This is a genomic window from Streptomyces sp. NPDC052225 (genome assembly GCF_040679615.1).
GTDB lineage: Bacteria > Actinomycetota > Actinomycetes > Streptomycetales > Streptomycetaceae > Streptomyces.
In genome coordinates this window covers 1-55056 of sequence record NZ_JBFAVD010000018.1, presented here as the reverse complement: position 1 = coordinate 55056, position 55056 = coordinate 1, and the positions used below count along the sequence as shown (strand labels likewise).

Sequence of the window (55056 nt, the reverse complement as noted above, 5' to 3'; positions counted from 1 at the left end):
GGCGATCCGCGCTCGGCGCCGCGGGGAACGCCTGGCAGGGATCGCCCACCCGCAGCTGAGGGACGCCGAGTTCATCGTCGACGAGGCAGCGCTGCGCCGTCCCGTCGCGGGCCGTCAGGCGCTCACCGACCAGTTGGGTCACTTGCTGGCCGTGGACGCCCTGCAGCCCCGTGTGAGGCTGCGGATCCTGCCGTCGACGACTGATGTGCACCCGGGCCTGGCGGGGGCTTTCACCCTGTACCGCGCCGAGGACCGGCATGCAGTGTTCACGGAGACTCTCACCGGTTCCCACATCGCCACCCGGCCGGAAGACGTGGCGGCCTACGCTTCAGCGTGGGAGCGCCTCGAGCGGCTGGCACTGTCGCCAGCTGCATCACGGGCCCTGATCGACAGCTACCGGGAGAGCAGATGACCAAGCCGGTCCCGCCGTTGCGGTGGACGACGTCGAGCTACACCGACAGCGGTGCCTGCGTCGAGTGGGCGCGTCCGGCAGGCGGCGTCCTCGTCCGCGACACCAAGGACCGTCAGCGCGCCCAGGTGGCCATCACGCCGGGCGCATGGACCCCGTTCGTGAACTGGGCGCGCACCACCTGAACGGCACCGGCTGGGCCCCGTCACTCCCTAGGGAGAGCGGGGCCCTTCGTCATGTCTCGGTGCGGTCGAGGGCGTCGATGGCGCGGGTGATGAGGGACCGGGCATCGGCCCCGTACACGGCCATGCTCCGCAGCCGGTCGAACGCCGCGGCGTACTGGGCGACTTCGGCTGGCTGCGTGACGGTGACTTCTGCGGACACCAGTTCCACGGTCACCCGGTCGCTGTCGTACATGTGGAACGTCTCTTCCGGCCAGTGCGACCGCCGCTCCCCCATCGGGATGATGCCCAGGGAGACAGCCGGCAGGACCCCCGCGGTGAGGAGGTAGCCGAGCTGTGCGCCCATCACGTCGACGTCAGCGATCTGGTGGTAGAGCACCGACTCCTCAACGACTACGACAAAGCGGCGGCCCGGCTCGGTGACGATCCGGGAGCGGTCCATACGGGCCCGCGCCGCGTCGGCGATGTCCTCCGGCGGTAGACCGTGGACGGCCGACGCGATCCCCAGGACGGCGTGCACGTACCCCTCGGCCTGGAGCAGACCGGGCACGAGGGTGGCCGAGTACAGCCGGTGCAGCCTCGCGGCCCGGAACATCTGTACGCGGCTGTCCTGCACGTGGCGCAGCCCCGCGCGCACCTGATCTCGCCACTGCCGGTACATGGATTCGGCGTGGATGGACTGCGCCACGAGTTCCTGCACCTGCCCCTCGGCGCCGGTCGCCTTGCACCAGCGGCGTATGTCGGGGACCGACGGACCCGTGAGGGCGTTCTCGATGCGGGACGTCTTGGAGTAGTGCCAGCCGCAGGCCTCCGCCAGCTGCACGACCGTCAGCCCTGCTTCCTTACGCAGACCGTGTAGCTGCCGGGCCACTGCCTCACGTGCGGCTTGGGCTGATGATGATGGCGACGCGGGCATGGGCTGGCTTCCGGACTTTCCTCGTCAGCGGATTTCGTACTGGTCGTGCGGGGTGGCGAGCTCCCACACGGCGGCGAATGCCTCGGCGCACAGCTTCGCCACAGCCGGATCGTCGGTGACCTCGTGCCCGACCAAGGCGCCGGCACCGGAGAAGAAGCCCCACCGGACGACGCGGTCGTCGAACAGCCAGAAGTCGTTCCCGGGCAGTGCCAGGTTCGAGGCGCGCCGGCGAGGTAGCCACCGCACTTGCTCTCCCGCGCCGACGTTCACGACGGTGCCCGCGTGCTCCCACCGGATGTAGTCGGTGACGGGCTCGGACACGATGCGGGCACGCTGCACCGTGACGCCCCGGGAGGTCGCCTCGCCAATGAGCGACACCCACGGCTGCCAGCTGGGCGAGGCCGGGTCGACGTCGACCTCTCCGGTATCGAGCCAGGCCCGGAACTCGTCGGCCTCTGCGGCGACGCCGTATTGGTCGCGCATCTCCAGGTGGACGGCTGAGCGCTGGCACTGTGCCAGGAGCTCAGCGATCGTCGGTACGTTCGAGGGCACTGCACGCCTCCCTGATCATGTCCGTCATCCTCGCGGGGATCCGAACTACCGCTTCGTTGTCGGGGATTCCTACTGCGTGCCCCGGGACTTCGAACGCCGCGCACTCTGCCTCGAGCGCCGCGCTCGGCTTCCACCCCTGAAGGACGAGTTCGCCTCTCTCTTCATCGATCCACACAGTGGGTGAGTCCCCGGTCTTGGTGTCGGGGTCGATGCCGATGAACCGTAGCGACATGCTCAACTCCGTTCCTGGTGTGTGCAGTTCTTTGCGCAACAGTCGCCCGGTGGGGTGAGCGGGTCAAGGGTGCGAACCAGACATGAGGCTAGGTAGATGGCTCATCCTGCAAAGAACTGCACATAGCTGGTCGGCTCGCACACGGCGGTCCTAGCGTCGGGGTCACGCGGCAACGACCACCGCCCCGGACGGGGCGGCCAAGCCCTGCGGAGGCGCCATGCCCACTCACACGCCCGCCCCCAGTACCGCCGACAGAACCCCTGTCCCCGAACTCCTCTCGGCCGCCTTCTCGGCCATACGGGAGCGACCGGACCTCAACTACAGCCGCACGCTGAACCACCAACTGCGGGCAGAGATCCGCAGGCTGCTGCCCAAGGTGCAGGCACAGATGGACGCCATCACCCCGCGCACCCGAGCCTGGTACGCACGCGACAAGGCCATAGACCTCGCGAGCCAAGAGCTCGACAAGGGCATCAGCCCGAGCCCCCTCGCCGCCTACATGGCGCTCTCCGAACTGGGCCGCCGACTTCACGAGCTCGATGAGTTCGCCGGCGGTGAAGTGTGAGCAGTGAGGGCGGCCGGTTCTGCGCCCGGTGCGACGAGCCGATCAGGCCCGGCGAGGAAGCCGACACGGTCGACGTGTTCAGCGCGTCCGGCCCAGGCGCCATCGTCGAGCGGCACCGCCATTGTCCGGTGAAGCGACCTCTCACGCAGACCGCACCCGTGAGCCAGCGCCGGTAACCCCGGCAGAGAACCCCCGCCACCACACCGGGACCCCGTGCGGCGGCGGGCGGGCGGCGGTAGGACGGCAAGCGGGCCCGCCGCCCACGCAGACCGTGCGCGGTACCCCCCAGGGCTCCTGGGCGCACGGGAGGGCCCCGGCCGGACACGCGGCCGGGGCCCTCAGCTACTCGCCCGACTTCTGCTCGCTCCGGTGGGAGGCTCGGGCGACCTCTTGAAGGACTGCCTGATCGGTCGTGCCGTTGTCGTGCGCCAGCTGACGCAGCAGAAGGGCACACAGGGCAGCCGTGCCGTCCAGCAGCTGCTCGGCCGCCATCGGCTCCTCGGTGCGTCGATCGTGCAGGTACTCCGCGAGCATGCCTCCGTCGGGCGTGTGCTCGGTCAGGTAGGCGGTCATGAACTCGATGCCGCCACGTATGCGGTCGTAGTCGTTAGTCATGCGGGCACCGTGGCACAGGTTCGGTGCTTGTGTTCCCCCGCATCGCGCCGGCGCCCGACTCGCGCATTCGGGGGCGGCGGGCGTCCACTGGATCCATGAGCACAACAGAGCAACTGGCCCGACTTGCAGAGTGGTGGCGGAGCCCCGACACCAGCGACGCCGAGAAGGAGGCAGCTCTCGCGCTGGATCCGGCCGACAACGTGCCGACGCCGCTGGCCGAAAAGCTGCGAGACCGCTACCTGATCGACCTCGTATTCCACGCCCATGGACTGTACGGCCAGACCCAGGAGCTGAAGGACTTCCTGTCCAAGAAGCGGCGCGAGCAAGACTGAGGCCCCCAGGCGCCACCTCAAGCGTCTGGGGGCCTCGCTGCGCCCCGGGCCTCCGTCCGGGGCTGTGGGCGCGCTCTGGCCGCTCTTACTCGGCCGGGCGGCCCCGCCTTCAGCCGACCATCACGGGTCGGTGCAGCATCTCGTCGACGGCCAGCGCGTCGAGGATGCTCTTCCTCGAAGCGACCTCCTTGACCGTCGCGCTGTAGTGCAGGTGCCGGTCGCCGCCCTGGCGGATGTTGGTCTGCTGCTGTACGCGGGTTGTCGTGCCGGCCGCAGTGGCGCGCACGGCGCCGGCCATGCGCTTCGCCGCGGCCACCGCGCGCGGGATTGTCTCCTCAACGCCCCCGGAGTACCCGAGTCCCGAGAAGCGCCCCAGGGCGTGAAGCACCCTGGACGGACTCTTGATCTTCAGTTCCACCTTGATGGTCTTCTGTACGGCCTTGGCGATCTTCGCCATCTGGGCTTCGATCAGCTTCTGCGTCGACGCCAGACCCGTCAGGTAGCCCTTCCCGGAGTCGACGCCCGCGTCGTACAGGGCGTCCGCAGCGTCCTTGCCGAACGCCGTGGTCACCGTGCCGATGGACGCCTGTACCGCGTTGATGTCCTTCAACTGCTGCGGGGTCGCATCGACCAGAGCCCGCGCATACGCGGCGCCCTGCTCCGGGCCCGCCGCGATGATCTGTTGCAGCAGCGCCTTGTTGAGGCCGCGCGCTGCCAGGGTCTTCAGATCCTTGCCGAACGACTTCACCTGCGTGAGCCGGCTCGTCAGGCCAGCCAAGACACCCTCGGCGCCGAACGCGTTGCCCGCGCTGGGCAGGCTGGTCAGTGCGGTGAACTGCACGGCCTGCGCCGTAGTGTCCTTCGCCAGCGTCCCCGCCGCGCTGATCTTCGCCTTGATCTCGTCGCGGGACTTGGCCAGCGCCTGCAACGCCTTGTTCTGCGTTGAGACCTGCTTCAGCAGCTTGTCGTCGAGGGTGGTCTTGACGCCCTTGAACGCGTTCTTGAGTGCCTTGGCGACCTTGTCCATCGCCGCGTCGATCTGGGCGGCCGTGCCCGCCAGCGACTTCAAGAACGCCGACCCGACCGACGCCGCGACCGGCCCCGTGTCGATCCGCTTCCCGCCGACCCTGATCACACCGCCCGAGGCGTAGCCGCCGCCCCGGGGCAGACCGCGGTTGACCCGCAGCCCACCGATGATCCCGCCCATCGCGTAGCCGCCCGGCCGGTTGTAGGCGCGCGAGAGGCTGCCGTAGGTCTTCAGCGCGTACCGCATCGACGCGTACACGTTGGCCAGCGGGTCCACCGAGACCCCGTACTTGAACGGGCCGACCTTGCGGTACTTCCCTGCGTAGGCCTGGAACGTGCCGCGGATGACCTGCATGAGACCGACGCTGGGGTGGCCGAGCGCCCAGTTGATGTCGTTGGTGTTGACGGCATTGGGGTTGCCGCCACTCTCCTGGTTCATGCGGCGCAGCGTCGTGCTGGCCAGGTTCAGCGACTGGCCGACCTGCCGCAGCGCCGACTCGACGACACCGCGCCAGCGCTGGACGCCCTTGCCGCCGGCGTCCGCCGCATGGAAGTAGGGCATCGGGTTGACCGCGATGCCGTTCTTGCGGGCCTCGAGGTGCAGGTGCGGGCCGGTCACGTTGCCCGTCGCACCGGACAGGCCGACCCGGCTGCCGCGGCTGATGACGTCGCCGGCCTGCGCCTTGAGCGCCGACATGTGCGCGTACAGCGAAGCGAGCCCGCCACCGTGGCTGATCATGACGTGCTTGCCGTAGGGGCCGCCCGACACGGACTGGGTGACTGTGCCGTTGTCGACGGCCACCACCTTGGTTCCGGTCCTCGCCGCGAAGTCGACGCCCGTGTGCCGGCCGGATGCCCACATCGGGCCGCGCGTCCCGAACCGGGTAGTGATCGGGGCGTTCACCGGCTTCATCCACCGGCCCGACCCGCCCGACTCGGCTTCCTTGCCGCGGATGAATGCGATGGTCTTGTCGATGAGGCTGTTGGGCAGTCCGCCGACGAGGCCGGGCCAGGTCTTGTTGTTGCCGCCGAGGGCCTTGCTGATGCCCTTTTTGACGGGCTTAAAGGCGGTCTCGGCGAGGTCGGCGAGGCCGCCGCGTACTGCGTCGCCGCCCTTGCTGAACGCTTTGCTGATGCCGGACTTGATGTCGCCGACGATGCCGCCGTCTGCGAAGCCGCGGAACTGCGCCAGCGAACGGCCGGACATGGCGGCGGCGTTGACGGCATGGAGGCGGGCGCGTTCGTAGGGGTCGCGCATGGCTTCGGAGACGTAGACGCCTTCGCCGCGGCGCATGGGAACGAGTTGGTCGTCGCCGTCGCGGTAGGTGGACCAGCCGGGGAGGATGCCGCCGCGGGCGAAGCCCTTCGGCAGCGGCAACTCCTTGAGCTCTCCGACGCCGGGGAGGTGCGCCGCTGTGCGGTTCCACACGCTGCGGATGCCGTTGTTGTAGACCGTCTCGATCCAGAACTTCACCGGGCTCTTGACGACGTTCTTGATGCCGTCCCAGATCCGCTTGATGCCGTCCTTCATGTCGCGGAACGCCTGTTGGAGGCCGTCCTTGAACCGGTCGAACCCGTCCTTGATCTTGCCCCAGGCGTCGGAGGCGGTCGACTTGACGTTGCCCCAGAACTGCCGCCAGATCCGGGAGACGGAGTCCTTCAGGTTGGTGAAGATCTCCCCGGCCTTGCGGCGCATGTCGCCGAACCAGCGGATAGTTCCGTTGACGATGTCGGGGATGATCGAGTGCCCGAGCAGGAAGTCAAACAGCAGGTTAAACAGCCAAGCGATCTTGTCCGTCAGCCACTTGACCGCGTCGTAGGCGGGCTGGAACTTCTCCCGCATCGTCGTCATGAAGTCGATCAGGCCTTGCAGGGCGGGCACGACGATGCCGACGATCACGAACGTGGCGAGCTTCAGGAACAGCAGCGTGATCTGGGTGAGCGGCCCGATCAGGGGCAGCAGCGCGGGCAGCAGCTGCGTCAGCAGCATGACGCCGAACAGCATGATCTGCGGGATCAGCGGAGTGACCGCAATCAGGATGTCCACGATGCTCTGGGCGAGCTGCAGCACCACCGGGATCAGCTGCGGGATGACGGGGATCAGCTGCTGCAGGATCACCATGAACTGCTCGGCGAACGCCTGCGCGATCTGCACGACGACGTTGGTCAGCGCCTCGATGATCGGCCGCAGGGTGACGCCCAGGAGCGTCGCCACCAGCTGAATGACCGGCGTCAGCATGGTGAAGATCCCCGCCACCGTTTCGATCAGCGGGATCAGCGGAGGCAGCAGCGCGGCAACCAGGTTGCCGATGACAGGCAGCAGCGGCGACAGGGCGGTGACCAGGGTGCCGATCGCCTGCGCGGCCACGACCAGGACAGGGCCGAGTGCCTGAGCGACCGGCATCAGCGCCGCACCGAGATCCTTGACCAGGTTCTGGATGACGGGACCGAGGATCTCCGTCAACTGCTCCACTGTGGGGGCGAGTTCGGCGAGGATCGGCAGGACGGCCTGAATCGCCGACCCCAGCGCCCCGGCGAGCAGGCCGGCGACGGCAGAGATCGCGGAGAAGATCTTGGTGAGTGCCGCCTGCACTTCGGGCATGTTGACGACGCGGTTGATCTCCTTGATGACCGAGCCGATCACCCCGAAGAAGTCCCCGCCGCCCGCCGCCGCGGCCTTGAAGACCCCGGTGATGATCCCGCCGAGATCGGCCAGCACCTTGCCGAACTGCAGGGCCACGTCCAGGGCGTTGTCGATGGCCTTCGTCAGCGACCCGTCCTTGAAGGCCTTGCCGAGCTTGTCCATGACGCGGTCCATGGCGCCGGCCAGGCCCTTGGTCATCCGGTCGAAGACAGGCTGCGCGGCGACCGACAGCTGTGCGAACCCGGTGAGCAGCTGGCCGGGGATGCGGGACAGGTTGCCGAGGCTGGAGCGGATGCCGTCGAACAGCTTGCCCAGGGTGCCGGTCTTCTCCAGGTTGGAGACCGCGTTCAGCGCGTTCTTCGCCATCGTGCTCAGCGCGCCAGCAGCGCCGACGAGTCCGGTGCGGACGGTCGGCAGGATCTGACTGCCGACGGACTGCAGGCGCGTGCCCAGCCCGGCGAACAGGCGGTCTTGCACGTCGAGCTTCATGCCACGCCAGGCCGGCGCCATCTGCCGCAGCGTGCCGACGAACGCCCGCGCGTTGGGGCTCAGCTTCGCCAGCGCCTGGTCGAGCTTGGACGTCTGTGCGGCGGCTGCCTCGTGGGCCTGCGCGACCTGCCGGGCCGCATCGGCTACCTGCCGGTGCGCGTCCTGGAGGTTCCGCTGCTGCTCGGCTACCTGCTCGTTCGCAGCGCGGATCTTCTCGCGGGCCTGTACGACCTGATCCGAGCCGTCGACGCCGGCCTTGTTCGCTGCCGCGGTGTCGGCGGCCAGGCGCTTTTGCTGGCGGGCCTGCTCGTCGACGTTGGCCTTCGCCCGTTGCAGGGCGAGGTCGGCTTGCTGGATCTGCAGCTGGGTCGCCGCGGGGTCGGAGCGCACCCGGGCGAGGTCTTCCTCCGCCTGCTGCACATCGAGGGCCGCCTGCTTCTGATCCAGTCGGCCTTGCTTGAGCTGGGCGTTCATGTCCTGCAACGCCCGCGTGGCTTCGCGGCGTGCCACGGACAGCTCGGCCTGCGCCTGGCGGGCGGCGCGCTGAGCCTGCGAGAGGGAGCGTTCCGCGTCCGCGACCCCGCGCTGCGCCGTGGCCAGGGAGCGTTGCGCCGATTCGACCTGGCGGGTCGCCGAGGCTGCGGCCTTCGCGCCCGTGTCGGTGCCGGAGAAGGCGGCCTTGATGGCGTCGCCCACCCCGGATGTTCCGATCTTGATGGCCGCGAACCCGCCGAGCAGCGTGGCCAGCGCCGGCGCGGCCGTGGCGGCCAGCGGGCCCATCTGCGCGAGGGCCGAGCCGAGGGAGGCGATGGCGGGGAAGGCGCCGAGCGCGGCAGCCCCGAGCGCCACGAACCGGGAGCTGAGCAGCCCCAGGCCGCCCGCACCGCCGCCCCCGCCGCCGAGTCCGCTCAGCGCCCCCGTCAGCGCCGACAGCCCGGTGGAGCGCACCCGGATGTTCGCCGTGCGGTCGCGGGCGGCGAACGCCAACGCCCGGTTCGCATCGGTGGTGTTGGCGCGGGCGACGATGCTCGCCGTGCGCCTGCGCGTCAGGTTCGCCAGGTCGTTCGCGGCGACCCGGGTGTCGACGTCGGCGAGGATCCGCACGTTGCGGCGCTGGGTCAGGCCGCGGAGCTCATTGGCTGCAACCCGGGTGTCGACGCTCGCCCGGATGTTGACGACGCGGTCCTTGCACAGCCGGTCGAGCTGGCGGACAGCCGTGTTGTACGCGGCTTCCTGGATCTTCGGAAGGATGTCGACGGTGCGCTGGCCGAGCAGCTTGTCGAGGCGGCTCCTGGCGGCGCTCTCGTCGACGTCGACGCCGACCTTGACGGTGCGGTCCCGCGTCAGCCGGTCCAGCGCCTGGCCGGCCTTGCCGGTGTCCGCCTCCGCGGTGACCTTCACCTTGCGGTCGGCGGTCAGCTTGTCGAGCTGCGTCTTGGCCGCGCCCGCGTCCAGCTCGACCTGCAGCTTGATGGGGCGGGTACGCGTCAGTGTGTCGAGGCGTTCCTTGATGCCGGTGACGTCGAGGGACGCCTTGACCTTGACGGTCGGCGTCATCGTTTCGAGGCGGCGCTGAATGGTGTCGTGGATGACGTCGGCGGCCTTGAGCGCGCCGGGCCGGACCGCCTTCGGCAGTACCTCGCGCAGGGTCGGGCCGAACGTCGACGTGTCCGGGATCAGGGATACCCGGGTGCGTCCCACCACTGTTGCTTCGGCCATTGCGCCACTCCCGACGAATCGAAGGCGGTGCCCGCCCCAGGACCGACCAAAGCCAAGGAAGACGGACACCTAACCGTTGATTGTATGCCCTAGGGCATGATTCGGGCTACGATTCAAAGGTTGAAAGGGGTTCTGGGGATGGGATCGAAGGTGCTCATCAGGGTGCGGCGCACACCTCCGAAGGCGCTCGGCCCGCTCCTGCGTGACGCACGGCAGCGCGCCGGCCTCACCCAGGGGCAGACCTCCCGCGACGCGGGGATCCCGCAGCCGTACCTGTCCCGCCTCGAGGCCGGGCAGCGCGTGCCGTCCATGGCCGTCGCCGAACGCCTCGCAGACGTCCTGCGCCTCACCCTCCCCGAGTGCCGGACCCTCTACGCCGCCGCCGTCTCCGACGCCGGCCGCTCCCACCCCGCCCGCGCCCACTGACCTACGAGGAGAAGCCCATGCCGCGCACCCCGATCCCGTACACGCCCCTCGCCGCGAACGCTCCCACCGCCGCCCCGGCCGGGACCGCCATCGACGCGACGCTCGTCACCAACGGCGCCGCCCTCAATGACGCCGGCCCCGACCAGACAGTCCTGCGCGTCACCAACACCGCGGGCAACACGAAGACGTTCACCGTCAAGGCCGGCGACAGTGGTGCCGCTGCATGGATGGCCGGGCAGGGAGGGCTGACCGTGAGCGTCGCCGCGGGCGGGGACGTTTTCGTCGGCCCGCTCGACTCGGCCCGCTTCAACCAGCGCGGCGGCCAGGTTCACATCGACTTCGCCTCCGGCTTCACCGGCGCCATCACCGCGCTCCGCGTCCCCAAGTACAGCTGAACCGGGCACTACGAAAGGGTGGGCGCTGGTGCCCACCCCCAGCCCGTACAACTCCGTGCGCCAGGCGCTCACTTCGGAGCAGCGACGGACAGTTGGCGACAACACGGACCCTCACCCACGGGCTGACGCCACACTCATCCCTCCGACCACCTGGGGGGACCATGGCTGACCAGTACCTCAACGCGCCCATCCGCGCCCGCATGTACGCCACCACCAAGCACAAGGTGATCTGGGTGGTGGCCGTCCTCGCGTCCGCCGGCCTCGTGACGCCGATCCTGTTCTTCATCGCCGCGAAGAAGGGCGTCACCAACTTCATCCCGGCGATCGTCTACGCCGCCATCACGTGGGGCAGCACCCTCGGCAACACAGCGGTCTTCGGCGACAGCAACTGGATCGGCGGGGTCCTCGCCATCACGATGATCGTGGGCGCCGCGCACGCCGCCCTCCTCGATCACGACTGGAAGCCAGCGCGCTGACCACCGCAGAACGAGAGGCCCCCATGTCGGCATGGGGGCCTCTCTCGTGAGCTACTTCGGGCACTCCGCGGGCTGGCCGGGAACGTCGACGTGACGGACGTCCTTGGGCTGCTCGCCAACGCGAGTGGCCGTGAAGGTGATGGCGTGGCCGCAGCGGCAGATCTCGGTGATCAAGTTGATCCCCTCCCTGGGGTGTTGGGCTGTCACCCCATAGGTCGCCACACGGCCGCGGGACAGCGCGGTTCTACAGGTTTGTTCAGCGTGTCGCGCGGCGAGCCCGCGCGTGCCATCACCGTGCATCAGCCCTATCGCGCCGCAGGTCAAAGGCTACGAATCGCATCCCTTATGCGGTTAGAGGGTCGAGGGTTTCGGTACCGCCGAGACCCTCACGCCGTAATCCACAGCTGTGGAAAGGCAGGGGGATCTACGCTCTCGCCATGAACGATGCAGAGGTCATACGGAAGGTCGTCGCCATCCTTACCGAGTTGAGCACTTGGACTGGTAGCCCGGGCGCCGACCAGGATCCCCCGGCTGACGGCATGAAGCTAGTCGGGGAGATCGTCGACGAGTTCATGGTCGCTGAGGCCGAGATCCCCGATGGCGCCTCGCCGCAAGAGATCGCCACCATCGCCGCTACCGCGCTCACCCCCGGTGTCGCCCGAGCGTTCGGAGCCTTCGCGCGCGCTTTCCACGACCTCGCGCAGGAGCACGACCGACACAACCCCGCAGTCACCTCGGCTGACATCCTCCGCCGTCTGGCCCTGGAAGCCGACGCCGAGACTGACGACTAACGCAGAACGAAGGGCCCGCCACCATGCCGCGGCGGCGGGCCCTTCGTTTTCCGGTGGGAGGTCTACCGGAGGAACGGCGGTGGATCCTCGAAGACTTGAGCGTTGACTGCAGCGTCGACGGCCTTCCCCGACACCCTCTCGAGGAAGCCGCCGATCCACCCCTGAGGGTCCTCGTGCCCGGACGTCCGCAGCGCCCCGTCCAGCGAGGACAGCGCCACATCCGTGAGCCCCTTCACGACGGCCTGCAGATCCCGACGCGACAGCTTCCGCACCAGCAGATGGGCCCGCTCCTCATCACCCTCGTGCCGAGCGCGCAGCAGCTCGTACACGACCACCTCAAGCGAAGGGGCGCTCACATCTCTGCCCCGCCAGCCGGCTGAGCGGCGTCGCCCGCCATGTACGCCGCCAACTGCCCGCCGTGCAGGGCGGCCACCTTCTCGCGGGGGCTCAGCGCCTCGACCTCCGCGGCCGTCATCTGCACGACCGGCCGCCCTTCCGCGTCGACCGGCACCGTGTACGGCCGCACTGACTGCCGCGGCGCCGCCAGGTACTCGCTGAACTGGCCGGCCTGCGCGGCGGCTGCGATCTCGCCCGGCGTCATGCCCGCGATTTCCTGAGCGCCGATCTGCTCCGTCATCACGCCGCCTCTCGACTCGTCGTCACGTCCGTCTTCGCGGCGAGCAGCTGCGCCACGATGTGACGGTCAGGCTCCGGGTCCGTGAACCCCTTGGCCCGCCTGCCCGGGATCAGCTTCCGCCGGTTGCGCTCACCCTCGATCACGGCGAGCAGCGCGCGCTCCGTGAAGTGGTTCTCATGCGTGTCGTACCGGCCACCGCCGGCTTCGAACACCACCCAGCCACCGTCACGGTGAACGATCCGGTCCGACATCCCCAGGTCGATGAAGGTGTCCGCGTGCCGACGCGTCGCGGCCTGGCGGTCAGCGGCGAGACGCTGCACCTCATCGATCGCCTTCAGGGCCGCCTCGCACGCATCCGCCAGCACCTCCGGACTCAGCGCCTCGAGCTCCTGCCGGGCCGTCTCCTCGGCTTCCTGGCGCCGCCGCTCGAGGTCGGCCGCCTCGGCGTCGGCGACCAGCTGCTCGGCGCGCCGCTGTTGCAGAGCCGCAAGGCGCTGCACGCCGTACCGCTCGCCCATCTCAAGCGCTGTGACTTCCTCGCCGCCGGACTGCACCCGTTCCTCAAGCGCAGCGATCAGGTCGTCGGCCTCGGCCTTCTGCCGCCTCGCGTCCTCGAGTTGGGCCTGCGCCGCCGTCATCTGCTCACTCATGCCGCCTCCGTCTCGTCGTCGACGGCACCAGCCGCCGCAGTGATCAGCCACGTCGTCCCCACCTTCCGCGCCGGCAGTTGGCCCGACCGGGCCAGCCGACGCACGTAGGACTCCGAGCAGCCCATCCGGCGGGCCGTCTCCGCAGCTGTCTCCACAATGGCCGCGCCCTCAAAGGGAGTTCCGGCCACGGAACCGCCAGGGGTCCGGACCAGACCGGACCCCTTCTCGCCCTCGTCCTGGGCGCTACGCAGCGCCCACAACAAGCGGTAGATCTGCGGGGTCAGTCGGCCGCCGTTCGCCCGCACCTCCGCCGACAGGTCACGCAACAGACGCCGCAACACCTCGCCGGCCAGGGCGGGAGGCACGACGACGCTGCCGTCCTCCCGCACCAGGCCAGCCGCACCAGGCGGCAACTCACGCCGAACCATCGGACACTCCGCCAGGCGGCAGCGCGGCCGTCATCAGCACCATCCGCGCCTGCGCCACATCCCGCGGCGACCAGCAGTAGCCCGCCACTCCGACGAACCTGTTCAACGGTGGCATCCGCGACGGCCGCACAGCAGCCGACCGCAGCCATACGGCGATCACCGTGCCGCCCTTCGACGCCATGAACGTCGGATCCTCCGGGCGCTGCTGCTCCCGAGTCTGGGCGAACACCACCCAGCCGGCCCGGCGAGCCATCGCCGCAGCATCCTCATGCCAACGAAGATCCTTCAACGCCAACTTCATGATCGGACACCTTCGCTCTCGACGTCTCCCGCGCGCGCCTGACCGCAGGCCTGCGCCCACCGGTCCCTCGCTCGGCTGTCGTTGGGGATGAGGCTGTCGGGCTGACAGTCTGTTGTGGGGCCCTTCGGGGACCTGGCAACTGTGGGGATATGCCCACGGTCGCGTTTTGCGTCTGTCGTGCTGACGGACGCAGTCGTTGCCTGCTGAGCAACGGTTGCGACTCCGAGCGCCGGAGCCGCAACCGTGACCGTCTCGGTCACAGCTGCGTGGCGCTCTGCCTCGTCGGGGTTTTCCTGGGATCCGAGGTTCCGCAGCTTGGCTGCGTGCCTTCTGCTGAGCCCTGCGGTTCGTGCTGCGGCCCGTTGTTCGCGCTGCTGGCGGTCGCGTTCGCGGCGCTTCCGGGCGGCTTCGATCTTCTGCTGTACGCGGTCCTCGGCGGATGCGAGGGCTGCGGCTATGAGTTCCTGGCCGTCGGTGGCCATCGTCTCTCCACGTTCCGGGCGGGGGCTGAGGGAGACTGGGGAAGTAGGCCGGGCCTGATTCGAGCGGGCCCGGCCGTCGTGCTCGTCAGCGGCCGATGAACAGCTGCGGAAGCTGCTGAAGGGTTCGCCAAGACTGCTGGTACTCGGTGACCGGCAGCAGCTCGGCTAGCTCCGCAGAGGGGCGCAAGGGACTGCCGTAGTCCTTCGCGTACTGCTCTTCCAGCTTGCGGAGTTGGTTCTTCTTGTAGTCCGTGGATGGATGCGCCGTTGAGTTCCAGGCGTCATAGAAGGGCTGGCTGACAACTCCGGAGAACATCGTTCCGCGGAGGGGGGCCTGGGCGGAGATCTGGTGTTCCTGGGGGTCGCGGTACGCGGTCATGCCCTTGCCGTCCTGCCGGATCTCGCCTTCTGCGATTCGGGCCATGATGTACTCGCTGGCGAGGGGATGCTGGTGGTAGGCGTGCATAGGCGGGAAGGCCGTGGCGCGGCGGAGTTCCGTCCCGAGCTGCCACACGATGTGCAGGTGTTCGCCGAGATCGTCGCAGCGGTCGGGGTGGTAGTTGATGGTGCCCCACGGTGTTCCGTTGATTCCCCCGGCGGTGTTGATGACGGGCTGCTTGATCAGCTGCCGGAAGATGTTCTGCGTCATGCTCTTTCCGCTGACGGTCAGCGTCTTGATCTGTACGGCGGCAGTGACGACTTCGGTATTGGTGGCACTGGGCTGACTGGTCATCGTCGCTCCTCGGGCTTCTTCGCGCCGGCGAGGGTGTGCTGGTGGTATTCGCCGTCGGGGTCGTCGGCGAAGGCGTCGGTGGCGTTGTGGGTGAGGTGCTTGAGGAAGTCGGGGATGTCTTCCCAGAGGTCGACCCATCCTTCGGAGAGCGGGTATCCGGCGTTGACCATGGCTTCGACCTTGCGGCCGCAGTCGCCTTTGTGGGCGACGTACAGCGGGGACTGGCGGTGTGGGCCGGGGGTGCCGTCGCCGATGGTGGTGGCCCAGGTGACGATGCCTTCGCCGACGACCTGCTTGCGGCAGGCGTCGCAGACGAAGGCCGGGCAGTTCATGGCTTCGGGCGGTCCGGAGCGCGCGATGTATTCGATCAAGATTCCTCCCGATTGCGGCTGGTCTGTGGTGTGAAGGTACGGCCGACTCGGCCTCGTCGTCCGGGAGTTGGATCAGGTCCACTGCAACGCTGACCGGTCAGTCGCGGAGCGCGAGGCTGATGAGGCTGGGCTCTTTGTCGTAGCCGCGGACCCTGAAATCGGCGTAGGCCGTCATGAGGGTGTGGGCGGCCATTGTGAGCCGGTCCTGCCAGTGCCTCACGGAATCGGTAGTTGCGGCGAACTCCTTCGGGGTGGGCAACCGTGTCGATGCCGACACGGTTGCGGGATGCTGGGTGGGAGGCCGCCCCGGTTCCCGCGGGGCGGCCTCAGTTGTGCGGGTTAGCCCCGGCCCTCGGTGGCCGCGGTGCGGGTGATCTCGCGGGCACGGAGCTCGAAGCCGGAGACAGCGGGGTTGTGCTCGCGGAGCTCGTTCGGCGTCCACACCATGTCGACGTACAGGAACGCCGGCTGCACACAGGTGGTGACAGTGCCGTCGGTGAGGTGCGCCTCCACGACGGTGGCCCAGCCGATGACCGGGCGGACGACCTCGGGCTGGGTCTCGTCGCCCTCGTCGAAAGCGATGACCCAGTCGTGGCCTGCGGGCGCCATGTTGAGGACGGATCCGGTGGCGATGTTCATGAGTTCTCCTCGGTAATGGTGAACCCGTCATCAGTGGTGACGGGTGATCCGTCTGCCGTGCGGACGGAATTCGTGGGCTATATCCACTGCATGTGCTGGCCGGGCAGGTCGAAGGCGCGGATGCCGTCGGGCCTGGTCCGTCCGGTGAGCACGAAGTACAGGTCGTGCGATGCCTCGACGCGGTGGTCGTGACAGACGGCGATGCGGATGATGTCGCCGAGTCCGTCGCGGGCGAAGCCGAGTCCGGTCGCGCCGTCGTCTTCGGTGGCGACCTGGGCGAGGGCGAGCGTGACGAGGGTGGGGGGCCGCGTGCAGCCGTCAGGCTCAGCGCACTTGGGGGCGCGGAGCCGGCTGGGGACGCGTTCGATGGCGGTCTGCACGATGGCGTACCGGTGGTTGCGGATGTCGTCAGTGAGGGCTTCGAGAGGGCCGGGGGTGAGCGTTCGGTTGCTCATGTGGGTCTCCTGAGGTGAGCGTGAGAAGGACTTTCGAGAGGGGGTGTGGTGGCGCGCTCACGTTTCACCCCCTGTTAAGAGGGGGGTGAAAACGTGAAGCTGGGCGTGTGAGCGGCGTGAAGTAGGCCGTGAAGCTGTGACCTGCGGCGATGCCGTCAGCGTGAAGCGCGTGGGAGGGGCGTGAAGCCTCACGCGGAAACGGCCGCGTGAAGCAGTTCGTGAAGCTGCATGGCTCGCTCACGACACCGACCGCATCTGCAGGTAGTACGTCGCCGCGCTGGTCTTGGACGCGCCGTTGTGGCGGAGCAGGAAGCCCTCGTTGTGCAGCTTCTCTAGCCGCCGCCGAGCCTTCTCGACCTGCGCCGGAGTTGGCTTGTTCGTCTCGAACAGGTCTTCCGCCGCCCGCTTCGCGGTGAGTCCTTCGGGCCCACCGTTCCGCACCAGTTCGATCAGGTCAGTCGTCTGCTGAACGGACGACGTGCCGCTCGGGTGGTCATGTACGACACGGAAGGGTCCGACCTCGTTCATGGGCTGCTTCAGGTGCCGGAACGAGACGACGGGGTCGCCGGGGTCGCCGTACAGGGAGATCACGGAGCCAGTGCCGGAGGTGAGCCAGACGGATCCGTACACGTCGGAGATCGTGTTGGGCTCGCCGCCGTTGGTGCCGGCCTTGCGGTTGTGGTGCAGCTCGAGGACTTGCACGCCTTCGGTGAGGGCCTTCTGCCTGGCGCGGTTGTATCCGGCGCCGACTTCGTCGTCCGACAGGCCGATGGCTGCGTCCTTCAGACTGTCGATGACGACGGTGTCGGCCTTCGCCCGCTCGCACATCGCGACGAGGATTTCGGGACGCTTGGCCAGGTCGAACGGCGGCGGCCCTTTCCAGAAGACGAGCCGGTCGTTGAGGAACTCTCGATCGTCGAGGACGAAGAGGCGGTGTGCCGCGCGCTGGGCCTGCGCCGGCCGGTCCATGGCCAGGTAGAGCACGCGCTCTCCGGGGGTCACGGGCAGGCCCAGGACGGTGTCCTGGAGTCCGAGGCGGGCACGCACGACCTGAAACGCCACCGTGGTCTTGCCCGCTCCCTGGGGCGCGGCGATCATCAGGGCTTCGCCTTCGGCCCACAGCACGTCAGCCTCTGATCCCCATACCGATGGCGGGGTCTCCGGCACGTCGAGGACGAACGAGCCGCCAGGCACGAACAGTTGGGCCAGTGCTTCGTTGGGGTCCGACTCCGGCTCGGGCATGGGAGGCACGTCGCCCTCCCACGGATCTGCGTCGAGCTGGTCGTTCAGGTCTGCCATCAGGCCCTCCCGGCGGCGTAGGAGAGGCCGGATTCGATGGCCTTGTGGATCTCGTAGTCGGTGCGCTGGGCCTGGTGGCCAGCGGCGTACAGCTCGTTACGCATGTCCCCTTCGGAGCAGAGGCCGCGGTCGACCATGAAGGCGGCGGCGCAGGCGACACGGACCAGGACGGTGTGGCGTTCGCTCTCGCTGGCGGTGGCCAGCTCGTTGCCGAGATCCTGCAGCGTCTTGCCGCGCAGCTCACGGTCGTCCTGCGGGGTGTGGTCGCGGGGGCGCCGAGGACGGGGAACCGGGGATGGCTTGGGCTTGTGTCCGGTGTGCTCGAGGTGGTGGAGCAGCCAGTCGGGGGCCATGGCGGGCGCGGTAGCGTCGCCGATGCGTCGGTACTCGCCGTCTTTGGTGACGCTGGTCGGGCCGACGATGTAGCTGTTGGTGGAGCGGATGTCGACGAGCCAGCCGAAGGCGCCTTCGGACTTGTTGATGACGACGCCGTCGGGGAGCTTGAGCCAGATGTGGAGGCCGAGGTTCGGGGTGCCGACCTGCATGGTGTCGGTCGGGTGCTTGGCCTTGTACCGCTCGAGGGCGAGGGCCCATACGTCGAAGCCGTTACGAACGCCGGGAATCTTGGCGTACTTGTCCGGGACGGGGCCGCCGTTCTTGTTCGTGTCGAGGTCGACGATGACGAGCCCGGCCGGCCCCGGCGAGATGGCGAAGTTGAGGTCGGGCATGCGGTCGATCCACGACTGCGCCTTGTCGTGGTCGAGGGTGGCGGCGTGGAAGCCATGGCACATGTCCGGCGGGTGGGGGCAGTCCTTGATCCCGTGGTGGCGAACGTAGTCGTCCGACTTGATGTCGCATTGCGGGCACGACTTCGGGGGGACCTTGGCCATGGGGCTGAGGGGGGAAACAGGGCAGCCGCGGTCGATGAACGCGTGCATCGCGCGATGCCGTCGCTCACGCGGGGTCAACTTGCGGCTCACTGGCTGGTCTCCGTGCCTTTCAGGTCAGCGATCACTCGGTCGCTGGTCTGGCTGATGTAGGTGAGGTAGATCCGCTCGACTGCCCTGACCGCCTGCGCGCTGGGCTGCTCCCGTAGGTGCTGCTCGATGCTGTCGCGCACGTGGTGGGCACGCGCTTGCTCGGACTGGTACCTGACGTACTGGGCGCCCTGGTTGTCGATCGGGGCGGTGGCGTCGAGGTCGCCGGGCTGTTCTACGGGCCAGGCGCCCGGCTTGGTGCTGGACATGCGGGGCTTCCGATCGCGAGGGCGAGGGCCGGTCCTGGCTCCGCTGGTGCGGCGCACACTCGCGCGTGGATTTGGGGCACCGCTACGGCGCACTCCCCCGGAACAACCGAGATGTGCCACGATGGACGCAGACTCACCGCCCGCAGCGGAGTGTTTCTGAAACGGCCCGGCTTCCCTCCGGGCCGTTTCTGCGTTGTGGGTCATGCGCTGGCGTCCCCGACCTGCACGGTCTGCGCCTCGAGCCATGCCTCGATGGCGGAGCGGCGGTACTTCACGCGGCCGGACCGGCCGGGGGTCTGCTTGATGTAGCTGGGCCCAAGCCCGGACCAACGCCAGTTCGCCAGCGTCTGCGTGCTGAACCCGTACTCCTCGTGAACCTGCCGAGGGGTCATGAGTGTGTCCCCGTCAGTGTTCGGCTTCCCTACTTTGGGTGATCGAGAGTGCATCCCTGATCCCTTCAAGCCCTCGGTGTTGCTACATAGAACCGTATGATGCCATGATGCACCGGTGAACGAGATGGTAGCGGATACCAGCCGCATTACAAGCCGGGCGCTGTTGCTTACGCTGTCTCCCATGACTGAGCAGCGAAGAGGGCGACGCGCCATCGAAGTAGGTCCGACCGGTAAGAACGTCGCCGAGAACGTGGCCCGCCTCCGAGAGCGCGCGAGCCTGACCACTCGCCAGCTCGCTGCGAAGCTCGAACAGGCAGGGCGCCCCATCCCCGCCTCCGGGATCACCCGCATGGAGAACAAGCAGCGAGTGGTCACAGCCGATGAACTGACGGCACTGGCTGCCGTCTTTGGTGTGAGCCCGTCAGCCCTCCTCCTGCCGCTCAAGGACTCGGCCACCGAGGCCGTCGAGGTCACCGGGGCCGGCGCGGTGCCCAGCGACATCGCCTGGGCATGGGCCAGCAACAAGCGCCCGCTGCAGATCGCGCCCGGTCAGGAGCAGACGGCCGCCATGGAGTACGCCCTCGCCTCTCTCCCCCCGAACCTTCGCGAGGCGATGCAGCACCCCGCCGGCCGCGCGCTCGAGGCTGCTCACGAAGACGTGATGAAGGCCATCGTCCGCTCCAAGTGGAGCGTCGAGGGAGACGAGCACGGATTCGAGGATGCCCTGCACCAGGCGCGTACCTCACTGGAGAGGACAGAGGCCGAGCTCGGTCGGCTGGCCGTGGAGCATGAACAGCTTGTGCGGTTCCGTGACGGCGGCAGGGATGCAGTGGAGGGGGGCGACTGATGGCGCGAGTGTGGATCGAGGACCGTGCGAATCACGCGGAGTACCTGGCGGCGATGGAGAAGTGGCAGGCCGCGAAGCGTGAGGGTGCGAAGCGGCAGGCGCCGGGCCGGTGGCGGGTGCGCTGGTACGGGCCTGACGGGAAGCCGAAGGCGAAGACGTTCACCAAGCTGCCGCAGGCCGAGGCTGAGAAGGATGCGATCACGGCCCGCCTCGACAAGGGTTCGTATCGCGACCCGAAGTCTGGGAAGGCCCCGGTCAAGGTCGTCGCCGAGGAGTGGATCGCGTCGAAGCGGAAGATCGGCCGGACCACGAAGCGCGACTATCGCGACCTGCTGGACAACTACGTGATCCCCAAGTGGGGTGACTGGCAGGTCGCGGCGGTGCAGTGGGAGGACGTGAACGCCTGGCTGACGGAGTTGGAGACAGAGCCGGGCAAGGCGGGGAAGCAGCTCGGGGCGGCCCGGATCATCAAGGCGTACCGGGTTCTCGCGATGGTCCTGAAGCACGCCGTGTTCTCCAAGCGCATCTCCGTGAGCCCTTGCCACGACCATGAGTTGCCGCGGCCGGACGACGAGGACGAGCACGTCTATCTCACCTACGACGAGCTCGAGCGCCTGGCCCTGGCTGCTGGTGAGTACCGGCTGCTGATCCTGACGCTCGGGTACTGCGGGATCCGGTGGGCGGAGGCGTCCGCGGTGAAGGCGGGCCGCCTGTCGGTGCCGAAGCGCCGGATTCGGATCGTGCAGAACTACACCGACGTGTCAGGGCACTTGGCCCTGGGGCCGGTGAAGAACCACGAGAAGCGCTCGGTGCCGCTCCCCCGGTCGTTCGCCGACGAGCTGGGCACGCTCGCCCACGGGCGGCCTGCTGACGGGCTGCTGTTCACGGCTCCCGAGGGTGGGCCACTCCGCTACGCGAACTTCCGGTCGCGGATATTCGATCCGGCCGTGAAGGCGGCAGGGCTCGGCGGGATGGGCATCACGCCGCACAAGTTGCGGCACACGGCCGCGTCTCTCGCCATCGCGGCCGGCGCCGACGTGAAGGTGGTTCAGCTCATGCTCGGACACAAGGACGCGTCGATGACGCTGAACATCTACGGGCATCTGTTCCCGGACCGGCTCGACGAGGTTGCCGACGCGCTCGACGCCGGGCGAAAGGTCGCACTAGCCCTAGCGGATGCGTCGCTCACTGACGCCTAGCGATCAGAATCACGTGTACTAAATGCGTACTGGCCCCCGTCAGCGATCTTGACGGGGGCCAGTCTCTTACCGCCGTTGAGCAGCGGGTTTATCTCTGAGCCGCCTTCGGGATTCGAACCCGAGACCTACGCATTACGAGTGCGTTGCTCTGGCCATCTGAGCTAAGGCGGCGCCGCTACGCGCACCGGAGTGCGTCAGCAACGTCGCCAATCCTACACGCTCCCCAGGGGTGCTCCGCACAGCCTTTATGACCAGCTGAGATCGGCGCTCACCCGTCACGAGCAGCGCTTTCCGTCCTTCGGCGGGGTGCCGTCCAGGAGGTAGGTGTCGATCGCCGAGTCGATGCAGTCGCTGCCGCGGCCGTACGCCGTGTGGCCGTCGCCCTCGTACGTGAGGAGGTGGCCGGAGGAGAGCTGGTCGGCGAGGGAGACGGCCCACGGGTAGGGGGTCGCCGGGTCGCGGGTGGTGCCGACGACGACGATGGGGGCGGCTCCGTCGGCGGTGATGCGGTGCGCCTCGCCGGTCGGCTTCACGGGCCAGTGCGCGCAGTTCAGCGCGGACCAGGCGAGGCCGGCGCCGAAGACGGGGGACGCCTTCTCGAAGGAGGGCAGCGCGGCCTCGACCTCCTCGGGTGTGGTGAAGGACGGCGGCTGGTCGAGGCAGTTCACGGCGGCGTTGGCGAACATCAGGTTGGTGTACGTGCCGTCGGGGTCGCGCTCGTAGTAGCTGTCGGAGAGGGCGAGCAGGCCCGCGCCGTCCTTCTGCTTGATCGCGGCGGTGAGCGCCTCGCGCAGTTGCGGCCAGGCCCCCTCGTCGTACATCGCCGCGATGACTCCCGTGGTGGCGAGCGCCTCGCCGAGTGTGCGGCCGTCGGGGTCGCCGGTGGCCAGCGGCTTCTTGTCGAGCGCGGAGAAGAACTCGCCGAGGCGGTCGCCCGCCTGGTCCGGGGTGCCGGTGCCGAGCGGGCAGTCGGAGCGGCCCACGCAGTCCTTCGCGAAGGAGGTGAACGCCGTCTCGAAGCCGGCGGTCTGCTGCCGGTTCAGTTCGCGCGCGTCGAGGGAGGGGTCCATGGCGCCGTCGAGGACGAGACGCCCGACGCGCTCCGGGTAGAGCCCGGCGTACGTCGCGCCGAGGAACGTCCCGTACGAGGCGCCCACATAGTTCAGCTTCTCGTCGCCGAGCGCCGCGCGGACGAGGTCCATGTCGCGGGCCGCCTCGATGGTGGACACGTGCGGCAGGACCCGCTTCGACGTCGCGTCGGACGTCTCGCAGCCGGTCGCGAACTTCTCGAAGGCCGCGCCGAGGACCTTCTGCTCGCGGGCGTCGTCGGGGGTGACGTCGGTCTGCGTGTACGCGTCCATCTGCTTGCCGTCGAGGCAGGTGACGGGCGCGCTGCGGGCCACGCCGCGCGGGTCGACGGCGACCATGTCGTAGCGGGCGCGGACCTGCTCGGGGTAGCCGATGCCCGCGTACGACTGGAGGTAGCCGATCGCGGAGCCGCCGGGGCCGCCCGGGTTGACGAGCAGTGAGCCGAGGCGCTTGCCGGGGCCGGTGGCCTTCTTGCGGGAGACCGCGAGGTCGATGTCGCCGCCCGTCGGCCGGTCGTAGTCGAGCGGCGCCTTGAGCGTGGCGCACTCGAAGCCGGGCACGCCGCACTCGCGCCACTTCGGGGTCTGCTCGTAGTACGAGGTCAGCTCGGCCGGGGTCGCGCGCGGCAGCGCGGCGAGCGAGGCGTCCGCGGTGTCCGAACCCGCCGGGGCACAGCCCGTGACGCCTACGAGCAGCAGCCCGGCGGCAGCGGCGAGCAGAGCGGGGCGAGGGCGGCGAAGGGTGAGGGGATGGCGCCAGAAGTACATCGGGCGAGCGTAACGCTCCGCGAATGAGGCGTCACATTCGGTGGCGTCCCCCTCCTCGGTTCTGGCGGTGCCGTCGGCTACCCCGCCCGCAGTGCCACCGTCATCGCCTCGACCGCCAGCAACGGCGCCACGTTCCGGTCCAGTGCCACCCGGCATGCTCCGATCGCCTCGATCCGGCGCAGCGTCGACTCCGGCGACGAGCCGCGCGCGAGGCGCTCCAGGGTGTCCTGTATCTCCGTGTTCGCCAGCGCCACCCGCGAGCCGAGCTGCAACGCCAGCACGTCCCGGTAGACGCTCGTGAGGTCGGTGAGGGCCAGGTCGAGGCTGTCGCGCTGCGATCTCGTGCGGCGGCGCTTCTGCTTGTCCTCCAGGTCCTTCATGACGCCCGCCGTGCCGCGCGGCATCCGCCCGCCGGACTGGCCGCCGAGCGCCGCCTTCAGCTCCTCGGTCTCCTTGGTGTCGACCTCTTCGGCGATCTGCTTGGAGTCCTCGGCCGCCGCGTCCACCAGCTCCTGGGCGGCCTTGAGGCAGCCGCCGATGTCCTCGACGCGCAGCGGCACCTTCAGGACGGCCGCTCTGCGCTCCCGCGCGCGCGGGTCCGTGGCCAGGCGGCGGGCCCGGTCGATGTGGCCCTGTGTGGCGCGGGCGACCTGGGCTGCGACCTGCGGCTCGATGCCGTCGCGTCGTACGAGCATGTCGGCGACGGCGTCGACCGCCGGGGTGGACAGGGTCAGGAGGCGGCAGCGGGATCGGATGGTGGGGAGCACGTCCTCCACGGAGGGCGCGCACAGCAGCCACACGGTGCGGGGGGCGGGCTCCTCGACGGCCTTGAGGACCGCGTTCGCCGACTTCTCGTTCAGCCGCTCCGCGTCCTCGACGAGGATCACCTGCCAGCGGCCGCCCGCCGGTGACGTGTACGACTTGCGGACGGTGTCGCGCATGTCGGCCACGAGGATCTGCGCGCCGTCGGCGGCGACCGTCGAGACGTCCGCGTGCGTGCCGAGCAGCGCCGTGTGGCAGCCGTCGCAGAAGCCGCAGCCGGGGGCACCGCCGAGGGCTCTGTCCGGGGACACGCACTGGAGCGCGGCGGCGAAGGCGCGGGCCGCCGCGACCCGGCCCGCGCCCGGCGGTCCGGTGAACAGCCAGGCGTGCGTCATCTTCGACGCCGGGGGCGGCGGGGTGTCGGCTGCCGCCGCCGTCACCAGGGCGTCCGCGTCCCGCGCCGCCGCGTCCAGCGTCACGACCACGCGCTCCTGACCGACCAGGTCGTCCCATACGGCCATGCGGCACCGCCCTTCCTCAAAGCTGTAGCCATTGTGCCGGGCGCCACTGACAACCCGGACGACCTGTGGAAAACCCCGCTGACAACCGACCCCGGCCACGATTGGATACGGCGGTGACGAACCCCCGTAGCGAGCCCCGTACCGAATCCCGTACCGAACTGCGTATCGAAACCCTGACCGGCGACTCCCCGGACGCCCTGCTCCGCGACTGGCAGCACCTGCACAACACGATCGTGCCGGTCGAGTCCGCGTACCTCTCCCTCGACGACGTACGCGAACGCGCCGGCCGCAACGTCATGGAGACCGCGTACCTCGGCGACGAGCCCATCGGCTGCACCACGGTGCGGCCGCCGCGCGAGGGCACGGCCACCGTGATCTCGCGCGTGCTGCCCGCCCACCGCGGCCGCGGTCACGGCACCGCCCTGTACGAGCGCGCCCTCGCCGCGGCCCGCACGCGAGGCGCTACAGCCGTCGAGACGGTCGTGCTCACGTCGAACACGGCCGGTCTGCGCTTCGCCGAGCGGGCCGGCTTCACGGTCGAGGTCGACCGCTACCGCCTCGACGGCGACACGGTCGACTGGGTGGAGCTGCGCCAGGCCTGAAAACCCGGCGCCAAAGCCCGGTGCCAAAGCCTGGCGTCAAAGCCCGGCGCCGAAGCCTGGCGTCAAAGCCTGGCGTCGAAGCCCGGCGCCGCGCCCTACCGGCGCCGGCCCCGCCGCTCGTCACCGTCGACGTCGTCCACGCCGCCGAGCAGCTCGTCCGCCAGCGACGGCAGGTCGTCCAGCGGTGTCTCCTCCGCCCAGTCGGAGCGGGGGCGGCGCCGCGGCCGGCCCTCCTCGTCGACCTGCGGCAGCTCGGCCGTACGGTCGTTGGCCCCGTCGGGGCGGGCCGGCGCGGGCCGCTCGTCACGGAAGAAGCCCGGCGGCACCTTCCCCGCCGCGTCGTCCGGCACCTGCGGCAGCACGGCGGTCTCGTCGGCCGCACCGGCGGGCGGCTGCGGCAGCACCGCGGTCTCCTCGGCGTCGGAGGCGTCGGAGGCGTCGGAGGCGTCGGACGGGGCGGTGTCCCGCACGGGCGGCAGCACCGCCGTCTCCTCGGCCTCGGACGGCTGCTGCGGCCGCACGATCGGCGTGGGCACGGTCGTCTCGTTGTCCGGCACCTCGGACACCGGCGGCTTGCGCAGCTCCGCCTTGCGGAACTGCGTCGTCGCGCTGTCCTGGGCCGCCGCGCTCGCCGCCGCAGCGAGGCGCCGCGCCTCCTCCGCGCGCAGCAACGCCTCCTCGGCCTTGCGCTGCTTCTCCAGGCGCCGCTCCTCGGCCTCGGCCCGAAGCCGCGCCTCCTCCTCGGCCTGCTTGCGGCGGCGCTCCTCCTCGGCGGCGCGCTGCTGCTCCTCGGCGAGCAGGCGGGCCCGCTCCTCCTCGGCCTTCTTGCGCGCTTCCTCGGCGCGTCGGCGGGCCTCTTCGGCCTGGCGCTCGGCCTCGATGCGCTGCGCCTCCTCCAGCTCGCGGCGCTGGCGCTCCTCCTCCTCGGCGCGGAGCTTGGCGAGCTGCTCCTGGCGCTCGCGCTCGAGCCGCTCCTCCTCGGCCTTGCGGGCGGCCTCTTCCTCGGCCTTCCTGCGGGCCTCTTCCTCGGCGGCCTTCCTGGCCTCTTCCTGGGCCTTGATCTCGGCTTCGGAGAGCGGCAGGAGTACGTCGAGACGGTGCCGGATGACGGTGGTGACGGCCTCCGGCTCCTGGCCCGCGTCCACGACGAGGTAGCGCCCGGGGTCACCGGCGGCCAGCGTGAGGAAGCCGGAGCGCACGCGCGTGTGGAACTCGAGCGGCTCCGACTCGAGCCGGTCCGGCGCCTCGGTGAACCGTTCGCGCGCGGCCTCCGGGTCGACGTCGAGCAGCACGGTCAGATGCGGTACGAGACCGCTGGTCGCCCAGCGGTTGATCCGGGCGACCTCGACCGGGGAGAGGTCGCGGCCCGCGCCCTGGTAGGCGACGGACGAGTCGATGTAGCGGTCGGAGATGACCACGGCGCCGCGCTCCAGGGCGGGGCGGACGACGGTGTCGACGTGCTCCGCGCGGTCGGCCGCGTACAACAGCGCCTCCGCGCGGTGCGACAGACCGGCGCTCGACACGTCGAGCAGGATCGACCGCAGCCGCTTGCCGACGGGCGTCGCTCCCGGCTCGCGCGTGACGACGACTTCGTGGCCCTTGCCGCGGATCCACTCCGCGAGCGCGGTGGCCTGGGTGGACTTCCCGGCTCCGTCGCCGCCTTCGAGGGCGATGAAGAATCCGGTCGTGGCGGGGGCCTGCGCCGGGTCGTTCCCGCCGAGCAGCGCGTCCTTCAGGTCCTGGCGCAGCGGTACGCCGCTGCGGTCGTCGGTCTTGGCGAGGACGAACGCGGCGACGGGCAGCAGCAGCGCGCCGACCAGCATCAGCGTGAAGGCGGCGCCGCCGTGCGCGAAGACGAACTTGCCGCTCTCCAGGCGGTGCCGTCCGATCAGCGCGGCGACGACCGGCGCGATCAGGGCGCCGAGCGCGACGCTGACCCGTACGACGGCCTGGAGGTGCTCGGTGACGCGGGCCCGCCGGTACTCCTCGGTCTCCTGGTCGAGCAGGGTGTGCCCGGTGTTGGCGGCGATGCCCGCGGCGACCCCGGAGAGCGCGACGATCAGGATGACGCTGGTCACGTCGGGCACGAGGCCCGCGGCGAGCAGCCCGATGCCGGTGAGCGCGATGGCGAGGGCGAGCAGGCGGCGGCGCGACAGCGAGGGCAGCACGGTGGGCGCGGTGCGGATGCCGACGACGGTGCCGCCGGTCAGGCCGAGCACGAGCAGCCCGAACGTCACCGGGCCGCCGTCCAGGTCCTTGGCGTGCAGCACGGAGACGGCGACGGCGGCCGAGATGGCGGCGGCGACGGCGGCGCAGGCGAGGACGAGCAGCGGGATCGCGCCCGTGCGGCCCTTGTCGATGCCAGCGCCGGTCTTCGGGCGGCGCAGCCCTTCGAGGGGCGAGCGCGCGCGGGGCGTCTGCGTGCCGGGAAGTTCGAGGAAGAAGACGACGGACAAGGAGGCGGCGAAGAGCCCGGCCCCGACATAGGAGGAGAGCGCCACCTGGTGCTGCGCGAACCAGTCGACGCCGGCGCCGATCAGGTTCTGCACGAGGGTCACGACGACGAGCACGGCGGCGGCCAGCGGGATCGCGACAAAAGAAGTACGCAGCGAGAGCCGGCGCAGCGCATCCATGTGGTCCGGAAGCGGCCGCACGGCCGCGCCCTCCAGGGGCGGCGCGGGCAGCAGCGCGGGCGCGGCGCTCTCCTTGGCGACGGTCCAGAACCGCTCGGCCACCCCGGCGACGAAGGCCGTCACGAGGATCAGCGCCAGTGCGTTGTCCGGCGTCCAGTCGATCCACAGGGGCGCGACGATGAGCAGCGCGGCCCGCAGTCCGTCGGCGCCGACCATGGTCCAGCGCCGGTCGAGCGGTCCGCCGGGCGTGGTCAGGGAGGTCAGCGGCCCGAGGAGCACCGCTCCGAAGAGCAGCGTCGACAGGATGCGCGCCCCGAACACGGCGGCGACGGCGAAGGCCACGCCCCGGTAGCCGCCGCCGAAGGAGCCCTGGGAGATGGCCGCCTGGAGCGCGAGGACCACGAGCACAAGCAGTCCGAGGACGTCACCGACCCCGCCGACAAGCTGGGCGGACCACAGCCTCTTCAACTGCGGTACACGCAGGAGTGCGCGCACGGCGCGCTCTCGGGAGTCCGCTACCAGGGCGTCGTCGGTGGCCGTGTGGGGGGCCGTTGGCTGCTCGGCACGGGTCATTCGTCCAGCCTATCGGGCCGTACCGACACGCAAAGGCCCCGCCCGAACAAACGGACGCCCCCGGGGTATCGATCCCGGAGGCGTCCGCGCGTACTGCCCACGTACCGCTCGCCGCGTACTACTCGGCCGGAGCCGCCTTCTTGGCGGGGGCCTTCTTGGCAGCGGTCTTCTTTGCGGCCGTCGTCTTCTTCGCCGCGGTCGTCTTCTTGGCGGCGGTCTTCTTGGCGGCCGTCTTCTTGGCGGGCGCCTTCTTAGCGGCCTTTTTCGCCGTCTTCTTGGCGGGGCCCTTGGCCCGCTTCTCCGCGAGCAGCTCGTAGCCGCGCTCGGGCGTGATGTCCTCCACGGAGTCCGACGCCCGCAGGGTCGCGTTCGTCTCGCCGTCCGTGACGTAGGCGCCGAAGCGGCCGTCCTTCACGACGACGGGCTTCTCGCTGACCGGGTCGGTGCCGAGCTCCTTCAGCGGCGGCTTGGCGGCCGCGCGCCCGCGCTGCTTGGGCTGGGAGTAGATCTCCAGCGCCTCTTCGAGCGTGATGGTGAAGAGCTGCTCCTCGGCCGTGAGCGAGCGCGAGTCCGTGCCCTTCTTCAGGTACGGGCCGTACCGGCCGTTCTGTGCGGTGATCTCCACGCCCTCGGCGTCGGCGCCCACCACGCGCGGCAGCGACATCAGCTTCAGGGCGTCGTCCAGCGTCACCGTGTCGAGCGACATGGACTTGAAGAGCGAGGCCGTGCGCGGCTTGACCGCGTTCTTCCCGGTCTTCGGGGTGCCCTCGGGGAGCACCTCGGTGACGTACGGGCCGTAGCGGCCGTCCTTGGCGATGATCTGGTGCCCGGAGACGGGGTCGGTGCCGAGTTCGAAGTCACCGCTCGGCTTGGCGAGCAGTTCCTCCGCGTACTCGACGGAGAGCTCGTCGGGGGCGAGGTCCTCGGGGACGTCGGCGCGCTGGTGGTTCTCGGCGTCGCGCTCGCCGCGCTCCACGTAGGGGCCGTAGCGGCCGACGCGCAGCACGATGTCGTTGCCGACGGGGAACGACGAGACCTCGCGGGCGTCGATCGCGCCCAGGTCGGTGACGAGTTCCTTGAGGCCGCCGAGGTGGTCGCCGTCGCCGTTGCCCGCGTCGGCGGCGCCGCCGGCGCCCGGGGAGCCCTCACCGAAGTAGAAGCGCTTCAGCCACGGCACGGACTGGGCCTCGCCCCGCGCGATGCGGTCGAGGTCGTCCTCCATGGACGCGGTGAAGCTGTAGTCGACGAGCCGCCCGAAGTGCTTCTCCAGGAGGTTGACGACGGCGAACGACAAGAAGGAGGGCACGAGAGCCGTCCCCTTCTTGAAGACGTAGCCGCGGTCGAGGATCGTGCCGATGATCGACGCGTACGTCGACGGGCGGCCGATCTCGCGCTCTTCGAGTTCCTTGACCAGCGAGGCCTCGGTGTAGCGGGCCGGCGGCTTGGTGGCGTGGCCGTCGACCGAGATCTCCTCGGCGGACAGCGCGTCGCCCTCGGCGACCTGCGGAAGGCGGCGCTCGCGGTCGTCCAGCTCCGCGTTCGGGTCGTCGGCGCCTTCGACGTACGCCTTCATGAAGCCGTGGAAGGTGATCGTCTTGCCGGACGCGCTGAACTCGGCGTCGCGGCCGTCGCTGGAGCGACCGCCGATCTTCACCGTCACGCTGTTCCCGACGGCGTCCTTCATCTGGGAGGCGACGGTCCGCTTCCAGATCAGCTCGTACAGGCGGAACTGGTCGCCGGTCAGGCCGGTCTCGGCGGGCGTGCGGAAGCGGTCGCCCGAGGGACGGATGGCCTCGTGCGCCTCCTGCGCGTTCTTGACCTTGCCCGCGTACGTGCGCGGCTTGTCCGGCAGGTAGTCGGCCCCGTACAACTGCGTGACCTGGGCACGGGCGGCGCTGACCGCCGTGTCCGACAGGGTCGTGGAGTCCGTACGCATATAGGTGATGAAGCCGTTCTCGTACAGCTTCTGGGCCACCTGCATGGTCGCCTTCGCACCGAAGCCCAGCTTGCGCGAGGCCTCCTGCTGCATCGTCGTCGTACGGAAAGGCGCGTACGGCGAGCGGCGGTACGGCTTGGACTCGACCGAGCGGACCACGAAGTCCGTCTGCTCCAGGGCGGCGGCGAGCGCGCGGGCGTTCGCCTCGTCCAGGTGCAGCGTGTCCGACTTCAGCTGTCCCAGGGAGTTGAAGTCGCGGCCCTGCGCGATGCGCTTGCCGTCGACCGCCGACAGGCGGGCCACCAGCGACGACGGGTCGGACGGGTCACCGGCGCGGCCCGTCGCGAAGGTGCCGGTCAGGTCCCAGTACTCGGCGGAGCGGAAGGCGATGCGCTCGCGCTCCCGCTCGACGACGAGGCGGGTGGCGACCGACTGGACGCGGCCCGCCGACAGGCGCGGCATGACCTTCTTCCACAGGACCGGCGAGACCTCGTAGCCGTAGAGGCGGTCGAGGATACGGCGGGTCTCCTGGGCGTCGACCATGCGCTTGTTGAGCTCGCGCGGGTTGGCGACGGCGGAGCGGATCGCGTCCTTGGTGATCTCGTGGAAGACCATCCGGTGGACGGGAACCTTGGGCTTCAGGACCTCAAGGAGGTGCCACGCGATGGCTTCGCCCTCGCGGTCCTCATCGGTGGCCAGGAAGAGTTCGTCGGAGTCCTTCAGTAGGTCCTTGAGCTTCTTGACCTGGGCTTTCTTATCCGCGTTGACCACATAGATCGGCTGGAAGTCGTGCTCGACGTCCACGCCGAGCCGGCGGACCTCACCCGTGTACTTCTCGGGGACCTCGGCCGCGCCGCTGGGGAGGTCGCGGATGTGCCCGACGCTCGCTTCGACGACGTACCCAGGGCCGAGATAGCCCTTGATCGTCTTCGCCTTGGCGGGCGACTCGACGATGACGAGTCGGCGGCCGCCCTGTGCGGTCTCGCTGGTCGGGGACAACTTCGCTCTTCTCTCCGGTCGGCGGTTGGAGCCGTTCTGTTCCATGGATGCGGCCATGGTCTGGTCCGTGGTCACGGCACTGCTGCGGAGTGTGACGGTACCTCCCGCCGGTGTGTCAAACGGGAAAAGCACGCAGCAGCCACTCGGAACGGTAACCCGACTCCTCGTGATCCTGCCCCCGGACCGGGGAGCGGACGCCTCTGCTCCGGGTACCCGGGGAGTCACTGTGTGTGCCACGTTCCTGTCACGGACGTCCCTATTACGTTGCCATTGACCGCCCTCGCCCCACGTACTTATCTGCTCCTGACAAGATGGCGGGTGGCTGGGGGAGCCCGACGGGAGCCTCCGGCACGTCCCCACCGGCGTCCTGGCCGGCATCCCGACCGCAGGAGCATCCCGATGTCCGACAGCAATCCGTACGGCCAGCAGCCCCCACAGGACCCGGGGGCCAACCCCTACGGCCAGCCTCCGCAGGACCAGCCCTACGGCTACCCGCAGCAGGGCGCTCCCCAGCCCGGCTACGGCGCCCCGCAGGGCGGCCAGCCCAACTACGGATACCCGTACCCGGGTTCCGCCCCGGCCGGCGGCGGTTACCCGCCCCAGCCGCAGCCCGGCATGCCCGGCGGCTACGACCCGAACGCGCCGTACGGGTACGACCCGTACGGCCGTCCGTACTCCGACAAGTCGAAGATCGTCGCGGGTGTGCTCCAGCTCTTCCTGGGCGGCTTCGGCGTCGGCCGTTTCTACATCGGCAACGTCGGCATCGGCCTCGCCCAGCTCTTCACCTGCGGCGGCCTCGGCATCTGGGCCCTGATCGACGGCATCATCCTGCTGACCAGCAACAACACGACGGACGCCCAGGGCCGTGTCCTTCGCAGCTGACCGTGCGCCCGCGTTCTTGCGGCACCCGGCCGCGGCCCCCGTCGGGGTCTTCGTGGCCGGGGCCGCGGGCGCCCTCTATCTGTACGGCACCAACCCGCACGAGCCGGGCCACTGGCTGCCCCGCTGCCCGTTCCGGCTCGTCACGGGGCTGCTCTGCCCGGCGTGCGGCGGGACACGCATGGTGTACGACCTGATGCACGGTCAGTTCACCACCGCCTGGCACGACAACGCGGCGCTGCTGCTCGCCGCCCCGTTCGCCCTTGCGCTGCTGGGGCGTTGGGCCTACGAAGGGGTACGCGGGCGGCGCTGGCGCCCCTCGTTCGGTGTGCGCGGACAGGCCGTGATCCTGGGCCTCGCGGCCGCCTGGACGGTACTGCGCAACGTGATCTGACGGGGCATCGGCTCATCGGGTGATGCCGTGAAGCACCGCTGGTCACGTTCACCACACAGGTCACAAACCCGCCACGATCCGCGTGACGGTTGGCCCCCGGTACCCAAGTCCCCCTAACTTGGGGCCATCTGAGGCCGCGCTCTGTCCCCACACCGGCGCATCCGCCTCGACCATCCGCTCACGAGCACGGCTTCGCCGTGTCTCGTTGCCGTCCCTAGGAGCAGTTGCATGTCCTACCCCGCGCAGCCCGGCCAGCCCGGCCAGGACCCGAACGCCCCCTTCGGCTACGACCCGCAGGGCCGCCCGTACTCCGACAAGTCGAAGATCGTCGCGGGTGTGCTCCAGCTCTTCCTGGGCGGTTTCGGCGTCGGCCGCTTCTACGTCGGCAGCACCGGCGTCGCCCTCGGCCAGCTCTTCACCTGCGGCGGCCTGGGCATCTGGGCCCTGATCGACGCGATCCTGTTCTTCACGAGCAACGACCGCACCGACTCGCAGGGCCGCGTCCTGCGCGGCTAGTCACACCCGTACGACGGCGCCCGCCCCGGTTCGATCGGGGCGGGCGCCTTCGTGCGTACGGGTTTCACATCTGGCCGAAACACCACGCCGCGAGCGCCAGCGACCCCGCCCCGACCGCCCCGGCGAGCAGGGCCGACGGCACGGGACGTGCGTCCTCGGCGACCGGCCGGCGGTGCGCGGTGCGCGCGCCCGTCCACAGCACGAGCCCCGCGCCGAACAGGGCGAACACCGTGCCCGCGAAGACCGCCGGAGTGCTCTCCATCACCTTGCGCCTCCCCCTGAAAAGCCGTGTGAGACCTCGTGAGGTCTCGTGCGCCCGATACGGGTGCCCAGGCCGGTGAGGCTGACACGGTCGGGGGAACCGGGGGTGAACTCCCGTACAGCGCGAGGCGAAGAGCGGCTATCCGGCCGACGCCGCGGGGCCGGCCGGCTCGATGAAGCCCTGCTCGACCAGCGTGCGGATCTGCGCGGGCGTGCGGTCGCGCAGCAACACCGGCTCCTCACCCATGAGTTGGGCGATGGCATCCAGGATCCGCCCGGCGCTCAGCGTGCCGTCGCAGACGCCCGCGAACCCGGCGCCGACGGTGTCCACCTTCGTCGCCCGGCGCATGCCGCGGCCCTGGCGCAGCACGACGTGCTCCGGGTCCTCGGCGCCCGGCAGCCCGACCTGCTCCTGCACGACCTCACCGGCGAGCTTGAACGACGATTCGAGCAGCGCCGCGTCGTCGTGCGCGCGCAGCCAGTCGACCCGCTCGAAGTGCGCCCGGATGGTGTCGCCGAGCGGCTGCTCGACGGGGTGCGGCCACTCCTCGACGAGGATCGACGGCTCGGCCGCGTCCGTCCTGCGCAGCGTGATCCAGCCGAAGCCGACGGCCTTCACGCCACGCGCCTCGAACTCGTCGAGCCACGCGTCGTACCGGGCCGCGTACTCCGCCGGGTCGGTGCGGTGGTCCCCGGCGTCGCGCAGCCACAGCTCGGCGTACTGCGTGATGTCCTGCACCTCGCGCTGCACGATCCAGGCGTCGCAGCCGCGCGGCACCCACGATCGCAGCCGCTCGGTCCACTCCTCCCCCTCGACGTGCTGCCAGTTGGCGAGGAACTGCGCGTATCCCCCTTCGTTCAGATGCGCCCCCGCCTCCTGAACGATCGAGCGGCACAGATCGTCCCCGCTCATCCCGCCGTCGCGGTACGTGAGCCGGGCGCCGGGAGAGATCACGAAGGGCGGGTTGGAGACGATCAGGTCGTAACGGGCGTCGCCGACGGGCTCGTACAGCGACCCTTCGCGCAGGTCGGCGGCCTGCACCCCGGACAGGGCGAGAGTCAGCCCGGTGATGTGCAGGGCACGGGAGTTGAGGTCGGTCGCGGTGACCTGGGTGGCGTGCCGGGTGGCGTGCAGCGCCTGGATCCCGGAGCCGGTGCCGATGTCGAGCGCCGAGGCGACGGGCGTGCGCACGGTGATCCCGGCGAGCGTGGTGGACGCCCCGCCGACGCCGAGGACGACGCCCTCGGCGCGGCTGCCGATGCCGCCGGCGCCGCCGACCGCGCAGCCGAGGTCGGAGACGATGAACCAGTCCTCGCCGTCGGGTCCGCCGTAGGGCCGTACGTCCACGGTCGCGGCGACCTCGTCACCCGCCTCCCGCAGCCAGCCGCCGTCCAGGCAGGCGTCGAGCGGCAGCACGTCGGCGACCCGGGCGCGGGCCACGGGCTGCTGGAGCAGGAACAGCCGCACCAGCGTCTCCAGCGGGCTGTCGCCGCGGGTGGCGCGCAGCGCGGGCACGGTCTCGCTGCGGGCGAGCGCGGTGTAGGCGGGCGCCCCGAGCAGTTCGAGCAGCCCGTCCGCGGTGAACTCGGCTTTGAGCAGGGCGTCGCGCAGGGCGACGGCGTCGGTACGGGCGGCGTCCGGCAGGTTGGTACTCACCCTGCCATTGTGACGTCGCCCCCGACGCCGCGCGAAAACGCGGCCCCGGGGGCGTGGAGGACGAGAGCCGGGCCCTACGAGGCCGACGGCGAGGCGGACGCGCTCTTGCAGCTCTCCTGCTTGGCCATCGCCTCGCCCACGTCGCCCTCCTCCAGGTTCTTGAGGGCGTCGCTGCCGCTCTGGCTGAGCTTGTCCAGCTCACCGGCGATGCCCTTGAGGCCCTCGGCGAACTTGGCCTGGTCGTCGGTGTCGAGCTTGTCGACTTCCTTCTTCAGGTCGGCGTACGACGAGGAGATCGTGTCGAGTTCCTTGACCGCGTCCTGCTGCTTCTTCTCACCGTCGTCGACCGGCGGGGCGCCGGCCTTGTCGACCGCGTCACCGATCGCCTTGTACGCGTCGGACATGTCCTGGAACGCCTGCGAGTCCGTCTTCTGGACGTCCTTGGGTTCGCTGTTGTCCGAGGTCTCCTTCTGGATCGCGGCGTTCGCGGCCTCGATCTTCTTCGCCTGCGGCTGGACCGCGTCACAGACCGTCTTGGCCCAGGAGTCCAGCTTCTCGTTGCTGTCGTCGCTGCAACCCGACAACGCCAGTACCAGTACCGCACCGCCGGACAGTGCGGCAGCAAGCTTCTTGTTCACCGGATTGGTCCCTTCCATGGCTCTCGGCCCCGGAACTTACACGCCGAGCACACGACAATCGCACCTCGGGTGTCCCCTTCGACCGCTTTATTGACCTTTAGCAGCCATTTGCACCAAGGGAGAGAAGGCTCACGGAAGACGCCCGGACACGTTCCGTACGCGCAGGTGGGCGGGCGGCGGCTCCAAGAGCCGCCGCCCGCCCACCTGTTGAGGATGCACGGGGCGAGAAACCGTGCCGCCGTGCGCCGTTACGAGCGCGAGGGCACCGCGGTCGGATCCGCCGGGTCCGCCTGCTTCGGCACCTCCCCAGGCTCGTCCTCGTCGCTGACGGCGATGCCGCGCCGCTTGGAGGCGTACACCGCCCCGATGATGACGGCGAGTGAGACGACGGCCGCCACGACGCGCACGGTCACGTTCGCGTCGTCCCCGTAACTGAACTTGACGACCGCGGGCGCGATGAGCAGCGCGACGAGGTTCATCACCTTCAGGAGCGGGTTGATGGCCGGGCCCGCGGTGTCCTTGAACGGGTCGCCGACGGTGTCGCCGATCACGGTCGCCGCGTGCGCCTCGCTGCCCTTGCCGCCGTGATGCCCGTCCTCGACGAGCTTCTTCGCGTTGTCCCACGCGCCACCGGAGTTGGCGAGGAAGACCGCCATCAGCGTCCCGGTGCCGATGGCGCCGGCCAGGTACGCGCCGAGCGCGCCCACACCGAGCGTGAAACCGATCGCGATCGGCGCCATGACGGCGAGCAGCCCGGGCGTGGCGAGCTCGCGCAGCGCGTCCTTCGTACAGATGTCGACGACGCGTCCGTACTCCGGCTTCTCCGTGTAGTCCATGATCCCGGGGTGCTCGCGGAACTGCCGCCGCACCTCGTAGACCACCGAACCGGCCGAGCGGGACACGGCGTTGATGGCGAGCCCGGAGAAGAGGAACACCACCGCGGCTCCGGCGATGAGCCCCACCAGGTTGTTGGGCTGGGAGATGTCCATCACCAGGTTCATCGGCCCGCCGTCGCCGACCTTCTCGCCGACGTCGTCGGCCGCGGTGAGGATCGCGTCCCGGTACGAGCCGAAGAGCGCCGCCGCCGCGAGGACCGCGGTGGCGATGGCGATGCCCTTGGTGATGGCCTTCGTCGTGTTGCCGACGGCGTCCAGGTCGGTGAGCACCTGCGCGCCCGCCCCCTGTACGTCGCCGGACATCTCGGCGATGCCCTGCGCGTTGTCGGAGACCGGGCCGAAGGTGTCCATGGCGACGATCACGCCGACCGTCGTCAGCAGACCGGTGCCAGCGAGCGCGACCGCGAACAGCGCGAGCATGATCGACGTACCGCCGAGCAGGAACGCCCCGTAGACCCCGAGGCCGATCAACATCGCGGTGTAGACGGCCGATTCGAGTCCGATGGCGATACCCGCGAGGACGACGGTCGCCGGTCCGGTCAGCGACGTCTTGCCGATGTCCCTGACCGGGCGCCGGGTCGTCTCGGTGAAGTAGCCGGTGAGCTGCTGGATCAGCGCGGCGAGCACGATGCCGATGGCCACGGCGACGACCGCGAGGACCCGCGGGTCGCCGCTCTTGCCGGCGACCTCCTTCATGGCGTTGTCCAGATCCGCGTACGAGCCCGGCAGGTACGCGTAGACGGCTGCGGCCACGAGGACGATCGAGATCACCGCGGAGATGAAGAACCCGCGGTTGATGGCGCTCATCCCGGAGCGGTCGGAGCGGCGCGGGGCGACCGCGAAGATGCCGATCATCGCCGTGACGACGCCGATCGCGGGCACGATCAGCGGGAACGCGAGCCCGGCATCACCGAAGGCCGCCTTGCCGAGGATCAGCGCGGCAACCAGCGTGACGGCGTACGACTCGAAGAGGTCGGCGGCCATCCCCGCGCAGTCCCCGACGTTGTCGCCCACGTTGTCGGCGATGGTCGCGGCATTGCGCGGGTCGTCCTCCGGAATGCCCTGCTCGACCTTGCCGACCAGGTCGGCGCCGACGTCGGCGGCCTTGGTGAAGATGCCGCCGCCGACTCGCATGAACATCGCGATCAGCGCGGCGCCCAGTCCGAATCCCTCCAGGACCTTGGGCGCGTCGGCCGCGTAGACGAGGACGACACAGGAGGCGCCGAGCAGACCGAGCCCCACCGTGAACATGCCGACGACGCCACCGGTGCGGAAAGCGATCTTCATTGCTTTGTGCGAGACGGCGGTGAGATCCTTTTCCGGCTCACCTTCCGCGGGTGTCGCTTCCCGGGCCGCGGCGGCGACGCGCACATTACTGCGCACCGCGAGCCACATTCCGATATAGCCGGTGACCGCGGAGAACAACGCACCGATCAAGAAGAAGATCGAACGTCCGGCGCGCTGATTCCAGTCGTCGGCCGGAAGCAGCATGAGCAGGAAGAACACCACGACGGCGAATGCGCCGAGCGTGCGCAGCTGACGTCCCAGATAGGCGTTGGCGCCTTCCTGGACCGCGGCCGCGATCTCCTTCATGGAATCCGTGCCCTCGTCGGCGGCGAGCACCTGGCGCACCAGGACCCCGGCGACGGCGAGCGCCGCGAGCGCGACGACGGCGATGACGATCACGATCAGCCGGTTGTCGTCCGTCAGCACTGCGGCCGCGAACGTAGAGGTGCTACTCGATGGGGTAATCGATGTGGACAGCTCCGCCATTCGTCCTCCTTGACGCTTGGACTGAGCTCAAGACGTGGACGGATTGTAGGGAGCGGAACCTGATCAAAACAGTGCGCGGCAAACGGAATTGTTTACTACCCCGCAAATGATCGACAAACCCCAGTACGGCCGGGCCGGACAGAGAATGAATAATGCCCTCAAGGCATTATGAAAACCGAAGATCAACGATCAAAGGCCGAATTGATCAATGGCCGAGAATTGATCAATGGTCCGGCGGGCAGAAAGAAGGCCCCGTTCGCGGTGGGGCGAACAGGGCCTGGATCTGCGGCGCGGGGTGCGCGGCTACGTCAGCGTCGCCGGCGCGGTCGGCCAGGTCATCCGCAGAAGACCGCCGTGCTCGTCCGCGGTGACCTGGACGTCGTCCACGAGGCCGCTGATGACGGCGAGGCCCATCTCGTCCTCACCCTCCGCCTCCAGGTCGTCGTCGGGCCCTCGGGCACCGGGCACCTCACTGTGCGCGGCCACGGTCGTCGCGCGCGGCGCCGCGTCGCCCACCTCGATGGAGAACTGCTTCTCCTCCTCGATCAGGGCCACCCGCACGGGCTCCGTGGTGCCACTGCTCTGGTGCAGGCCCACGGCCCGCGTGCACGCCTCGCCCACGGCGAGCCTGACCTCGTCGAGCACGGCCTCGTCCACACCTGCCCTGCGCGCCACCGCGGCCGCCACGAGACGGGCCGTGCGGACGTGCTCGGGCAGAGGGCTGAAGCGGAGTTCGACGGTGGCCATGCATCCCCCTCAGGACGTACGGGCGTGCTCTCGGGGACCGGGCCGGCCACGGCCCGATCCCCTTCATGCATCTACCGGATCAAGCAGGTCAGTCGGTCGCCGCTACGGCTTCCTCGACCGAGGTGTGAATCGGGAACACCTTGGTCAGACCGGTGATACGGAAGATCTTGAGAATGCGCTCCTGGTTGCAGACCAGGCGCAGCGAGCCCTCGTGGGCACGCACCCGCTTGAGGCCGCCGACCAGAACGCCGAGTCCGGTGGAGTCGAGGAAGTCCACGCCCTCCATGTCGACGACAAGGTGGAAACTGCCGTCGTTCACCAGCTCGACCAGCTGCTCCCGCAGCTTGGGCGCGGTATATACATCGATTTCGCCACCGACCTCGACGACCGTACGATCGCCGACGGTACGGGTCGACAGGGACAGGTCCACGGATCCTCCAGCACCTTGCTATCGAGCGGTCGCCCCTTGGGGATACCTCGGCTTGACCCCCCGGGACGGTTCGCCAGCCGCGATGGCATTCAATCACTTACCGGCAGGCGTGCACGACGCCTTGGAAGCATTGTCCGTCACGCCAGTGACACACTCGGTGCCGATGGCCACGAATCACCGATCCGAACGACCCTCGGCGCCCGCAGGGCCCCGCCCCTCTCCCGGGGCTGTCCTGGACCGGCTCGCCTCGGGTCCGAGCAGGGCTGCGCGCGTCACTCATACGGAGCACTTGCCCCCTCGTCCGGGCCGTCATGCCGTCTGGCCGGACCGGATCCGCTCCGAGGTCATCGCCGCCGTGCAGGAAGCCGGAATCGAGCACCCCTGGGCCCACCAGGCACGCGCGGCCGAACATGCGCTCGACGGCGACTCGGTGGTCGTCGCCACGGGCACGGCCTCCGGCAAGTCCCTGGCGTATCTCGTGCCGGTCCTCTCGACGCTCCTCGACGGCTCCGAGGCGCCGAACGGCCGCGGGGCCACCACGCTCTACCTCGCCCCCACGAAGGCGCTCGCGGCGGACCAGTGCCGATCGGTGAAGGAACTTTCACAACCTCTCGGCACGGCGATCCGCCCTGCGGTCTACGACGGCGACACTCCGTTCGAAGAGCGGGAGTGGGTACGTCAGTACGCCAATTACGTGCTGACCAACCCCGACATGCTGCACCGCGGCATATTGCCGTCCCACCCCCGCTGGTCCTCCTTCCTCAAGGCGCTCAAGTACGTCGTGATCGACGAGTGCCACACCTATCGCGGCGTCTTCGGCTCCCACGTCGCCCAGATCCTGCGCCGGCTGCGCCGCCTGTGCGCGCGCTACGGCTCGTCCCCGGTCTTCCTCCTCGCGTCCGCCACGGCGGCCGAGCCCTCCGTCGCCGCCGGCCGGCTGACGGGCCTGCCGGTCGTCGAGGTCGCCGACGACGCCTCGCCCCGCGGCGAACTCGTCTTCGCCCTCTGGGAGCCCCCGCTCACCGAGCTGCGCGGCGAGAAGGGCGCCCCGGTGCGGCGCACGGCGACCGCCGAGACGGCCGACCTGCTCACCGACCTCACCGTCCAGGGCGTCCGCTCGGTCGCCTTCGTACGGTCCCGGCGCGGCGCCGAGCTGATCTCGGTGATCGCCCAGGAGCGCCTCGCCGAGGTCGACCGCTCGCTGGCCCGCCGGGTCGCCGCCTACCGCGGCGGCTACCTCGCGGAGGAGCGCCGCGCCCTCGAAGCCGCCCTGCACTCCGGCGAACTCCTCGGCCTCGCCGCCACCACCGCCCTCGAACTCGGCATCGACGTCTCGGGGCTGGACGCCGTACTGATCTGCGGCTACCCCGGCACGCGCGCGTCCCTGTGGCAGCAGGCGGGCCGCGCGGGACGCTCGGGCCAGGGCGCCCTCGCCGTCCTCGTCGCCCGCGACGACCCGCTGGACACCTACCTGGTCCACCACCCCGAGGCCCTCTTCGACCAGCCGGTCGAGTCGACGGTCCTCGACCCCGACAACCCCTACGTCCTGGCCCCTCACCTGTGCGCTGCCGCGGCCGAACTCCCGCTCACCGACACGGACTTCGCCCTGTTCGGGGCGACGACCGCCGAGCTGCTCCCCCAACTGGAGGCGGCGAAGCTGCTGCGCCGGCGCGGCACGAAGGCGTGGCACTGGACGCGCCGCGAGTCCGCCGCCGACCTGGCGGACCTGCGCGGCGAGGGCGGCAGCCCGGTCCAGATCGTCGAAGCGTCCACGGGCCGCCTCCTCGGCACGGTCGACGCGGCATCCGCGCACACCGCCGTCCACGACGGCGCGGTCCACCTCCACCAGGGCCGCACCTACGTCGTCAAACACCTGGACCTGGACGACAACGTCGCCCTCGTCGAGCCCGCCAACCCCACGTACTCGACGACCGCCCGCGACACGACGGCGATCTCCATCCTGGAGACGGACGTCGAAGTCCCATGGGGCGAGGGCCGGTTGTGCTACGGCTCCGTCGAGGTGACGAACCAGGTCGTCGCCTATCTGCGCCGCCGCCTCATCACCGGCGAGGTGCTCGGCGAGACCAAACTCGACCTCCCTCCTCGGACCCTGCGCACCCGCGCGGTGTGGTGGACGGTGACGGAGGACCAGCTGGACGCCGCCCGCATCAACCCCGAGATCCTCGGCGGCGCCCTGCACGCCGCCGAACACGCTTCCATCGGCATGCTCCCCCTGTTCGCCACGTGCGACCGCTGGGACATCGGCGGTGTCTCGGTGCCGCTGCACCCCGACACGCTGCTCCCCACGGTCTTCGTCTACGACGGCCACCCCGGCGGGGCGGGCTTCGCCGAACGCGCCTTCCACACGGCCCAGGAGTGGCTGACCGCCACCCGCGAGGCCATCGCCTCCTGCGAGTGCGAGGCCGGCTGCCCGTCCTGCATCCAGTCGCCCAAGTGCGGCAACGGCAACGACCCCCTGCACAAGCGCGGCGCCGTACGCCTCCTGTCGGTCCTCCTGAAGGACGCCTCCCAGGCCGCGTCTAGGGCCCCCGCGGAGCCGGGCCCGGCGGAACCGGCCCCGCAGGCCCCGCCCGCGCCCTGACCTGCGCCGCGAACGCCCCCGTCCCCGCGGCCGCGGTCACGTCCGACACCTCCCCGTACACCGAGCACCGCACGACCCTCGCGCCCTGCGCCCGCGCCACCCGCCGGGCCAGGGCGCAGGCGTCCGCGCGGCCCTCCATCCAGTGGTCGGCCGCGGCGAGCGCCGCCAGATCGGCCGCGCCGCCCGCGCGGTGCCGCGCCTGCACCGCCTGTCCGAAGGCCAGGACGCCGCCGAAGACGACGCCCACCGCGGCCAGGGCCACGACGGCCCAGACGGTCGCGGACCCCCGGTCCGCCCGCGCCCGCAGCGCTGCCCGCCACGCTGTCCAGGCCCTGACCGCCGCGCGGCCCGGCCGTCGTCCGCTCCGTCCGCTCCGTCCGCTCCCTCCGCTCATGACTCCCCCACCGTCTCCTCGGCCGCCGCCACCGCTTGCGCGCTCAGCTCCACGCCGAGCGGCCCCGGGCCCACCGACCGCGCCCGCACCGTCACCCGGACCAGATCGCCCTCCCGGCCGATCTCCACCCGCGCTCCGGCCGGCGCGGCCTCCCGGGCAGCGGCGATCGCGGCCCCCCGCGGCTCCTGCCGGGCGACCGCTCTGGCCCCGGCCCGCGCGGCGTCCACGCACTCGATCTGCGCGGACGCCGCGAGGACGACCCAGACCAGCGCCATCGTGAACGCCACAAGCACGGGCAGCACCGCGGCCGCCTCCGCCGTCACGAACCCCCGGTCACCGCGCGGGCCCTCAGAACGAGCCATGGAGCGCCTTCGTCACCATGGACTGCAACGTCGTCTGCACGACATCGCTCGTCACCACCTCGTAGAGCAGCCCGGCGAAACCGACCGCCGCGAGCAGCCCCACCGCGTACTCCGCGCTGACCATCCCGGCGTCCCGCCGAGCCGACCGCACCTGCCGTACCCACCGCCGGGCCCGGCCTCGCAGCAGCCCGTACGCCTTCGCCGCACGCTTTCCGTTCATCGCAACCCCCTGAAATCGACGGGCCGTCGGCCCTGGTCATCCACTGCCTGTTCGCCGTCACCGGCCGCCCAGCACCCCGCCCGCGAGCCCGATCACCACCGGGAGCACACCGATCACGAGGAAGGCGGGCAGGAAGCACAGCCCCACGGGCGCCGTGATGATCACCGCGGCCCGGCGCGCCACCGCGGTCGCCCTGCGGCCCCGTTCGGCCCTGCACTCCGCGGCGAACCGGGCGACGGGCGCCGCCGACGGCGCCCCGGACTCACCCGCCCGCTCCACCAGCCGGACCAGCTCGGCGGCCCCCGGTATCGCCGCCAACTCCCGCCACGCCGCCGCCGGTTCACCCCCGAGCCGCACCTGTGCCGCACCCCGCGCGAGCGCCCGCCCCACCGCTCCGCCCAGCGACTCCCCGACCGCCTGCGCGGCGCCCACCGGAGTCGCCCCGGCCGCGACGCAGGCAGCCAACAGGTCGGCGGCCAGCGGCAGTTGGCGTACCGCCTCCGCGTCAGACCCGGCGGCCTCGCCCGGCTTCGCCGCCCTGCCGCGCCACCACCGCCACACGGCAGCCCCGCCGGCCGCGCCGACGATCAGCCCCGCCACGCCTCCGACCAGCACGTATCCGGCACAGACCGTCCCGATCACCGGCGCCCATCGCCGTACCGCGGGCGGCACCCCCGCCACCCGCCGCACCGGCTCGGCCAGGGCGGCCGCCAGCACGACCCGCACCCGGCGCCGCAGCCGCCGCTCCCGCCGCCGCGCCCCGGCCTCCCGCAGCAGCCAGGCCACCGCCGCCGCGACGCACAGCACTCCCCCCAGCCTGTGGACAACATTCACACCGTCCATCGCCCCTCACTCCCATCCCAGACGAACCCGCTCAAAAACCAACCCGTCGCCGCGCATCTCAGGCACTCACCCCTCGGCCCCTCGCACGATCCGCACCGCCCATCCCAGCCCCGCCGCCTCCAGCACCCCGCCCACCACCAGGCACCCGAACCCCGGCCCCGTGTGCAGCAGCACCCACAGCGGCCTGGCCCCCAGGACCGAGCCGAGCAGCAGCCCGAGCACCGGAAGGCCGGCGAGCATCACCGCCGTCGACCACGGCCCGGCCAACTGCGCTCTCAGGTCCGCCCGTTGATCCCGCTCGGCCCGCAGCGCCCCGGCCAGCCGGTCGAGCCCCGCCGCGAGTCCCGCGCCCCGGTCCACCGCCACCCGCCAGCACGCCGCGAGCCCGTGCAGGCCCTCGCCGCCCGGCTCGCGCGCCGCCTCCCGCAGCGCCCCCGGCACATCCCCGCCGAACCGCGCCGCGGCCACCACCGCCGCGCTCCCCGCTCCGGACAGCGCGCCCGACTCCCGCACCGCCAGCGCCAGCGCCTCCCCGGGCTGCCGCCCGGCCCGCACCTCCCCCGCCACCACACCGCACAGCCGGATCACCGCGTCCCCGCGCCGCTCCCGCGCCAGACGCGCTTCCCGCGCCCTGCGCGCCCGCGCCGCGACGGGCACCGCGCACGCCCCGACGACGACCGGCAGCACCGAGGCCCCGATCACCGCGACGGCCACGCCCGCGACCACGCACCCCCCTTCGGGCCGCGCCCGCGCCCACCCCCACCAGCGCTCGACGTCCCGCCGCCACCCCACCGACGCCCGCTCCCGCGCCGCGGCGACCCCCAGCACCGCCCGGACCCGCCGCGCCTCGGCCTCCCGGCCCCGCACGGCCCACCACACGACCGCCACTCCCAGCAGCCCCACCGCCACAGCCGCCGCAGCCCCAACTCCCGTCGCGCTCAAGCTCCTTCACCCCTCTCCGCATCGGCACTCCACCGCACAGCCCCTCCCGCTCACCCCAGCCGCACCCCCACAAGGCCGCCGAGCCGCTCCCACCCGACGCCCGGCACGAACCCCCGCTCTCCCCACTCCAGCGCCGGCACCGAGCGCACCCACCCCGCCGCGTCCCGCTCCAACACCTGCACCTGGGCCACCCGCCGCCGCCCGCCCCGGTCCCGTACGAGGTGGAGCACCACGGACACCGCGGCCGCCAACTGGCTGTGCAGCGCGGCCCGATCGAGGCCGGCCGCCGTCCCCAGCGCCTCCAGGCGCACCGGCACATCGCTCGCCGCGTTGGCGTGGAGCGTGCCGCAGCCTCCTTGGTGTCCCGTGTTCAGCGCGGCCAGGAGCGAGACGACCTCGGCGCCGCGCACCTCGCCGACCACGAGCCGGTCGGGCCGCATCCGCAGGGCCTGCCGCACCAAGTCGTCCAGGCCGACGGCGCCGGCCCCTTCCTGGTTCGCCGGGCGGGCCTCAAGGCGCACCACATGCGGATGGTCGGGGCGCAGTTCGGCCGAGTCCTCCGCGAGCACGATCCGCTCGTCCCGCCCGACCAGGCCGAGCAGCGCGCTCAGCAGCGTCGTCTTGCCGCTGCCCGTGCCGCCGCTGATCAGGTACGACAGGCGTGCGTCGAGCAGCGCCCGCAGCACCCGGTCGCCGCCGGGCGGCACCGTCCCGGCCGCCGTCAACTCGTCGAGGGTGAAGGCGCGGGGCCGTACGACCCGCAGCGACAGGCAGGTGCAGCCCACCGCGATCGGCGGCAGCACCGCGTGCAGCCGCGTCCCGTCGGGCAGCCGCGCGTCCACCCAGGGCCGGGCGTCGTCGAGGCGCCGCCCCACCACGGCCGCGAGCCGCTGCGCCAACCGCCGTACAGCGGCGGCGCTTTCGAAGGTCACGGCGGTCAACTCCAGGCCGCCGCCCCGGTCGACCCACACCTGGTCGGGCGCCGATACGAGCACGTCCGTCACGGAGGGGTCGGCGAGCAGCGGTTCGAGCGGTCCCGCCCCCACCAGCTCGGACCTCAACTGCCCTGCCGCGCCGAGCACTTCGGCATCGCCGAGCACGCGCCCCTGAGCCCGCAGCGCCTCGGCGACGCGCGCGGGCGTCGCCTCCGCCCCGTTCTCCGCGAGCCACTGCCGTACGCCGTCCAGCATCCGGGCGCCGACCACCGCACTCATGAGCCGACCCCGCCCTCGACCGGCAGCCGCTCCCAGAAGGCCGAGCAGAACCGCGCCAACGGGCCGCCACCCGGCTCCGCCCCCACCACCCGCCCGGCGAACACGCCCCGGTCCAACGGCAGTTCGCCCGCGAGCGGCAGTCCGAGCAGCTCCGCCACCTCGTCCGCGCCGAGCCCTCCCGGGCCGGCCCCGGGCGCCGTCACCACCCGCAGGTCCCGCAGCACCATCCCCACCGCCGCCGCCACCCGCCGGGCGGCGGCGACCGCCCGCAGCTCGGGCGGCACGACGAGCAGGGCCAGATCGAGCTGGGCCAGCGCCTCCACCGAACCGGCGTCGACCCGGCGTGGGAGGTCGACCACCACCGCCCCGCCCCTGCGCCGTCCGGCGGCGAGCACGGCCCGTACAGCTTCCGGGGGCACCGCGGCCAGGTCTCCGCGGTCCCAGCTGAGCACGCGCAGGTCGTGCAGCTTCGGCAGCGACTCCTCCAGGGCGGCGCCGCCGACCCGGCCCCGTGACTGGGCGAAGGCGGGCCAGCGCAGGCCGTCCACGGCCTCCCCGCCGAGCAGCACGTCCAGGCCGCCGCCCAGCGGGTCCGCGTCGACCAGCAGGGTGCGCCGGCCCGCCTTCGCGGATGCGACGGCCAGCGCACAGGCCAGCGTCGACGCGCCGGCGCCGCCACGGCCGCCGATGACGCCGACGGTGAGCGCGGGCCGCCCCACGTCCTCCACCACGTCGGCGATCCGGTCCATGAGCCACTGCTCGCCGTCCGGCAGCATCAGCACATGGTCGGCGCCGATCTCCACGGCCCGGCGCCACACCCCCGAGTCGTCCTGGTCCCGGCCGACGAGCACGACGCCGCGCCGCCGGGCCACGCCGCGCAGCCGCCCCGCGGCATCGTCCCCGACCAGCACGAGCGGGGCCGTCTCCCAGCTCCCTCTGCCCTCGGGCGCGCCGTGTCCGACCTCGGGCCGCACGCCCGCGGCGGCGCACAGCCGCAGCAGGTCGTCGAGCAGCTCCACGTCCTCCGTCACGATCAGCGGTGCGCGTCGCACGCCCCGCGTCTCGCACTCCATGGTTCCCGTCACGATCCGATCCCCCGTCTCCGCGCACGCGCCCGCACTCCGCGGGCCGTCGAATTCCGAAGCGTTCGGAACTTCGCGTGCGGAATCACCGTGCAGCGATCCGGGAAATCGTGTGGATCTTGGTCGATAACTGTGGACGCGAGAACGCTTGTGAATATCTCCGTCACCCCTCCGGGGAGGCTGTGACGGAGTCGCCGGTCCACTCGAACGGCCCCTCAGCGCACCCGGAAAGTCACGCAGCGTGACCGATCCGCAACAGGCCGCCGAGGGCCCACAGCCCAGTGACCGCAAGGAAAATGGCAAGAAAAAAGGACCCGAAAACGGGTCCGGACATGCGACGACCCCCGCCGGGGGGGAGAGCGGGGGTCGTCCCCACGGTCCGACTCGGGGGGGGGAGGAGCCAGACCGGGTTAGCACGGTCGCGAACGATCCGTGACTTCCATGGTGTACCCGAGAGCCTTCTCAGGCAAACCCACGCGCCACAGCTTACGCCGAATGGTGGGCGCCTATGCTCGGGCTCGTGGAAAACCACTCCTTGCCGCACTCGGCGCCCCGCACAGCGGCGTTCTTCGACCTGGACAAGACCGTCATCGCCAAGTCGAGCACGCTCACCTTCAGCAAGTCGTTCTACCAAGGCGGGCTGATCAATCGACGGGCCGTGCTGCGTACCGCGTACACACAGTTCGTCTTCCTGGTCGGCGGCGCGGACCACGACCAGATGGAGCGGATGCGCACGTACCTCTCGGACCTGTGCCGGGGCTGGAACGTGCAGCAGGTGAAGGAACTCGTCGCCGAGACCCTGCACGACCTGATCGACCCGATCATCTACGACGAGGCGGCCTCGCTCATCGAGGAGCACCACACCGCCGGACGCGACGTCGTGATCGTCTCCACCTCGGGCGCCGAGGTCGTGGAGCCGATCGGTGAACTGCTCGGCGCGGACCGGGTGGTGGCCACGCGCATGGTCGTCGGCGACGACGGCTGCTTCACCGGCGAGGTGGAGTACTACGCGTACGGGCCCACGAAGGCGGAGGCCGTCAAGGAGCTCGCGCGGAGCGAGGGGTACGACCTCGCGCGCTGCTACGCGTACAGCGACTCGGCCACGGACCTGCCGATGCTCAGCGCCGTCGGCCACCCGTACGCGGTCAATCCGGACCGCGCGCTGCGTCGTGAGGCGCTCGCGCGCGAGTGGCCGATTCTCGACTTCCACAAGCCGGTCCGGCTCAAGCAGCGGCTGCCGAACCTCTCCGCGCCCTCGCGCCCCGCCCTGGTCGCGGCGGCCGCGGTCGGCGCCGCGGCGGCCACCGCGGGTCTCGTCTGGTACGCCAGCCGGCGCCGGGCCGTGGCGAGCGCGCGATAGAGCACGGCCCCCCGGGTCCCGTTCGCCCTATTTGAACCTAAAAGTAAAGAAGTGGAGCCAGGGCTTTCGCATCCTCCGAGGGAGGAGTAGAAAGGAGTCAACGGCCCGCGAGACCAAGGACATCCGAGAGGATCACCTTCACACGCAACCAAGGCCCCACGGACCGAGCATGAACACAGGGCACCCACGCGACGTCGACCCGTCGATTACGGGCCAGCCGCACCAGGTGACGGGCACAGTTCCCGACCTGATGGGCAACATATCGAGGACGCTTGGTAACCCGGTGGACATGCCAGCGGCGGTACGAGGACTCGTACCGCCGCATCTCTTGCGTGAGGGGCCTTGTAGAGGGGCTTGTATGAGGGGTGTTACGCCGCGCCCCGCTGAAGCGCCTCGCACACCGCGGTCGACTCCCTGACGCCCAGCTCAACGGCCTTGCCGCAGTGGGCGATCCAGGCCGCCATGCCCTCCGGCGTACCGGAGACATAGCCGTCGAGCGCGGCCGCGTACGCCGCGCGCCCCAGCTCCGCGTAGCCCACCTCGGCCGGGCAGATCGACTTCGGGTCGAGGCCGCTGCCCACCAGGACGATGCGCTCGGCCGCGCGCGCGACCAGGCCGTTGTGCGAGCCGAAGGGGCGCAGGGCGAGCAGTTCGCCGTGCACGACGGCGGCGCTCACCAGGGCGGGCGCCGAGCTTCCCGCGATGATCAGCTGCGAGAGGCCTTCGAGGCGGCCCGCCACCTCGTCGGCGTCCGGCACCGGAAGTTCGACGAGCGGCTCGTCGACCGGCTCGCCCGCCGTGCGGGGCCGGCCGACCGCGTCGCCGTTGTCGGCGGCCGCGACGAGGTGGAGGCGCGCGAGGACGCGTAGCGGCGACTGCCGCCAGATGGACAGGAGTTGACCCGCTTCGGCGGTCAGCCGCAGCGCGGCGCCGACGACGGGCGCCTCCTTGTCGCCGTCGCCGCCACTGAAGTCGGTGCGCCTGCGCACCTCTTCAAGGGCCCAGTCCGCGCCGGAGAGCGCCGCGCTGCCGCGCGCGCCGCGCAGCGCCGCCTCGGAGGTGACCTCGTTGCTGCGGCGGCGCATGACCCGGTGCCCGTAGACCCGGTCCACGGCCTTGCGCACGGACTCCACGGACTCGGCGACGCCCGGCAGGGTGCCGAGGGCGGCCAGCGGATCGGCTGTCGTACTCATGAGTACGACCCTACGGGCCACAGGGCCCCGCCCCACGAAGGAGTGGTCTTCTTCACGCGGAGCCGCCACCGACAGCAACCTCGCCACTACCCTTCGTGAACATGAAGATCGCTTTCGTCGGGAAGGGCGGCAGCGGCAAGACCACGCTGTCCTCGCTCTTCATCCGTCACCTCGCCACCACCGGCTCCCCGGTCATCGCCGTCGACGCCGACATCAACCAGCACCTCGCGGCCGCGCTCGGCGTCGATGACGACATCGCCGCCGACCTGCCCGCCATGGGCGCGCGGCTGCCGCTCATCAAGGACTACCTGCGCGGCTCGAACCCGCGGATCGCGTCGGCCGACACGATGATCAAGACGACGCCGCCGGGCGAGGGATCGCGGCTGCTGCGCGTCCGGGAGAACAACCCGGTGTACGACGCCTGCGCGCGGCCGGTGGAACTCGACGGCGGCGCCGTGCGTTTGATGGTCACCGGACCCTTCACCGAGGCCGACCTCGGTGTCGCCTGCTACCACTCCAAGACCGGAGCGGTGGAGCTGTGCCTGAACCACCTCGTCGACGGCCATGACGAGTACGTGGTGGTCGACATGACCGCGGGCTCCGACTCCTTCGCCTCCGGCATGTTCACCCGCTTCGACATGACGTTCCTGGTCGCCGAGCCGACCCGGAAGGGAATCTCGGTCTACCGCCAGTACAAGGAGTACGCACGGGACTTCGGGGTCGCCCTGAAGGTCGTGGGCAACAAGGTGCAGGGTGAGGACGACCTCGACTTCCTGCGCTCCGAGGTCGGCGACGACCTGCTCGTCACCGTCGGGCACTCGGACTGGGTCCGCGCCATGGAGAAGGGGCGCCCGCCGCGCTTCGAGCTCCTGGAAGAGGCCAACAGGGCATCGCTGCAAGCACTTCAGGCCGCGGCCGACGGGACGTACGCGTCCCGCGACTGGGAGCGCTACTCCCGGCAGATGGTCCACTTCCACCTGAAGAACGCCCAGAGCTGGGGCAACGAGAAGACCGGGGCCGACCTGGCTTCCCAGGTCGACCCCGGCTTCGTCCTGCGCGAGAGCGTCACCGCCACCGCTTGACCCGCCACCACAGCCGACGGACGGAGTCCGGCGCAGCCCTCCGAAGCCCGCGCAGCGGCGCGAGAAGGGCAAAGAAGACAGGCCCGGGGCCGACCTGGCTTCCCAGGTCGACCCCGGCTTCGTCCTGCGCGAGAGCGTCACCGCTACGGCTTGGCGGCCGGGGCGCCCGGGACCCCCTTGGGGGCCGGGGCCGGCTTGTCGGTCAGGAAGGACGCCCAGCCCTGCTTCGGCGCCTCGCCGACGCCGAGCGTGGTGAGCTTCCGCACCGTCTGCGGGTCCTGCGCGTCGAGCCAGTCGGCGAGCTGCCGGAAGGAGACGCAGCGGACGTCGCGCTTGGTGCAGACCGCCTCGACCGTCTCCTCGACGGCGCGCATGTAGTGGCCGCCGTTCCAGGACTCGAAGTGGTTGCCGATGATCAGCGGGGCACGGTTGCCCTGGTAGGCGCGGTTGAAGCCCGCCAGCAGGCTGTCGCGCATCTCGTCGCCCCAGAACTCCTGCTTGCCGGGGTCGCCCTGGGTCGCCGTCCCCGACTGGTTGACCATGAAGTTGTAGTCCATGGTGAGCTGCTCGTAGCGGTGCCCCTTGAACGGGACGAGCTGCATGGACAGGTCCCACAGGCCGTTCTTCTTCTTGGGCCACAGCTGGTCGTTGACGCCGCTGGTGTCGTAGCGGAAGCCCATCTCGTGGGCCGCGCGCGTGAAGTTCTTCTGGCCTTCGAGGCAGGGGGTGCGGGCGCCGACGAGTTCCTTGTCGTAGTCGAAGGGCAGCGGCGCCGCCTTCGTCAGGCCCGTGTTGGTCTTCCACGCCTTCACGAAGGACTTGGCCTGCTGGATCTCGCTCTTCCACTCGGCCACCGACCACTGGCCGACGCCACCGCCGCTGCCGCAGAAGTGGCCGTTGAAGTGGGTGCCGATCTCGTTGCCCTCGAGCCAGGCGCCGCGCAGCTGCTCGACGGTGTCCTTGATTCCCTTGGTGTCGTTGAAGCCGATGTCCGAGCGGCCCGGTGAGTGCTGCGGCGGGTGGTACTGGTCCGCCTTGCTCTCCGGGAGCATGTACACGCCGCTGAGGAAGTACGTCATGGTCGCGTTGTTCTTCTTGGCGACCTTGCGGAAGTGCGAGAAGAGCTTCTGGCTGTCCTCGCCGGCGCCGTCCCAGGAGAAGACCACGAACTGCGGGGGCTTCTGGCCCGGTCTGAGGCGCTCGGCTCTCGGCAGGTGCGGCTGCTGACCGGTGTACGCGGTCGAGCCGTCGCCGATCAGACGGACCACGCTGCCCGGCGCCGCGGGCGCGGCCTTCTTCGCGGCGGGGGCGCCCTGGCGGGGCGCGGTGCCGGTGTCGCTGCTGGCGCAGCCGGCGAGGGCTGCGGCGCACGCCGCCGCGGCGGTGATGCCCGCGGCGATCCTCTGGGTGGCGGCCATCTTCCGCCCACCTTCTTCCTTGGACTCGGCTTGCAGACGGTGAAATGCGCGAAATGCCCGCCCTGCGCGGGCGGCGGCGCCAACGTCGCACGAGTCCGGCACGGCATTTGTACGACAAGCCGACCAAGAATCGTATTCACCCTCAGGGGTGAAGCATTACCCCATTTGCCCGGTTAATCCGTCCACAACCTTTACTCTGCATTACTGTTCATTTACCGAGCGTTGCTTTCATCCCGCCGCTGCACGCCGTGAACCACGGCCGCGATCGACCCCACCCACCACTCGGGGTCCCCCACATTCCGCGACCGCGCTGCACCCCGGAGGAGACGGGAACCATGTCAGCCTGCGTACCTACTCGTGCCAGTGATCCCGACCGGACGGACGAGCCCACAGCCGCCGCCCGCAAGGCGCACAGCCCACCACCGGCGCCCCGCCGCCGCTTCCGCATCGCGGGCGCCGATCTGTCCGCGTCCGTCGCGGTCTTCCTGATCGCCCTGCCCCTGTCCCTCGGCATCGCCCTGGCGACCGGCGCGCCCCTGGAGTCCGGGCTCGTCGCCGCCGCCGTCGGCGGACTCGTCGCCGGCGCCCTGGGCGGCGCCCCGCTCCAGGTCAGCGGCCCCGCCGCCGGCCTCACCGTGGTCACCGCCGAGCTGATCCAGCGCTACGGCTGGCGGACCACCTGCGCGATCACCGTGATGGCCGGGGTCGCCCAGATCGGGCTCGGCTGCCTGCGGGTGGCCCGCACCGCCCTCGCCGTCAGCCCGGCCGTCGTGCACGGCATGCTCGCCGGGATCGGCATCACCATCGCCGTCGCCCAGTTGCACATCGTCCTGGGCGGCACCCCCTCGAGCGCCGTGATCGACAACGTACGGGCCCTGCCCGCCCAGTTGGCCAACGTGCAGCCGGCCGCCCTCGCCATGAGCTCCCTCACCCTCGTCGTCCTGTTCGCCTGGCCGCGGCTGCCCGGCCGGGTCGGGCGCGCGGCACGCAAGGTGCCCGCGGCCCTCGTGGCCGTCACGGCGGCGACCACGGCGACCGCCCTGTTCGGTCTGACGCTGCCCGAGGTCGACCTGCCGTCCTGGAGCAGCCACGCCCTCGCCGGGCTGCCCGACGGACCGGTGCTCGGGATCGCCGCGGCCGTTCTGACGACCACCCTGGTGTGCAGCGTGCAGTCGCTGCTCGGGGCTGTGGCCGTGGACAAGATGGCCGCGTCCCGGCCGGACCTGCCGCCCGCGGTGCGCCGTTCGAATCTGGACCGGGAGCTGCTCTCCCAGGGCGCGTCGAACATCGTCTCCGGATCGCTCGGCGGGCTGCCCGTCGCCGGCGTCGCGGTGCGCAGCACGGCGAACATCAACGCGGGAGCGGTGAGCGGGAACTCCGCGATGCTGCACGGCGTTTGGGTGGTAGCGGCCACGCTGCTCCTGGTCCCCGTCCTGGAGCTGATCCCGCTCGCCTCACTCGCCGCCCTGGTGATGGCGGTCGGCATCCAGATGGTGTCGCTGAACCACATCCGCACGGTCACCCGCCACCGTGAGGTCCTCGTCTACATCGTGACCACCCTCGGCGTCGTCGCCTTCGGCGTCCTCGAAGGCGTCGGGCTCGGTGTCGCGGTCGCCGTCGGGGTCGCCCTGCACCGTCTCGCGCGGACCCGCATCACGCACGAGGAGGACCCGCGAGGCGTCCACCATGTGCGGGTGCGCGGCCAGTTGACGTTCCTCGCCGTGCCGCGCCTGAGCCGCTCCCTGCACCAGGTGCCCCACGGGGCGGACTGCGTCGTGGAGTTGGACGGGTCGTTCATGGACCACGCCGCGTACGAGGCGTTGCAGGACTGGCAGAAGTCGCATGTCGCGCAGGGCGGCCAGGTCGAGATGGGCGGACGCGGCGGGGCCCGGATCGCCGAGCCGGCCAGCGCGTCGCACTCGTGCTGCCGCCCCTGGACGCCGTGGCGCAACCACCACTGCGACCGGCCGAAGGAGCACGCCTCCGCGCCCTCCGCCTCGCCCTCCCCCGCGTCCGAGGCGGTGCCGTCGCGGCGCGGTTCGCATCAACTGGCGAGCGGGATCAGCGCGTTCCAGCGGAACACGGCGCCGCTCGTGCGCGGTGAGCTGGCGCGGCTCGCGCGGGAGGGGCAGAAGCCCACGCAGCTCTTCCTCACCTGCGCCGACTCGCGGCTGGTCACCTCGATGATCACGTCGAGCGGCCCCGGCGACCTCTTCGTCGTACGGAACGTGGGCAATCTCGTGCCCCTGCCCGGCGCCGAGGCCGGTGACGACTCGGTGGCGGCGGCGATCGAGTACGCCGTCGACGTGCTGAAGGTGCAGTCGATCACGGTGTGCGGGCACTCCGGATGCGGGGCCATGCAGGCGCTGCTCACCAGTCCGCCCACCGGGGCCGGGGCGCAGACGCCGCTCAAGCGGTGGCTGCGGCACGGGATGCCGAGCCTGGAGCGGATGGCCGACAAGGGGCTGCCGTGGGCCCGGCTCGCGGGCCGCGCGCCCGCCGACACGGTCGAGCAGCTCTGTCTGACCAATGTGGTCCAGCAGTTGGAGCATCTGCGGGCGCACGAGTCGGTGGCCCGGGCCCTGGAGCGGGGCGCGCTCGAACTGCACGGGATGTACTTCCACGTCGGTGAGGCGCAGGCGTATCTGCTCGACGAGGGCGATCCGGTCTTCGGGCATGTGGACGGCGCGCAGGAGGGGCAGCACAGCCCCGCATAACGCGCGTGGGGTGGGGGCCGGGCCCGGGCCCGGGCGCCCCCCCCCCCCCCCCCCCAACACCCCCCCCAACACCCACCCACACCACCCACCCGAGAGGGTCGCGGTG

56 protein-coding genes and 1 tRNA gene (1 of these 57 only partly in view) are annotated in these 55056 nt (G+C 70.8%); 18 read left to right on the top strand and 39 right to left on the bottom strand.

What is annotated here, in order from left to right; all coding sequences use genetic code 11:
- Both AB0L37_RS24780 and AB0L37_RS24775 read left to right on the top strand, forming a co-directional pair.
- A protein-coding gene (locus AB0L37_RS24780; RefSeq protein ID WP_365509387.1) for a DUF5753 domain-containing protein crosses the window boundary here: on the top strand, positions 1-412 show its 3' portion. It extends 188 nt beyond the left edge of the window; the window shows 412 of its 600 coding nt (coding positions 189-600); its start codon lies off the left edge, out of view; the stop codon is at positions 410-412.
- On the top strand, positions 409-594 hold the full coding sequence (locus AB0L37_RS24775) for a DUF397 domain-containing protein (protein WP_365509384.1): 186 nt from the start codon (positions 409-411) through the stop codon (positions 592-594). Before AB0L37_RS24780 ends, AB0L37_RS24775 begins: the two co-directional genes overlap by 4 nt.
- A 49-nt stretch (positions 595-643) precedes the next feature.
- On the opposite strand, the gene AB0L37_RS24770 is transcribed toward AB0L37_RS24775, so the two are convergent.
- From AB0L37_RS24770 to AB0L37_RS24760, 3 genes are read right to left on the bottom strand one after another with little or no spacing between them, the layout of a single operon-like run.
- Entirely contained in the window at positions 644-1507 is an 864-nt protein-coding gene (locus AB0L37_RS24770; RefSeq protein WP_365509381.1) for a helix-turn-helix transcriptional regulator, read from the bottom strand.
- A 24-nt stretch (positions 1508-1531) separates the two neighbouring features.
- Positions 1532-2059, bottom strand: coding sequence for a DUF6879 family protein (locus AB0L37_RS24765; protein ID WP_365509378.1), 528 nt, complete (start codon positions 2057-2059; stop codon positions 1532-1534).
- Positions 2031-2291, bottom strand: coding sequence for a hypothetical protein (locus AB0L37_RS24760; protein ID WP_365509375.1), 261 nt, complete (start codon positions 2289-2291; stop codon positions 2031-2033). Before AB0L37_RS24760 ends, AB0L37_RS24765 begins: the two co-directional genes overlap by 29 nt.
- 217 nt (positions 2292-2508) lie before the next feature.
- Here AB0L37_RS24760 and AB0L37_RS24755 point away from each other — a divergent pair, with 217 nt between their 5' ends.
- A complete protein-coding gene (locus AB0L37_RS24755) occupies positions 2509-2856 on the top strand; it encodes a DUF6415 family natural product biosynthesis protein (protein ID WP_365509372.1) in 348 nt (115 codons plus the stop codon).
- 342 nt (positions 2857-3198) lie between these two features.
- Here the strand turns inward: AB0L37_RS24755 and AB0L37_RS24750 are convergent, their stop codons facing one another.
- Complete coding sequence (locus AB0L37_RS24750; protein ID WP_365509369.1) at positions 3199-3471, bottom strand: hypothetical protein; 273 nt, start codon at positions 3469-3471, stop codon at positions 3199-3201.
- Positions 3472-3566: 95 nt separating this feature from the next.
- On the opposite strand from AB0L37_RS24750, the gene AB0L37_RS24745 reads away from it, so the two are divergent.
- Complete coding sequence (locus AB0L37_RS24745) at positions 3567-3803, top strand: hypothetical protein (protein ID WP_365509366.1); 237 nt, start codon at positions 3567-3569, stop codon at positions 3801-3803.
- 109 nt (positions 3804-3912) lie between these two features.
- Here AB0L37_RS24745 and AB0L37_RS24740 read toward each other — a convergent pair whose 3' ends face one another.
- The gene (locus AB0L37_RS24740; RefSeq protein ID WP_365509363.1) at positions 3913-9681 is read right to left on the bottom strand and encodes a peptidoglycan DD-metalloendopeptidase family protein; all 5769 of its coding nucleotides are present in this window, start codon (positions 9679-9681) and stop codon (positions 3913-3915) included.
- 138 nt (positions 9682-9819) lie between these two features.
- Between AB0L37_RS24740 and AB0L37_RS24735 the strand changes: the two genes are divergently transcribed.
- The 4 genes from AB0L37_RS24735 (at position 9820) to AB0L37_RS24720 (ending at position 11769) form a co-directional block, all read left to right on the top strand.
- Positions 9820-10107: a helix-turn-helix transcriptional regulator gene (locus AB0L37_RS24735; RefSeq protein WP_365509360.1), complete on the top strand. Its 288-nt coding sequence runs from the start codon at positions 9820-9822 to the stop codon at positions 10105-10107.
- A 17-nt stretch (positions 10108-10124) separates the two neighbouring features.
- Positions 10125-10502: a hypothetical protein gene (locus tag AB0L37_RS24730; protein WP_365509357.1), complete on the top strand. Its 378-nt coding sequence runs from the start codon at positions 10125-10127 to the stop codon at positions 10500-10502.
- Between the two features lie 161 nt (positions 10503-10663).
- Complete coding sequence (locus AB0L37_RS24725) at positions 10664-10978, top strand: hypothetical protein (RefSeq protein ID WP_365509354.1); 315 nt, start codon at positions 10664-10666, stop codon at positions 10976-10978.
- Positions 10979-11415: 437 nt separating this feature from the next.
- The gene (locus AB0L37_RS24720) at positions 11416-11769 is read left to right on the top strand and encodes a hypothetical protein (protein ID WP_365509351.1); all 354 of its coding nucleotides are present in this window, start codon (positions 11416-11418) and stop codon (positions 11767-11769) included.
- A 62-nt stretch (positions 11770-11831) separates the two neighbouring features.
- On the opposite strand, the gene AB0L37_RS24715 is transcribed toward AB0L37_RS24720, so the two are convergent.
- The 14 genes from AB0L37_RS24715 to AB0L37_RS24650 all read right to left on the bottom strand — a co-directional run bounded on the left by AB0L37_RS24715 (position 11832) and on the right by AB0L37_RS24650 (position 19402).
- Entirely contained in the window at positions 11832-12098 is a 267-nt protein-coding gene (locus AB0L37_RS24715) for a hypothetical protein (protein ID WP_365509348.1), read from the bottom strand.
- Between the two features lie 23 nt (positions 12099-12121).
- On the bottom strand, positions 12122-12406 hold the full coding sequence (locus AB0L37_RS24710) for a hypothetical protein (RefSeq protein ID WP_365509345.1): 285 nt from the start codon (positions 12404-12406) through the stop codon (positions 12122-12124).
- Positions 12406-13056 carry a hypothetical protein gene (locus AB0L37_RS24705; RefSeq protein ID WP_365509342.1) on the bottom strand — a complete coding sequence of 217 codons (651 nt, stop codon included), beginning with the start codon at positions 13054-13056 and terminating at the stop codon, positions 12406-12408. Before AB0L37_RS24705 ends, AB0L37_RS24710 begins: the two co-directional genes overlap by 1 nt.
- A complete protein-coding gene (locus AB0L37_RS24700; RefSeq protein WP_365509339.1) occupies positions 13053-13421 on the bottom strand; it encodes a helix-turn-helix domain-containing protein in 369 nt (122 codons plus the stop codon). The genes AB0L37_RS24705 and AB0L37_RS24700 overlap by 4 nt, the downstream gene beginning before the upstream one ends.
- Before the next feature lie 49 nt (positions 13422-13470).
- Positions 13471-13785: a hypothetical protein gene (locus AB0L37_RS24695; RefSeq protein WP_365509337.1), complete on the bottom strand. Its 315-nt coding sequence runs from the start codon at positions 13783-13785 to the stop codon at positions 13471-13473.
- Positions 13782-14267, bottom strand: coding sequence for a hypothetical protein (locus AB0L37_RS24690; protein ID WP_365509334.1), 486 nt, complete (start codon positions 14265-14267; stop codon positions 13782-13784). The genes AB0L37_RS24695 and AB0L37_RS24690 overlap by 4 nt, the downstream gene beginning before the upstream one ends.
- 85 nt (positions 14268-14352) lie before the next feature.
- The gene (locus AB0L37_RS24685; protein ID WP_365509331.1) at positions 14353-15000 is read right to left on the bottom strand and encodes a hypothetical protein; all 648 of its coding nucleotides are present in this window, start codon (positions 14998-15000) and stop codon (positions 14353-14355) included.
- Positions 14997-15371 (bottom strand): hypothetical protein, encoded by a 375-nt coding sequence (locus tag AB0L37_RS24680; RefSeq protein ID WP_365509328.1) that lies wholly within the window; start codon positions 15369-15371, stop codon positions 14997-14999. Before AB0L37_RS24680 ends, AB0L37_RS24685 begins: the two co-directional genes overlap by 4 nt.
- A gap of 339 nt (positions 15372-15710) precedes the next feature.
- A complete protein-coding gene (locus AB0L37_RS24675; protein ID WP_365509325.1) occupies positions 15711-16010 on the bottom strand; it encodes a hypothetical protein in 300 nt (99 codons plus the stop codon).
- A gap of 77 nt (positions 16011-16087) precedes the next feature.
- Positions 16088-16465, bottom strand: coding sequence for a hypothetical protein (locus AB0L37_RS24670; RefSeq protein WP_365509322.1), 378 nt, complete (start codon positions 16463-16465; stop codon positions 16088-16090).
- A gap of 237 nt (positions 16466-16702) precedes the next feature.
- Positions 16703-17764 (bottom strand): AAA family ATPase, encoded by a 1062-nt coding sequence (locus AB0L37_RS24665; RefSeq protein ID WP_365509319.1) that lies wholly within the window; start codon positions 17762-17764, stop codon positions 16703-16705.
- Complete coding sequence (locus tag AB0L37_RS24660) at positions 17764-18702, bottom strand: bifunctional DNA primase/polymerase (RefSeq protein WP_365509710.1); 939 nt, start codon at positions 18700-18702, stop codon at positions 17764-17766. The genes AB0L37_RS24665 and AB0L37_RS24660 overlap by 1 nt, the downstream gene beginning before the upstream one ends.
- A gap of 38 nt (positions 18703-18740) precedes the next feature.
- Entirely contained in the window at positions 18741-19010 is a 270-nt protein-coding gene (locus AB0L37_RS24655; protein ID WP_365509316.1) for a hypothetical protein, read from the bottom strand.
- A 200-nt stretch (positions 19011-19210) separates the two neighbouring features.
- On the bottom strand, positions 19211-19402 hold the full coding sequence (locus AB0L37_RS24650; protein ID WP_365509313.1) for a helix-turn-helix domain-containing protein: 192 nt from the start codon (positions 19400-19402) through the stop codon (positions 19211-19213).
- A gap of 181 nt (positions 19403-19583) precedes the next feature.
- Here AB0L37_RS24650 and AB0L37_RS24645 point away from each other — a divergent pair, with 181 nt between their 5' ends.
- Together AB0L37_RS24645 and AB0L37_RS24640 are read left to right on the top strand one after the other, a co-directional pair.
- Positions 19584-20249, top strand: a complete 666-nt coding sequence (locus AB0L37_RS24645; RefSeq protein WP_365509310.1) for a helix-turn-helix transcriptional regulator — start codon at positions 19584-19586, stop codon at positions 20247-20249.
- Positions 20249-21448, top strand: a complete 1200-nt coding sequence (locus tag AB0L37_RS24640; RefSeq protein ID WP_365509307.1) for a tyrosine-type recombinase/integrase — start codon at positions 20249-20251, stop codon at positions 21446-21448. The genes AB0L37_RS24645 and AB0L37_RS24640 overlap by 1 nt, the downstream gene beginning before the upstream one ends.
- 97 nt (positions 21449-21545) lie before the next feature.
- Here the strand turns inward: AB0L37_RS24640 and AB0L37_RS24635 are convergent.
- The 3 genes from AB0L37_RS24635 to AB0L37_RS24625 all read right to left on the bottom strand — a co-directional run bounded on the left by AB0L37_RS24635 (position 21546) and on the right by AB0L37_RS24625 (position 24587).
- Positions 21546-21619, bottom strand: a tRNA-Thr gene (locus tag AB0L37_RS24635).
- 104 nt (positions 21620-21723) lie between these two features.
- On the bottom strand, positions 21724-23304 hold the full coding sequence (locus AB0L37_RS24630; RefSeq protein WP_365509304.1) for an alpha/beta hydrolase: 1581 nt from the start codon (positions 23302-23304) through the stop codon (positions 21724-21726).
- A gap of 77 nt (positions 23305-23381) precedes the next feature.
- The gene (locus tag AB0L37_RS24625) at positions 23382-24587 is read right to left on the bottom strand and encodes a DNA polymerase III subunit delta' (protein ID WP_365509301.1); all 1206 of its coding nucleotides are present in this window, start codon (positions 24585-24587) and stop codon (positions 23382-23384) included.
- Positions 24588-24700: 113 nt separating this feature from the next.
- On the opposite strand from AB0L37_RS24625, the gene AB0L37_RS24620 reads away from it, so the two are divergent.
- Complete coding sequence (locus AB0L37_RS24620) at positions 24701-25189, top strand: GNAT family N-acetyltransferase (RefSeq protein WP_365509298.1); 489 nt, start codon at positions 24701-24703, stop codon at positions 25187-25189.
- A gap of 95 nt (positions 25190-25284) precedes the next feature.
- Here AB0L37_RS24620 and tmk read toward each other — a convergent pair whose 3' ends face one another.
- Positions 25285-28395: a dTMP kinase gene (gene tmk, locus AB0L37_RS24615; RefSeq protein ID WP_365509295.1), complete on the bottom strand. Its 3111-nt coding sequence runs from the start codon at positions 28393-28395 to the stop codon at positions 25285-25287.
- A 118-nt stretch (positions 28396-28513) separates the two neighbouring features.
- Entirely contained in the window at positions 28514-31330 is a 2817-nt protein-coding gene (topA, locus tag AB0L37_RS24610; RefSeq protein WP_365509292.1) for a type I DNA topoisomerase, read from the bottom strand.
- A 399-nt stretch (positions 31331-31729) separates the two neighbouring features.
- Here topA and AB0L37_RS24605 point away from each other — a divergent pair, with 399 nt between their 5' ends.
- The 3 genes from AB0L37_RS24605 (at position 31730) to AB0L37_RS24595 (ending at position 33119) form a co-directional block, all read left to right on the top strand.
- Positions 31730-32212 (top strand): TM2 domain-containing protein, encoded by a 483-nt coding sequence (locus tag AB0L37_RS24605; RefSeq protein ID WP_365509289.1) that lies wholly within the window; start codon positions 31730-31732, stop codon positions 32210-32212.
- Positions 32196-32603, top strand: a complete 408-nt coding sequence (locus tag AB0L37_RS24600) for a DUF2752 domain-containing protein (protein ID WP_365509286.1) — start codon at positions 32196-32198, stop codon at positions 32601-32603. Before AB0L37_RS24605 ends, AB0L37_RS24600 begins: the two co-directional genes overlap by 17 nt.
- Before the next feature lie 228 nt (positions 32604-32831).
- Positions 32832-33119: a TM2 domain-containing protein gene (locus AB0L37_RS24595; RefSeq protein WP_365509284.1), complete on the top strand. Its 288-nt coding sequence runs from the start codon at positions 32832-32834 to the stop codon at positions 33117-33119.
- Positions 33120-33183: 64 nt separating this feature from the next.
- On the opposite strand, the gene AB0L37_RS24590 is transcribed toward AB0L37_RS24595, so the two are convergent.
- The 6 genes from AB0L37_RS24590 to bldG all read right to left on the bottom strand — a co-directional run bounded on the left by AB0L37_RS24590 (position 33184) and on the right by bldG (position 39521).
- A complete protein-coding gene (locus AB0L37_RS24590; protein ID WP_365509281.1) occupies positions 33184-33381 on the bottom strand; it encodes a hypothetical protein in 198 nt (65 codons plus the stop codon).
- A 138-nt stretch (positions 33382-33519) separates the two neighbouring features.
- The gene (locus AB0L37_RS24585) at positions 33520-35037 is read right to left on the bottom strand and encodes a methyltransferase (protein ID WP_365509278.1); all 1518 of its coding nucleotides are present in this window, start codon (positions 35035-35037) and stop codon (positions 33520-33522) included.
- Between the two features lie 74 nt (positions 35038-35111).
- Positions 35112-35693: a small secreted protein gene (locus AB0L37_RS24580; protein WP_365509275.1), complete on the bottom strand. Its 582-nt coding sequence runs from the start codon at positions 35691-35693 to the stop codon at positions 35112-35114.
- Between the two features lie 230 nt (positions 35694-35923).
- Entirely contained in the window at positions 35924-38344 is a 2421-nt protein-coding gene (locus tag AB0L37_RS24575; protein ID WP_365509272.1) for a sodium-translocating pyrophosphatase, read from the bottom strand.
- A gap of 303 nt (positions 38345-38647) precedes the next feature.
- Entirely contained in the window at positions 38648-39091 is a 444-nt protein-coding gene (locus AB0L37_RS24570; RefSeq protein WP_365509269.1) for an ATP-binding protein, read from the bottom strand.
- Positions 39092-39179: 88 nt separating this feature from the next.
- Complete coding sequence (gene bldG, locus AB0L37_RS24565; RefSeq protein WP_003975386.1) at positions 39180-39521, bottom strand: anti-sigma factor antagonist BldG; 342 nt, start codon at positions 39519-39521, stop codon at positions 39180-39182.
- A gap of 82 nt (positions 39522-39603) precedes the next feature.
- Between bldG and AB0L37_RS24560 the strand changes: the two genes are divergently transcribed.
- Positions 39604-42123, top strand: coding sequence for a DEAD/DEAH box helicase (locus tag AB0L37_RS24560; RefSeq protein ID WP_365509267.1), 2520 nt, complete (start codon positions 39604-39606; stop codon positions 42121-42123).
- Here the strand turns inward: AB0L37_RS24560 and AB0L37_RS24555 are convergent.
- From AB0L37_RS24555 to ssd, 7 genes are all read right to left on the bottom strand, one after another.
- Positions 42062-42517 carry an Rv3654c family TadE-like protein gene (locus AB0L37_RS24555; protein WP_365509264.1) on the bottom strand — a complete coding sequence of 152 codons (456 nt, stop codon included), beginning with the start codon at positions 42515-42517 and terminating at the stop codon, positions 42062-42064. The genes AB0L37_RS24560 and AB0L37_RS24555 overlap by 62 nt on opposite strands.
- Entirely contained in the window at positions 42514-42879 is a 366-nt protein-coding gene (locus AB0L37_RS24550; RefSeq protein ID WP_365509262.1) for a TadE family type IV pilus minor pilin, read from the bottom strand. Before AB0L37_RS24550 ends, AB0L37_RS24555 begins: the two co-directional genes overlap by 4 nt.
- A complete protein-coding gene (locus tag AB0L37_RS24545) occupies positions 42866-43099 on the bottom strand; it encodes a DUF4244 domain-containing protein (protein WP_365509260.1) in 234 nt (77 codons plus the stop codon). Before AB0L37_RS24545 ends, AB0L37_RS24550 begins: the two co-directional genes overlap by 14 nt.
- A gap of 57 nt (positions 43100-43156) precedes the next feature.
- Complete coding sequence (locus AB0L37_RS24540; protein WP_365509257.1) at positions 43157-43942, bottom strand: type II secretion system F family protein; 786 nt, start codon at positions 43940-43942, stop codon at positions 43157-43159.
- A 66-nt stretch (positions 43943-44008) separates the two neighbouring features.
- Positions 44009-44845, bottom strand: a complete 837-nt coding sequence (locus tag AB0L37_RS24535) for a type II secretion system F family protein (protein ID WP_365509254.1) — start codon at positions 44843-44845, stop codon at positions 44009-44011.
- A gap of 89 nt (positions 44846-44934) precedes the next feature.
- Positions 44935-46098, bottom strand: a complete 1164-nt coding sequence (locus AB0L37_RS24530; protein WP_365509251.1) for a TadA family conjugal transfer-associated ATPase — start codon at positions 46096-46098, stop codon at positions 44935-44937.
- The gene (ssd, locus tag AB0L37_RS24525) at positions 46095-47171 is read right to left on the bottom strand and encodes a septum site-determining protein Ssd (RefSeq protein ID WP_365509707.1); all 1077 of its coding nucleotides are present in this window, start codon (positions 47169-47171) and stop codon (positions 46095-46097) included. The genes AB0L37_RS24530 and ssd overlap by 4 nt, the downstream gene beginning before the upstream one ends.
- Before the next feature lie 517 nt (positions 47172-47688).
- Here ssd and AB0L37_RS24520 point away from each other — a divergent pair.
- On the top strand, positions 47689-48540 hold the full coding sequence (locus tag AB0L37_RS24520; protein ID WP_365509248.1) for an HAD-IB family hydrolase: 852 nt from the start codon (positions 47689-47691) through the stop codon (positions 48538-48540).
- Positions 48541-48908: 368 nt separating this feature from the next.
- Here the strand turns inward: AB0L37_RS24520 and AB0L37_RS24515 are convergent, their stop codons facing one another.
- Positions 48909-49733, bottom strand: coding sequence for an oxidoreductase (locus AB0L37_RS24515; RefSeq protein WP_365509245.1), 825 nt, complete (start codon positions 49731-49733; stop codon positions 48909-48911).
- 101 nt (positions 49734-49834) lie between these two features.
- Between AB0L37_RS24515 and AB0L37_RS24510 the strand changes: the two genes are divergently transcribed.
- A complete protein-coding gene (locus AB0L37_RS24510; protein ID WP_365509244.1) occupies positions 49835-50815 on the top strand; it encodes an ATP-binding protein in 981 nt (326 codons plus the stop codon).
- Between the two features lie 143 nt (positions 50816-50958).
- On the opposite strand, the gene AB0L37_RS24505 is transcribed toward AB0L37_RS24510, so the two are convergent.
- Positions 50959-52233: a hypothetical protein gene (locus AB0L37_RS24505; protein WP_365509241.1), complete on the bottom strand. Its 1275-nt coding sequence runs from the start codon at positions 52231-52233 to the stop codon at positions 50959-50961.
- 335 nt (positions 52234-52568) lie between these two features.
- Between AB0L37_RS24505 and AB0L37_RS24500 the strand changes: the two genes are divergently transcribed.
- Entirely contained in the window at positions 52569-54950 is a 2382-nt protein-coding gene (locus AB0L37_RS24500; protein WP_365509238.1) for a SulP family inorganic anion transporter, read from the top strand.
- Positions 54951-55056 lie beyond the last annotated feature (106 nt).

Excerpts from the sequence above, each read along its gene's own strand:
- AB0L37_RS24750 (WP_365509369.1), bottom strand. The coding sequence starts at position 3,471 with ATGACTAACGACTACGACCGCATACGTGGCGGCATCGAGTTCATGACC.
- AB0L37_RS24755 (WP_365509372.1), top strand. The coding sequence starts at position 2,509 with ATGCCCACTCACACGCCCGCCCCCAGTACCGCCGACAGAACCCCTGTC.
- AB0L37_RS24695 (WP_365509337.1), bottom strand. The coding sequence starts at position 13,785 with ATGAAGTTGGCGTTGAAGGATCTTCGTTGGCATGAGGATGCTGCGGCG.
- AB0L37_RS24570 (WP_365509269.1), bottom strand. The coding sequence starts at position 39,091 with ATGGCCACCGTCGAACTCCGCTTCAGCCCTCTGCCCGAGCACGTCCGC.
- AB0L37_RS24640 (WP_365509307.1), top strand. The coding sequence starts at position 20,249 with ATGGCGCGAGTGTGGATCGAGGACCGTGCGAATCACGCGGAGTACCTG.
- AB0L37_RS24655 (WP_365509316.1), bottom strand. The coding sequence starts at position 19,010 with ATGTCCAGCACCAAGCCGGGCGCCTGGCCCGTAGAACAGCCCGGCGAC.
- AB0L37_RS24580 (WP_365509275.1), bottom strand. The coding sequence starts at position 35,693 with ATGGAAGGGACCAATCCGGTGAACAAGAAGCTTGCTGCCGCACTGTCC.
- AB0L37_RS24705 (WP_365509342.1), bottom strand. The coding sequence starts at position 13,056 with ATGAGTGAGCAGATGACGGCGGCGCAGGCCCAACTCGAGGACGCGAGG.
- AB0L37_RS24770 (WP_365509381.1), bottom strand. The coding sequence starts at position 1,507 with ATGCCCGCGTCGCCATCATCATCAGCCCAAGCCGCACGTGAGGCAGTG.
- AB0L37_RS24730 (WP_365509357.1), top strand. The coding sequence starts at position 10,125 with ATGCCGCGCACCCCGATCCCGTACACGCCCCTCGCCGCGAACGCTCCC.
- AB0L37_RS24540 (WP_365509257.1), bottom strand. The coding sequence starts at position 43,942 with ATGGACGGTGTGAATGTTGTCCACAGGCTGGGGGGAGTGCTGTGCGTC.
- AB0L37_RS24775 (WP_365509384.1), top strand. The coding sequence starts at position 409 with ATGACCAAGCCGGTCCCGCCGTTGCGGTGGACGACGTCGAGCTACACC.
- AB0L37_RS24675 (WP_365509325.1), bottom strand. The coding sequence starts at position 16,010 with ATGAACATCGCCACCGGATCCGTCCTCAACATGGCGCCCGCAGGCCAC.
- AB0L37_RS24630 (WP_365509304.1), bottom strand. The coding sequence starts at position 23,304 with ATGTACTTCTGGCGCCATCCCCTCACCCTTCGCCGCCCTCGCCCCGCT.
- AB0L37_RS24685 (WP_365509331.1), bottom strand. The coding sequence starts at position 15,000 with ATGACCAGTCAGCCCAGTGCCACCAATACCGAAGTCGTCACTGCCGCC.
- AB0L37_RS24720 (WP_365509351.1), top strand. The coding sequence starts at position 11,416 with ATGAACGATGCAGAGGTCATACGGAAGGTCGTCGCCATCCTTACCGAG.
- AB0L37_RS24520 (WP_365509248.1), top strand. The coding sequence starts at position 47,689 with ATGCTCGGGCTCGTGGAAAACCACTCCTTGCCGCACTCGGCGCCCCGC.
- AB0L37_RS24510 (WP_365509244.1), top strand. The coding sequence starts at position 49,835 with ATGAAGATCGCTTTCGTCGGGAAGGGCGGCAGCGGCAAGACCACGCTG.
- AB0L37_RS24735 (WP_365509360.1), top strand. The coding sequence starts at position 9,820 with ATGGGATCGAAGGTGCTCATCAGGGTGCGGCGCACACCTCCGAAGGCG.
- AB0L37_RS24550 (WP_365509262.1), bottom strand. The coding sequence starts at position 42,879 with ATGGCTCGTTCTGAGGGCCCGCGCGGTGACCGGGGGTTCGTGACGGCG.
- AB0L37_RS24710 (WP_365509345.1), bottom strand. The coding sequence starts at position 12,406 with ATGACGGAGCAGATCGGCGCTCAGGAAATCGCGGGCATGACGCCGGGC.
- AB0L37_RS24665 (WP_365509319.1), bottom strand. The coding sequence starts at position 17,764 with ATGGCAGACCTGAACGACCAGCTCGACGCAGATCCGTGGGAGGGCGAC.
- AB0L37_RS24690 (WP_365509334.1), bottom strand. The coding sequence starts at position 14,267 with ATGGCCACCGACGGCCAGGAACTCATAGCCGCAGCCCTCGCATCCGCC.
- AB0L37_RS24515 (WP_365509245.1), bottom strand. The coding sequence starts at position 49,733 with ATGAGTACGACAGCCGATCCGCTGGCCGCCCTCGGCACCCTGCCGGGC.
- AB0L37_RS24745 (WP_365509366.1), top strand. The coding sequence starts at position 3,567 with ATGAGCACAACAGAGCAACTGGCCCGACTTGCAGAGTGGTGGCGGAGC.
- AB0L37_RS24660 (WP_365509710.1), bottom strand. The coding sequence starts at position 18,702 with ATGCACGCGTTCATCGACCGCGGCTGCCCTGTTTCCCCCCTCAGCCCC.
- AB0L37_RS24650 (WP_365509313.1), bottom strand. The coding sequence starts at position 19,402 with ATGACCCCTCGGCAGGTTCACGAGGAGTACGGGTTCAGCACGCAGACG.
- AB0L37_RS24605 (WP_365509289.1), top strand. The coding sequence starts at position 31,730 with ATGTCCGACAGCAATCCGTACGGCCAGCAGCCCCCACAGGACCCGGGG.
- AB0L37_RS24530 (WP_365509251.1), bottom strand. The coding sequence starts at position 46,098 with ATGAGTGCGGTGGTCGGCGCCCGGATGCTGGACGGCGTACGGCAGTGG.
- AB0L37_RS24575 (WP_365509272.1), bottom strand. The coding sequence starts at position 38,344 with ATGGCGGAGCTGTCCACATCGATTACCCCATCGAGTAGCACCTCTACG.
- AB0L37_RS24625 (WP_365509301.1), bottom strand. The coding sequence starts at position 24,587 with ATGGCCGTATGGGACGACCTGGTCGGTCAGGAGCGCGTGGTCGTGACG.
- tmk (WP_365509295.1), bottom strand. The coding sequence starts at position 28,395 with ATGACCCGTGCCGAGCAGCCAACGGCCCCCCACACGGCCACCGACGAC.
- AB0L37_RS24555 (WP_365509264.1), bottom strand. The coding sequence starts at position 42,517 with ATGAGCGGAGGGAGCGGACGGAGCGGACGGAGCGGACGACGGCCGGGC.
- AB0L37_RS24545 (WP_365509260.1), bottom strand. The coding sequence starts at position 43,099 with ATGAACGGAAAGCGTGCGGCGAAGGCGTACGGGCTGCTGCGAGGCCGG.
- AB0L37_RS24500 (WP_365509238.1), top strand. The coding sequence starts at position 52,569 with ATGTCAGCCTGCGTACCTACTCGTGCCAGTGATCCCGACCGGACGGAC.
- ssd (WP_365509707.1), bottom strand. The coding sequence starts at position 47,171 with ATGGAGTGCGAGACGCGGGGCGTGCGACGCGCACCGCTGATCGTGACG.
- AB0L37_RS24740 (WP_365509363.1), bottom strand. The coding sequence starts at position 9,681 with ATGGCCGAAGCAACAGTGGTGGGACGCACCCGGGTATCCCTGATCCCG.
- AB0L37_RS24645 (WP_365509310.1), top strand. The coding sequence starts at position 19,584 with ATGACTGAGCAGCGAAGAGGGCGACGCGCCATCGAAGTAGGTCCGACC.
- AB0L37_RS24760 (WP_365509375.1), bottom strand. The coding sequence starts at position 2,291 with ATGTCGCTACGGTTCATCGGCATCGACCCCGACACCAAGACCGGGGAC.
- AB0L37_RS24595 (WP_365509284.1), top strand. The coding sequence starts at position 32,832 with ATGTCCTACCCCGCGCAGCCCGGCCAGCCCGGCCAGGACCCGAACGCC.
- AB0L37_RS24725 (WP_365509354.1), top strand. The coding sequence starts at position 10,664 with ATGGCTGACCAGTACCTCAACGCGCCCATCCGCGCCCGCATGTACGCC.
- AB0L37_RS24670 (WP_365509322.1), bottom strand. The coding sequence starts at position 16,465 with ATGAGCAACCGAACGCTCACCCCCGGCCCTCTCGAAGCCCTCACTGAC.
- AB0L37_RS24505 (WP_365509241.1), bottom strand. The coding sequence starts at position 52,233 with ATGGCCGCCACCCAGAGGATCGCCGCGGGCATCACCGCCGCGGCGGCG.
- AB0L37_RS24560 (WP_365509267.1), top strand. The coding sequence starts at position 39,604 with ATGGCATTCAATCACTTACCGGCAGGCGTGCACGACGCCTTGGAAGCA.
- AB0L37_RS24590 (WP_365509281.1), bottom strand. The coding sequence starts at position 33,381 with ATGGAGAGCACTCCGGCGGTCTTCGCGGGCACGGTGTTCGCCCTGTTC.